This is a genomic window from Halomonas organivorans (genome assembly GCF_014192055.1).
In the GTDB taxonomy this organism is placed as follows: Bacteria; Pseudomonadota; Gammaproteobacteria; order Pseudomonadales; family Halomonadaceae; genus Halomonas; species Halomonas organivorans.
In genome coordinates this window covers 1-55,766 of the sequence record NZ_JACHXM010000020.1, presented here as the reverse complement: position 1 = coordinate 55,766, position 55,766 = coordinate 1, and the positions used below count along the sequence as shown (strand labels likewise).

The window sequence follows — 55,766 nt, the reverse complement described above, 5'->3', positions numbered from 1 at the left end:
GAACACCTGTGAGGTCTCCAGCCGGATCGTCACCGGCTGGCCTTCCTCGGGCAGGAACACGCCGGGGACCCGGGCATGCAGGTGGGATTCGCGGCCGCCGCCGGAATGGGCACAGATATGCAGCAGGCTGGTGCGGCCCAGCAGCTTGGCCATGATCACGTGGCTGTGGTGGTCCGCCGGCGGCTCCTCCAGGGCCACCACCCGCAGCGCCTCGGGCCGGATCATCACCCGCGCCCGGCTGCCCTCGGACAGCCCCGGGGCCAGTACCTCGCCCACCGGCGTATCGACGCGCCCCTGGCGCACCACGCCCTCGAGCTCGTTGACCTCGCCGAAGAAGTTCACCACGAAGGGATCCGCCGGCGCGCAGTAGAGCTCGCGCGGGGTGCCCATCTGCACGATGTGGCCGTCGCGCATCAGCGCAATGCGATCGGCCATGAACATCGCCTCCTCCGGGTCGTGGGTCACCAGCAGGGCGCCGGCGCCGACCTTCTTGAGCACGTGCAGGGTATCGTCGCGGATGCGATCGCGTAGCCGGGCGTCGAGGCTCGAGAACGGCTCGTCGAGCAGCATCAGCTGCGGCGACGGTGCCAGGGCGCGGGCCAGCGCCACGCGCTGCTGCTGGCCGCCGGAGAGCATGTGCGGATAGCTCTCGGCATAGTGCCCCATGCCCAGTTGCTCGAGCAGTTCCAGGGCGCGCCGGCGTCGCTCCCGGGCAGGCAGCGCCTCTAGGCCGAAGGCCACGTTCTGCACCACGGAGAGGTGCGGGAACAGCGCCGAATCCTGGAAGGCCAGGCCGACGTTGCGCTTCTCCGGCGGCACGTGAGACTTGCCGGGTCGACCGACGGGCAGGCCGTTGAGGTCCACCCGCCCCTGCTGGAGCACCTCGAGGCCGGCGACGATGCGCAGCAGCGTGGTCTTGCCGCAGCCCGAAGGGCCGAGCAGGCAAACCACCTCGCCCGGGCGCACCTCGAGGCCGACATCCTCCACCGCCAGGTGGTGGCCGTAGCGGTGGCGGATATTGTGCATGGCGAGCACCGGAGCCTGCTCCGGAACGGCGTCTGGCAAGGAAGATAGCGGCGCGTGGCTGGTCATAGGCAAGGATCGGTTCAGCCGAGAGAAAGCGGAGCGTCCATGGTAACGCGAAACCTTCGTCTTTTCGTCGCCATTTCGCCGCGGGCCTCCCCGAGGCCGACGCTCCGCGGTTGACGTCCTGGCGCCCAGGCGCTTCAATGACGGCCGAATAATGCAACGTATTATCATTCGAGATCATAGCCGATCACACGCCCACGAGGTAACCGATGACCCCGCACAGCCGTCTCGTCATGCCCCTCGCCGCCCTGCTGGCCGGTGCCGCCTTCGCCACCCAGGCCGCAGCAGAGGAAGTGAACATCTACTCGGCGCGCCACTATGACACCGATCAGGCGCTCTACGATGCCTTCACCGAGGAAACCGGCATCGAGGTCAACGTCCTCGAGGGCGGGTCCGACCAGCTGATCCAGCGCATCGAACGCGAGGGCCAGGCGAGCCCCGCCGACGTGATGATGACCGTGGACGCCGGCCGGCTATGGCGCGCCGAGCAGGAAGACATCTTCGCAAGCGTCGATTCCGAGCTGCTCGACGAGCGGCTGCCCGAGAACATGCACCATCCCGAAGGCAAGTGGTTCGGTTTCAGCCAGCGCGTGCGGGCAATCTTCTACAATCCCGAAGAGGTCGGCGCCGACGAGCTGAAGACCTACGAGGACCTGGCCGACCCGCGCTTCAAGGGCGAGATCTGCATCCGCTCCTCCAACAACATCTATAACCAGTCGCTGCTGGCCTCGATGATCGCCCACCATGGCAAGGACGGCGCCGAGCAGTGGGCCCAGGGCGTGGTCGACAACATGGCCCGCGACCCGGAAGGCGGCGACATCGACCAGATCCTCGGCGTGGCCAGCGGCGAGTGCGATATCGCGGTCGGCAACCACTACTACTACGTGCGCATGCTGAAGTCCGACGACGAGGCCACGCGCGAGGCCGCCGAGAAGGTGCAGATCCTGTTCCCCAACCAGGACGGCCGCGGCGCCCACATCAATATCGGCGGTGCCGGCATGGTCAAGGGAGCCCCGCATCCGGAGAACGCGGTGCGTTTCCTGGAGTTCCTGGCCTCCGACGAGGCTCAGGCGATCTTCGCCACCGGCAACCACGAGTTCCCGGTGGTCGACGGCGTGGCCATCGACGACGTGCTGGCCTCCTGGGGCGACTTCAAGCGCGACGACCTGAACGTCAGCGTGCTGGGCGAGAACAACCCCGAGGCGGTGAGGATCTTCGATCGCGTCGGCTGGCGATAAGCCCTTACTCCACACCAAGACCAAGACGAGAGGCCCGCGGCACTGCCGCGGGCCTCATTCGTTCGTTGTCGGGTCGACGAGACGCCGTATGGGCGAGCGCATTGGGTCGCCAGGCAAGGCGCCGCGACGAGGCATAGCAGCGCTATGGCGAGGAGTGGCAACGCGGCATGGCGGCTCCAAAGAGCCGCCAGAATTCTACAGTCAACCTCCGATACAGGACACTAGTGAGGGATCATCAGCGCCACCCCCGACACCAGCGCAAACAGCAACACCCCCTGGCGCAGTCGCCGGGCATCGAGGCGCTGGTGCATGACCCGGCTGGCCACGCTGCCGACCAGCAGCGGCGGCAGCAGGTAGAGCGCCCAGCGCAGCTGCTCCACGCCGACCTTGCCCGCCGAGGCCAGGATCACCAGCGACACCAGTTCGCCGATCAGGAAGCAGCAGGCGATGGTCGAGCGCAGCTCCGGGCCGGGACGATGCTGGTAGAGCAGCGCCAGCGGCGGGCCGCCGACGCCGGTGGCGGTCTCGGTCACCCCGGTGATCAGCCCCACCGAGACGCAGGCGCCCGGCCGGGGCCGGAACACCGGCGCGAACAGCGCGGCCAGCACCGCCAGCACCGTCGAGGCGCCGATCAGCTGGTTGAGCCCGTTGGTGCTCATCACCACCAGGATCCACAGCCCCAGGAAGGTCCCCGGCAGGCGACCCACGCCGATCCAGGCGCTACCCCGCCAGTCGATGGCCTCCCGCTCGCGCAGCGCTACGTAGAGATTGAGCGGCAGCATCAGCACCAGCAGCGCCACCGGCAGCAGGTCCGGCCGCAGCAGCCCCATCACCGGGGCGACGATCAGCGCGAAGCCGATGCCGATCGCCCCCTGCATGAAGGCGGCGACGGCCGTGGCCACGGCAAGGACGACATAGACGACGGGATCACTCATGGGACCCTCCCGCCTCCATCCCAGACTGCGTCGCCATGACCCGCTGGCGATGGGCCGCCGAGGTCGGATGCACCCGCTGGATCGGCGCGTTGGCCACCGCGGCGCCGGCCGCCTCGCGCACCTCGGCGAGCAGCGCGCGGGCGTCCCAGTCCACCGGCCAGCCCTGCCACAGCCGCAGCCGCCCGTTGGTGAACACCGCCTCGATCTGGTCGCGGTTGGCGTAGCGCACCAGCTCCCAGGGCCGATCCCAGGACGGCGTCATCTCGGGAACGTCGAGGTCCACCAGCAGGAAGTCGGCGGCCAGCCCCGGGGCGATCGCCCCGGTGACGTCGCCGAGCCCTGCCGCCTCGGCGCCGGCGCGGGTGGCGTGGTCGAGCCACAGCCAGCCGCCGCCGCAGGAGGAGTCGCCGCTGGCCAGCCCGAAGGCCAGGCGCTGGCTGGTCTCGGCGGCGTCGAGCAGGCGGAAGGCATCGCTGCGCGTGCCGTCGCTGCCGAGCCCGAAGCGGATGCCCTGGGCGGCCATGTGCAGCGCCGGTGCCACGGCGTTACCCTTCCAACTGCTGGCCACCGGGTTGAAGGCCACCGCGGTGTCGGTATCGCGCAGCAGGTTGAGCTCTCCGGGGGTCACCAGGGTGGCGTGGGCGACCAGCGTCTGCGGTCCCAGGGCGCCGGCGGCGTGGAGGTGCTCCAGCGGGCGCTGGCGACGCGCCACCAGCGAGCGCTCCACGGCCTGCAGGTGCTCGTTGACGTGGGTCTGGAAGATGGCCCCGCCTTCGGCGCACAGCGCCGCGGCGTCGTGCAGCATGGCGTCGCTGGCCACCTCGGGAATCGACACCGCCAGCGAGGGATGCACCAGGCCATGGCCCGACCAGCGCGCCAGGTGGCGCTCGGCATCGCGGCGGATCTCGGCAGCGTCCCGCTGACTTCCCAGATCGTTGCAGATGTAGCCCAGCACGCAGCGCAGCCCGCTCTGCTCGGCGGCATCGGCGATGCCGTCGAGCTCCGAGGCGGCGCGAGTGCCGGCATCCACCGCGGTGGTAAAGCCGCCGCGCAGCGCCTCCAGGGCAGCGAGCCGGGCGGAGAGTCGCACCAGTCGCTCGTCCAGGCTGCCTTCCAGCGGCACCCAGATGCGCTTGAAGATCTCGGAGGGCTCGCCGAACACCAGCGACTTGCCGAGCGACTGGGTCAAGTGATGGTGAGTGTCGACGAAGCCCGGCATCAGCAGCTTGCCGGGCAGCTCGATGGGCGCGAGCTCGGGGTGGCGGGCCAGCAGGTCGCGGCGCTCGCCGATCTCGGCGAAGCGGCCGTCGGCGACCAGTACCGCCTGGTCGCGCAGGCAGCCCTCCGCCAGCAGCACCTCCTCGGGCAGCAGCAGCAGCGTCTCGTCGGCGAAGTCGGCCGGGGCCAGCGGGGCGGTGGAATACGAGGTCGACGACATGGATTACTTTCCTTTGATCTCTTGACGGGGCAGCGCCGCGCCCACGGGGGCATCGTGTCGGCGGCCGAGGTGATGAAACAGCAGGTTGACCAGCACGGCGGTGAGGGTGCCCATGGCCAGGCCGTTGCCGAGCAGGATCTGCAGGTGCTGGGGGAAGGCGCTGTAGAAGCCGGGCACCAGGATCGGCAGCAGTCCCATGGCCAGCGCCGAGGCCAGGGTGAACATGTTGCCGTGCTCGTCGAAGTCGACCCGGCGCAGGATGTTGATCCCCATCACGCCGATGATGGCGAAGACGATCACCGCGGTACCCGCCACCACGGCGGTAGGCAGCAGCGACGCCAGCCGCCCGAGCGGCGCGAACAGGCCGAGCAACACCAGGATCAGCCCGGCGGCGACGGTGACGTAGCGCGAGCGCACCCCGGTGGCGCGCACGATGCCGATGTTCTCGCCGCTGGTGATGATCAGCGAGGTGCCGAAGCAGCCGCCGACGAGCGAGCCGAGGGCGTCGGCGCGGATGTTGCGCGGCACCAGGGCGCGGGCATCGCCGCGCTTCTCGACGATCTCGGCGGTGGCCAGGGTCTGGCCGGTGGCCTCGGTCATCGACACCACGCTGAAGATGATCAGCGGCAGCGAGGCGAACAGGTCGAACTTGGGCCAGCCGAACGGGAACAGCGCCGGGAAGGCCACCACCGGGCCGGAGAGCACGCCGTCGAACGACATCATCCCGCATACGGCGGCCAGGGTGGCGCCGAACAGCAGCCCCAGCATCACCGCGATGCGCTGCAGCACGCCACGAAACAGCCGCGCGCTGAGCACCACGGCGGTCATGGTCGCCAGCGCCAGGGCGATGCTCGGCAGGTTGGCGAAGTCCGGCGTGCCGCGCTGGCCGGCGATCAGCCCACCGAAGATCCGCACCAGGTTGACCGCCACCAGCAGCAGCATGGTGCCGATGACGATCGGCGGGAAGAACCGTAGCACCCTGGTGAAGAACGGCAGCGCCAGGAAGTAGAACACGCCGGTGAGGATCACCGCGCCGGTGGCCGTCTGCAGGTCGGTGGTCTGGGCGATGGTCAGGAAGATCACCAGCGGCGCCCCGCCCGGCACCTGCACGAAGGGCAGGCGCGCGCCGATGCCGAAGGGGCCGAAGGACTGCAGCAGCGTGCCCAGGCCGCAGACCAGGAAGGTGGCGCTCATCAGCGCGACCATGACCTCGTCGTCGAAGCCCATCGCCTGGCCGACCAGGAAGACGGCGGTGATCGGTGCGGCGGCCATCACCAGCACGTGCTGGACGCCGAACAGCAGCATCTGGGGCAGCGGCAGTCGCCGGTCGACCGGCTCGGACTCGCGCGAGCCGAGCGGCTCGGGAGAAATGCTCATGGGGGACATCCTCGATTGTTGTTGTGGACGTGTCCCCAAGCTAGCGCCGGCCAACTGTACTGGTCCATAATAATGTTTCGCTCATATCGTTGCCAAAAAGGCAACGGTCGACGCCAAGGGAGAGACCATGCAGCTGCTGCTGACCGGGTTACGCTACTTCGAGGAGGTCGCCCGCCAGGGTTCTCTGCGCAAGGCGGCGGAGCGCCTGCACGTCGCCGCCTCGGCGGTGAACCGGCAGATTCTCAAGCTGGAGGACGAACTGGGGGTACCACTGTTCGAACGGCTGCCGCGTGGCCTGCGGCTGTCGCCGGCGGGAGAGCTGATGCTGGCCCAGATTCGCCAGTGGCAGCGCGACGAGCGCCAACTGCTGGAAACCCTCGGCGACATTCGCGGCACCGGCTGTGCCGAGATCCGCATCGCCACCGTCGAGTCGCTCACCGACCAGGTGCTGCCGGAGCTGCTGGGCCAATTCAGCGAGCGCTTCCCGAGGGTTCGCTTCGCGCTGCACACGGGACTCACCGAGGAAATCCTCGAGCGTGTGGCCACCGGCGAGGCCGACATCGGCATCTGCATGAACCCGCCGCCAACGCGGCGCATCCGCTTCATCGAGTCGGTCGCGCTGCAGTTCGGCGTCGCCATGGCGCCCTCCCACCCCCTGGCCGACGCCCGCGAGGTGCGGCTGTCTGACTGTCGGGACTACCCGGCCATTCTGCCGGACGCCGGGATGTTTCGCGGCTCGACCCTGGAACGGGCCCTGGCGACGTCCGACGTGGAGCTGACACCGCTGGCCGGCTGCAACCGCATCCTGGCGATCAAGTCGCTGGCCCGGGCGGGGCTCGGCGTGGCCTTTCTCAACGCCCTCGACGTGGCCCGGGAATTGGCCCACGGCGAGCTGGTATTCCGCCCGCTACGCGACCCGCGCGTCGACGCCGCGCGGCTGGTGCTGTGCAGCGCCGCCGAACGCTCGCTGCCGATGGCCGCCGCGGTATTGGTGGAGTCGCTGAGCCAGGCACTGCGCGACCTGGCCCCTCACGACTGAGGCAGCCAGGTCTGCGAACCGACGAGGCCCGCGGCGATGCCGCGGGCCTCTCTCGGAAGCGTCGGGGATGGGGCGCTCAGCCGTCGTCGGACAGGGGGGCGGCATCACCGGCATTGCGGAACACGCCCAGGGTGCCCATACGCTGCCCGCGATCGTTGAGGAAGCTTTCGAGCACCACCACCGGCTCACTGTCCTGGCGGGTGAACTCAAGCCGATCCGGCGCGGTGCGCGCCGATCGCCAGCCTTCGCCCAGGCATTGGGCCAACTCCTCGCCTCCCGCCATGAGAGCACCGCGCGGATCGGCGGACACCAGTCGCCCGAAGCACAGGTAATGATCGGGCCGCCGGGACGCGGTGATCACGCAGGCATCATGGAAGGCCTGGGTGTCGGTCTTCCAGGTTCGCGTCAATGGAGTCGTCTCCAGGCGGCCCTTGAGATCGGCGAAGCCCGTCCCGGCGTTCGCAACCGCACGGTTCAAGGCCTCGCAGTCGAAGCGCTCGGCCGTCGTCTCGGTCGACTGGTTCGCGCAGCCGCCCAGCAGGGCCATTCCCGCCCCCAACAGCCACATCCTTGCCATTGCTGCCATCCCCATCTCCTTTTTCCACCATGGCACCGCGTGAACGGCTGCCTTCCTGAACGTCCCCCACACGATAGCACCGGCTCGCGACGCCGGCCTCAATCCGGCAGCTGGATATCGAAGCGACGCTCCAGGGCGCGTCGCCCCGTCGAGGTCAGCCGGAGAGCTCTGCCATCGAGCTCGCGCCTCACCCAGGCCCGGCCGATGGCATGGTCCAGCAAGGCCGCCCCCAGGGCGCCCGCCAGGTGCGGGCGACGCATGCTCCAGTCCATGCAGGGACGGGCGAAGCGACGGCGCCGGGCGCGCACTGCCCGCACGTCCACCCCCATGTCATGGAAGACGCGCTCCCCCTCTTCGCTCAGCCGATAGTCGCTCACCGCCTCCGCGGCGGGGATCAGCCAGCCGGCCCCCAGGCAGGCATCGTGTAGCGCCACCGCCAGCTCGCCGGCCATATGGTCGTAGCAGGTGCGCGCAAAGCACAGCCGACGCGGCGTGTTGGGGGCAAAGGAAGCGCTATCGCTCTGCCCGATCACCATCAATCCCTCCAGCGCCTCGGCGACTCTCGGGTCTTCCAGCGCATAGTAGCGATGACGCCCCTGGGGGTATCGCCGCACCAGGGCCAGCTCGGCGAGGCGCGCCAGATGCGCGCTGGCCGTCGGCGGGCCGACCTCGGCGATGGCCGCAAGCTCGGTACTGGTTCGCGCATGGCCATCCATGAGCGCGCACAGCATCCGGGCCCTGGCGGGTTCGGCGATCGCCGCCGCCACCCGGGACATCGCGAGGTCCGTGACTGCCATATTTCGCTCCCGATCGAATCAACGCTCGTGCCGGGCGCCGATACTGGCTCGTGTCGACTGTCGGCCCGGGCAGCACGCCAGGGTCACCGCCTTTTCCACCCATGAAGGAGCCAGCATGATCGCCGTCATCTTCGAAGCCCAACCCCATGCGTCGCAACGCCAGCACTACATGGACATCGCCGCCGAGCTCAAGCCGCTGCTGGACGACGTGGAGGGATTCATCTCCATCGAGCGCTTCCAGAGCCTGGCCGACCCCGATCGACTGCTGTCACTGTCGTTCTGGCGCGACGAGGCAGCCGTGGCCGAGTGGCGCCGCCTGGAAGCCCACCGCGCGGCCCAGCACGCGGGACGCCGCTCGGTGTTCGCCGACTACCGGCTGCGTATCGCCCGGGTCGAGCGCGACTACGGCCTGCACGACCGCGCCCAGGCCCCCGCGGACAGCCGCGAGGCTCACGAATAGCCGCGAGGCCCACGAATGCGCCGCCGCCCTCAGTGCGCCTCGTCCCAGTTGGCGCCGCTCTCGGCCTCGACGATCAGCGCCACGTCGAGCTCGGCGGCGGCCTGCATGCGCCGCTTCACCTCGGGGATGAAGGCCTCGACGGCGTCCTCGGCGACCTCGAAGACCAGTTCGTCGTGGACCTGCATGACCATCATGGCGTCGATGTCGCCCTCGGCCAGCCAGCCGTCGACGTCGATCATCGCGCGCTTGATGACATCCGCCGCGGTGCCCTGCATGGGCGCGTTGATGGCGGTGCGCTCGGCGCCCTGGCGCCGGGCGCGGTTCTGGGAGTGGATCTCCGGCAGGTACAGGCGCCGGCCGAATACCGTCTCCACGAACCCATCCTCCGCCGCCTGTGAACGAATCCGCTCCATGTAGCGGGCCACGCCGGGGTAGCGGTCGAAGTAGCGGTCGATGTAGGTCTGGGCCTGGTTGCGCTCGATGTGCAGCTGGCGCGAGAGCCCCCAGGCGCTCATGCCGTAGATCAGCCCGAAGTTGATCGCCTTGGCGCTGCGACGCTGCTCGCCGGAGACCTTGTCGAGGCCGACGCCGAACACCTCGGCGGCGGTGGCGGCATGGATGTCGCGGCCCTCGGCGAAGGCCTCGAGCAGCCCCTTGTCACCCGAGAGGTGCGCCATGATGCGCAGCTCGATCTGCGAGTAGTCGGCGGCGACGATGCGATAGCCGGGCCGCGCCACGAAGGCCTGGCGGATCTTGCGCCCTTCCTCGGTGCGGATCGGAATGTTCTGCAGGTTGGGGTCGGAGGAGGACAGCCGCCCGGTGGCGGTGACCGCCTGGTGGTAGCTGGTGTGCAGCCGGCCGGTGGCCTTGTTGACCAGCCGCGGCAGCTTGTCGGTGTAGGTGGAGCGCAGCTTGGAAAGGCCGCGATGCTCCATGATCACCTTGGGCAGCGGGTAGTCCAGCGCCAGCTCCTCGAGCACCGCTTCGGCGGTGGAGGGCGCGCCCTTGGGCGTCTTCTTGATCACCGGGATCTTCTGTTCCTCGAACAGGATCTGGCCGAGCTGCTTGGGCGAGCCAAGGTTGAACTCTCGCCCGGCGAGCTCATAGGCCTTCTCCTCCAGCTCGCCGATGCGCTTGCCGAGCTCCTTGCTCTGGGTGTGCAGGCGCTCGGCGTCGAGCGCCACGCCTCCGCGCTCCATGCGCGACAGCACCCGGATCAGCGGCCGCTCGAGGGTATCGAGCACCTCGGCCAGGCGGCCCTCGGCCTCGACCCGCGGACGCAGCTCGCGATGCAGGCGCAGGGTGATGTCGACGTCCTCGCAGGCATAGGGCGCGGCCTGCTCCAGGGCGACCTGGTTGAAGGTCAGCTGCTTGGCGCCCTTGCCGGCGATCTCCTCGAAGCTCACCGTCTTCTCGCCCAGGTACTTGAGCGCCAGCGAGTCCATGTCGTGTCGGGTGGCGGTGGAGTCCAGCACGTAGGACTCGAGCATGGTGTCCTCGAGGGCGCCGGCCACCTCGATGCCGTGGCGCGCCAGCACCGAGATGTCGTACTTGAGGTTCTGGCCGATCTTGGCCTTGCCGGCGTCGGTCCACAGCGGCGTCAGCGCCTCGAGCACAGACTTCCGGTCGAGCTGCGCAGGGGCGTCCAGGTAATCGTGGGCCAGCGGGATATAGGCGGCCTCGCCCGGTTCGAGGGACAGCCCGACGCCGACGATCTCGGCCTCCATGTAGTCGAGGCTGGTGGTTTCCAGGTCGAAGCAGAACACCTCGGCGTCCTTCAGCCGCGCCAGCCAGGCGTCCAGTTCGGCCTGCTCGAGGATCACGCTGTCCTCGCGCTCGCCGCCGCGGCTGCCACCTTCATCACCCTCATCCGCCGATGCCTGACGGCCGCCGGACACATCGTCGACGCCCTTGTCCTTGCCCTCCAGCAGTTCGGACAGCCAGGCCTTGAACTCCAGGCGGCGATAGAGCTCGAGTAGCGCCTCGCGGTCGGGGTGGGCGATGTCCAGGTCGTCGAGGCCCACCGGCAGCTCGCAGTCGGTCTTGATGGTCGCCAGCTCGTAGGACAGGAAGGCCTGGTCGCGGTGCTCCTCGAGCTTCTTGGGCAGCGTCTTGGCACCGCGAAAACCCAGCGTCTTGACCTTCTCCAGGTCCGCATAGACGCTCTCGAGGCCGCCCTCCATGCCCTGCAGCAGTCCCAGGGCGGTCTTCTCGCCGACCCCAGCCACGCCGGGGATGTTGTCGACCTTGTCGCCCATCAGCGCCAGGAAGTCGATGATCAACTCCGGCGGCAGCCCGAACTTCTCTTTCACGCCCGCCACGTCCAGGGTCTCGTCCTTCATGGTGTTGACCAGGGTGATGTGGGCGTTGACCAGTTGGGCCATGTCCTTGTCGCCGGTGGAGATCACCGCGTCGCGGCCGGCCTCGGTGGCATGGCGCGCCAGGGTGCCGATGACGTCGTCGGCCTCCACGCCCTCGATGCACAGCAGCGGCAGCCCCAGCGCCCGCACGCAGTCGTGCAGCGGCTGGACCTGGGCGCGCAGGTCATCCGGCATCGGCGGACGCTGCGCCTTGTATTCCTCGAACAGCTCGTCGCGAAAGGTCTTGCCCGGGGCATCGAACACCACCGCCATGGGGCTGTCGGGATAGTCCTTGATCAGCCGCTTGAGCATGTTGAGCACGCCCTTGATGGCGCCGGTAGGCTGCCCCTCAGAGGTGGTCAGTGGCGGCAGCGCGTGGAAGGCGCGGTACAGGTAGGAGGAACCGTCGACGAGAACGATGGGGGTATCGGCCATGAATCGGCATCCCTTGCAGGCTGGGCGATGAAATATGTGTGACGAGGGGCGGCGGCGGGCGAACCGCCGGCTCCTGATCCTGGCTGTTCATGATACGCATTGCCGGCGCGATTTGCCGTGCAAAGCATGCATCGGCGGCCGCTCACGGCATACACTGGGGGCAACCCCATGGTCAGGAGGACACCATGAAAACCATTCTCCAGCCGCTTCCCGCCCTGCTGCTCGGCCTGACGCTGTTCACCACCGGCCTGCCGGCCCTGGCCCAGTCCAGCGCCGACGTCGAGCCGGACATCACCATCCGCCAGGAAGAGGATCGCACCATCCGCGAATACCGGGTCAACGGCGAACTCTACGCCATCGAGATCCAGCCCGCCGTGGGGCCCTCCTACTATCTGGTCGACCGCGACGGCGACGGTGACTTCGAGCGCCAGAACGGCCAGCGCATTGCCGTGCCCGAGTGGGTGCTCAAGCGTTTCTGAGGCCATGGGTGAGGCGAATTCGCCGAACGGGCTGGCCATGGAGGGCCAGCACCGGTCCTGCAAGCGAAGCGGGATGCGGGAGCACCGCAGGGCCAAGGTAGCGCCCAGGGATGGGTCCATAGCGCCCCCCGTAGACCTGTCGCCGGATCAGCCATACTACAGCCCCTCCTACCTGGCTCGTGCATCGCGCCGCCAAGCCGCTACAATAGGCGGCTTCGCATACCCGGGCGAGAGACACATGGCTGTATTCACACCGCTGACCGACTCCCAGGTCGAAGCGTTTCTGAGCCGCTTCGATGCCGGCTCCCTGATCGCCTGCAAGGGCGTGCCCGCCGGCACCGAGAACAGCACCTTCTTCGTCACCACCGACCGTCGCGAGCTGGTGTTGACCCTGTTCGAGCAGGGCGAGCACGAGGAGCTGCCGTTCTTCGTCGAGCTGCTGGACTACCTGGACGAGCACCGCCTGCCGGTGCCCGGCCCGCTGCACGACCGTGACGGCATCGCCCTGCACAGCCTGGCCGGCAAGCCGGCGCTGCTGTTCCCGCGGCTGCCGGGCAAGCACCCCAAGGCCCCCAACCTGGCCCAGTGCCGGGCATTGGGCGACGCCCTCGGGCGCATGCACAAGGTCTCGCGCCATTTCCCGGGCCACCGCCCCAACCCGCGTGACCTGCACTGGCTGCTGCCTATGCACCACAAGGTCCTCGTCTACCTGTCGCCCGAGGACCAGACGCTGATGAAGGACGAAGTGGAGATCTACCAGGGCTTCTTCGATGAGGCCCCGGCGCTGCCCCAGGGCGCGATCCACGGCGACCTGTTCCGCGACAACACCCTGTTCGACGGCGACCGGCTCGGCGGGCTGATCGACTTCTACAACGGCTGCACCGGGGATCTGCTGTTCGACCTGGCCATCGTGATCAACGACTGGGCCAGCGAGGCCGACGGCCGGCTCGACCCGGCACGCTACGAGGCGATCCTTACCGCCTACCAGGCGCGGCGCCCGCTGGAGCGCGCCGAGCGCGAGGCCTGGCCGATGATGCTGCGCCTGACCGCGCTGCGCTACTGGCTGTCGCGGCTGCTGGTGGTCTACGTCGATCCGCCGGCCCACGACCTCACGCCGCATGACCCCAACGCCTTCCGCAGCGTGCTCGAGCGGCGCATCGCCGACGGCGCCCTGCCGCTGCCCGAGGCCGGCCAATGAGCCTGGCGATGGGCAGCGCCGCCGGGCCCGCCCATCGTGCCCGGCATACCTGGAACATCGACCAGTGGGGCAGCGGCTACTTCGATGTGGCCGACGACGGCCAGGCCCTGGTACGCCCGCGCGGCGGCGAGGATGACGGCCCCGCCCTGCCACTGGCGCCCCTCATCGCGCAACTGCGCGAAGCCGGGCTGCGGCTGCCGGTACTGATCCGCTTCACCGATATCCTCCACGACCGGGTAGAGCAGCTGTGCGCCGCCTTCGACGGCGCCATGGGCGAGGAAGGCTTCGACGGCGGCTATACCGCGGTCTACCCGATCAAGGTCAACCAGCAGCGCCGGGTGGTCGAGGAGATCCTGGCCACCCAGGAGCGCGGCCGCGATCGGGTCGGCCTGGAAGCCGGCAGCAAGCCGGAGCTGCTCGCCGTGCTGGCGCTGTCCGGCGACGGCCCCTCGCTGATCGTCTGCAACGGCTACAAGGACCGCGAGTACGTTCGCCTGGCGCTGATGGGCGAGAAGCTCGGCCACCGCGTCTACCTGGTGGTGGAGAAGCTCTCCGAGCTGCCGCTGATCCTCGAGGAGGCCGACCGCCTCGGCGTCGCGCCGCGCATCGGCCTGCGCGCCCGGCTGGCCTCGGTGGGCAAGGGCAAGTGGCAGAACACCGGCGGCGAAAAGTCCAAGTTCGGCCTCACCGCCGGGCAGATCCAGGCCGTGGTCGAGCGCCTGCGCGAGGCCGACGCCCTGGCCAGCCTGCAGCTGGTGCACTTCCACCTGGGCTCGCAGATCGCCAACATCCGCGACATCCAGCGCGGGCTGCGCGAGTGCGCTCGGTTCTACCAGAGCCTGGTGGCGTTGGGCGCCCCGGTGGATACCGTGGACGTGGGCGGCGGGCTCGGCATCGATTACGAGGGCACCCGCTCGCGCAGCTTCTGCTCGATCAACTATTCGATGCGCGAGTACGCCCGCAACGTGGTGGCGGCCTTCGCCCAGGTGTGCAACGCCGAGGACCTGCCCCACCCGCACCTGATCAGTGAGTCGGGCCGGGCGCTGACCGCCCACCACGCGGTGCTGGTCACCAACGTGATCGGCGAGGAGCGCCCCGACACCCAGGCGCCGCCGGCCCGGGTCGCGGGCGACCCACAGGTCGCCGAGCTGTGGCGGGTCCACGACGCCCTGCAGGCCACCCAGGCCCCGCGCGGCCTGGTGGAGGCCTGGCACGACCTGGGCCAGGCCATCGGCGAGCTCCAGGATCGTTTCGTGATGGGCCTGGCCGGGCTCGAGGCCCGCGCCGAGGGCGAGGGCGTCTACACCGCCGCCTGCACCCGGCTGCGCGAGCGCCTCGACCCGCGCAACCGCGCCCATCGCGAGATCCACGACGAGCTCGCCGAGAAGCTGGCCGACAAGCTGTTCGTCAACTTCTCGCTGTTCCAGTCGGTGCCCGACGTGTGGGGCATCGACCAGATCTTCCCGGTGCTGCCGCTGTCGGGTCTCGATCGGCCGCCCTCGCGGCGCGCGGTGATCCAGGACATCACCTGCGACAGCGACGGGCGCATCGACGGCTACGTGGACGGCGAAGGCGTCGAGGCCACCCTGCCGCTGCCCGAGTGGGGCGACGACGAGGAGCGCCTGCTGGGCTTCTTCCTGGTCGGTGCCTACCAGGAGATCCTCGGCGACCTGCACAACCTGTTCGGCGACACCGACTCGGTGGACGCGGCACTGGGCGCGGACGGCGAATGGCGCTTCGACCACGTGCGCCGCGGCGACCGGGTGGCCGACGTGCTGGGCTACGTGGACTTCGACGCCGAGGTGCTGCGTCGCCGGCTCGCCGACCAGCTCGCCGCCAGCGGCCTCGAGGCCGACGAACAGGCGCGCTTCCTCGACGACCTCTCCGAGGGCCTCGAGGGCTACACCTACCTGGAGTGACCCCATCGGCGCCCTCGCGCCGATGGCTCATCCGTCCCTGACGGTTTTCCTGCATTAGGCCATAGTGAATAGCTGTGGCCTCCCGGGAGAGGGAGGCCACAAGAATGCCGGTTGCCGGCATTTTAATTCGCCTCCTAATGATTTATCATGTAACAAACCCGCGATTCATGGCAAGGAGCTGGGATCATGATCATTCTCTCCCTTATTTTCTGGCTGGTAGGGCTCGCCCTGCTGGGGGGTGGCCTATGGCTTATCACCCTCGACGGCAGCTGGTACTACGCCCTGTCCGGCATCGTGCTGATCGCGGTCGGGGCACTGACCCGCTCGCGTCGTCCGGCCGCCCAGTCGCTGTATGCCCTGTTCCTGGCGGCGACCGCCGCCTGGTCCCTGTGGGAGTCGGGCTATGACTGGTGGCCCCTGGCCACTCGACTGGGCCTGTTCCTGGTACTCGCCATCCCGCTGCTGTGGCCGGCCAAGCGCGGTCGCCGCACCGGCACCGCGGTGCTGCTGCCGGTATGGGCGATCATCGGCGTGGGCCTGCTGGCCAGCCTGAGCGTCGACGCCCACCGTATCGACGGCGAGCTGAACCGCGACGTGGTGGCCGAGAACGCCGATCTCGGCGACACGCCCCAGGAGAGCTGGCACGCCTACGGGCGCAGCAACCTGGGCCAGCGCTTCTCGCCGCTCGAGCAGATCACCCCCGAGAACGTCGGCGACCTGGAGCTGGCCTGGCAGTATCAGACCGGTGACGTGAAGGGCCCCGAGGACGTCGGCGAGACGACCTACGAGGCCACGCCGCTGAAGGTGGGCAACTCGCTGTTCGTGTGCACCCCGCACAACTGGCTGATCGCACTGGACGCCGACAGCGGCGAGGAACAGTGGGTCTTCGATGCCAAGGTGCCGGCCGAGAGCTCGCGCCAGCACCAGACCTGCCGCGGCGTCTCCTACCTGCCGCCGGCCTCCGGCGAGGCGGATGCCATCGACGTGCAGGCGGCCGATGGCCCGGCCGAGAACCTGGCCGCCGTGCAGTGCGACGCCCAGCTGTTCCTGCCGACCTCCGACGCACGCCTGCTGGCGCTGGATCCGGCGACCGGCGCGCGCTGCGCCAACTTCGCCGACAACGGCGAGCTGGACCTGATGCACAACATGCCGTTCAAGCAGGCCGGTTTCTACTACTCCACCTCGCCCCCCGTGGTCGCCGACGGCAAGGTCGTGGTCGCGGGCTCCGTCAACGACAACTATGCTGTCGAATCGCCCTCCGGCGTGATCCGCGCCTACGACGCCAAATCCGGCGAGCTGGTGTGGAACTGGGATTCGGGCAATCCGGACGACACCGCGCCGCTCGGCGAGGGCGAGACCTACACCACCAGCTCGCCCAACAGCTGGTCGATCGCCAGCGCCGACGAGGAGCTGGGGCTGATCTACTTCCCGATGGGCAACCGCACGCCCGACCAGTTGGGCATGTACCGCACCCCGGCGGAGGAGAAATACGCGACCTCCGTGGTAGCGCTGAGCCTTGCGACCGGCCAGGTGGCGTGGGTCCAGCAGTTCGTGCACCACGACCTGTGGGACATGGACACCCCGGCCCAGCCCAGTCTGCTCGACCTCGAGACCGACGAGGGCACTCAGCCGGCGCTGGTGGTGCCCACCAAGCAGGGCGACGTCTACGTGCTGAATCGCGAGACCGGCGAGCCGATCATGCCGATCTCCGAGCAGCCGGCGCCCCAGGGCACCATCGAGGGCGACCACGCCGCCGAGACCCAGCCGATCTCGAGCCTGAGCTTCCGGCCTCCGACCCTGCGCGAGGCGGACATGTGGGGTGCCACCCCGTTCGACCAGCTGATGTGCCGGATCCAGTTCAAGTCGCTGCGCTACGAGGGCCAGTACACTCCGCCCTCCGAGCAGGGCACCATCGTCTTCCCGGGTAACTTCGGGGTCTTCAACTGGGGCAGCATCGCCGTGGATCCGAGGCGCCAGGTGATGTTCGGCATGCCGCTGTACCTGGCCTTCACGTCCACGCTGGTGCCCAAGGAAGGCGCCGACCTGGGCGAAACCAACCAGGGCGAGCAGGGCCTCAACGAGAACGCCGGCGCGCCCTATGCGGTGGAAATGAAGCCCTTCCTGTCGCCGTTCGGCGTACCCTGCCAGCAGCCTCCCTGGGGCTACGTGGCCGGCACCGACCTGCGCACCGGCGAGGTCGCCTGGCAGCACAAGAACGGCACCGTCGAGGACATGACCTCCCTGCCGCTGCCGATCAAGATGGGCGTGCCCGGCATCGGCGGCCCGGTGATCACCGAGGGTGGCGTGGCGTTCCTGGCCGCCAGCGTGGACGACTACCTGCGCGGCTACGACGTCAGCACCGGCGAGCAGCTGTGGGAAACGCGCCTGCCGGCCGGCGGTCAGGCCACGCCGATGACCTACCTCAACAGCCAGGGCGAACAGATGGTGGTCCTGGTCGCCGGCGGGCACGGCTCGATCGGCACCACCATCGGCGACTACGTGATGGCCTACAAGCTGCCCGAGCAGTAGCGGCCAGGGGCGCTTCTTCGGAGGCGTCCTCACGCGACAAGGCCCCCGCCGGCGCTGCCGGCGGGGGCCTTTGCGTATCCGGGCAAGGCAAGCAGCGTCAGTCGATCACTCGAGTGACGATCTCCAGCCCTCCGGTCAGCGCCAGCGCGAGTTCGGCACCGCGCGGCAGTTCGCCCACCCCGGCCGGAGTGCCGGTCAGCACCACATCGCCTGGCTCCAGGGTAAAGTGGCGGCTCATCTCGGCGACCAGGTCGGGCACCGGGAACAGCATGTCGGCGCCGTGGCCGTGCTGGCGCTCCTCTCCGTCTATCGCCAGGGTGAAGGCCAGGGCACTCCAGTTGGGCACCTCGCTGAGCGGCAGGAAAGTCGACAGCGGGCAGGCGCCGTCGAAACCCTTGGCCACTTCCCAGGGATGGCCCTGCTGCTTGAGCCGGCCCTGGACGTCGCGCAGGGTCAGATCCAGCGCCAGGCCGATACCGACGATGCCGCGCTCGGCCTCGGCGGCGCCGGCATCGGTCAGCGTCTCGCCCACCAGCAGCGCCAGTTCGGTCTCGAAATGCACCTCGCCGCGGGCGAAGGGCGCGGCGATCGGCGCCTCGAGGCTCACGGCGCTGGTGGCCGGCTTGATGAACAGCAGCGGCTCGCTGGGCACCGGGTTGTCGAGCTCCCGGGCATGGTCGGCGTAGTTGCGGCCGACGCAGACGATCTTGCCCAGCGGCTGCGGGAACGCCCGGCCATCGGTGAAATGGGGAACGAAACGCATGTCGACGCGACTCCTGACTGACGGGAAAAAGGACTTCGCCGTCCAGTCTACGCCCGGGGCGGCAGCGCGTCAGGCGTCAGCCCCCGGTATCCCCTGCTCGTCGGGCTCATGGGCCAGGAACCGCGGGCGACGCTTGGCGGCGGCGAAGGGCTCGACGCAGCGGTTGTCGCGACGGTTATAGACGAAGAAGACGTTGCTGCGCGGATCCGGCGACATGTTGGCGTTGGAGCCGTGCAGGGTGTTGCAGTCGAACAGCAGCAGGCCGCCGCCGGCCCCGGTGGGCGCCTCGATGCCGTGGCGGTCGATCAGCCGACGCAGCGCCTCGCGGCTCGGCACGCCGAACTGCTGGGTCTTGAGCGACTGCTTGTGGTGATCCTCGGGAGTCTCGCCGAAGCAGGGCACGAACACCCGATGGGAGCCCGGCACCAGCATCAGCGGGCCGTTGAAGGTGTGATTGTCGGTCAGCACGATGGAGGCGCTCACCGCATGCATGGCCGGCATGCCGTCCTCGGCGTGCCAGGTCTCGAAGTCCGAGTGCCAGTTGAAGCCCTTGCCCTCGAAGCCGGGCTTGTAGTTGATGCGCGACTGATGGATGTAGGGCTCGCCGCCGAGGATCTGCCGGGCGCGCCCGGTCAGGCGCTCGTCTTCGGCCAGGCGGCAGAAGATGCGCGACAGCAAGTGCACGGCGAACAGCGAGCGAATCTCGTGGCCCCGGGGCTCGGTGATGCTGAAGTCGCGCTCGCGATAGGCGTCGTGCTCCAGCAGCCGCTTGAGCTCCCGACGCAGCTCGTCGAGCTCGTCGCCCTGCAGGAAGTCAGGCTCGAAGAGAAAGCCCTGGCGCTCGAACGCATCGAGCTGCGCCGGGGACAGCGGCCCCTCCCGGTCGCGTCCCTTGACCACCGGCTCCTGACGATTGAGCCAGGGCAGGTCGAGGGGCTCGGCGAGACGTGTGGGATAGGGATCCTCGCCGGGTCGCGGAGCGCTACGCACTCGGCTCTGGGGATCCGGGGAATCGACGATGTCGAACCGGGTCGTCTGTTCCATCGGTCGGTCGGACGATGTCTGCACTGACATCCACTACCTCCTTTGCAGTCGGAAGGGTTTCAGATTCGAACTCGTTACCGACGGCGATCGGCCGCACGGCGGGGCCACAGGGGGCCCGCGTCGGGAATGTGGCGATGCCCCTGCGGTCTTTCAAGGGCCGGATGTCCGGCGCGACGCTCGAGTGCCCGGCAAGCAGGGAGCCCGGCCGTGGGGCCGTGCTGCTGCCGTTACGTGAGGGGGCGCGGCGGGGGTGCGTCAGGCGGGATGGGGTGGCGACGCCCCGGGATCTTGCCGCGTCCCGGGGCGATCGTCGGAGAGCAGGCGAGGCGCCTACTCGGCGCTCGCCAGCAGGCTGGCGTTACCGCCCGCGGCGGTGGTGTCGATGCACAGGTGGCGCTCCACCACGTAGCGCGTCGGGGCGATGACCTGGGTCTCCAACTGGACGATGGGGCCGTCGCGCTCGGCGAGCGCGAGGCGCAGCCCCCGCGTCCAGTCGCCGCCCCCGGCGGCGGCCACGGCCACGATGCCCTTCAGGGCGGTAAGCGTCTCGGCGGCCACGGTGCCGTCCAGGGCGGCGACCGGCGCCCCCGCCGCGCTCAGCGAGCGCACGTCGCCGTCCGCGCCGGGGGCGACGATCAGCGCCGGACAGCCTGCGCCCAGCGCCTGCGCCGCCTGGGCGATGGCGATCTCGAGGGTCGGCCCCAGGCACAGCACTGGCCCCTTGGGGTACTGCGCCAGCCGGTTGCTCTCCCCCGTCGGCCCCGGCAGCGTCTGCGGGGTCATATCCAGGGACGCGGTCTCGGCGAGTGCCTTGCGGATCACGCCGCGGCGCCCGGAGAGCGCGCGTCGCAGCACCTCGACCCGGTCGGGCCGCGCCGCCCAGTTGCGCGCGTCGAGGCCGTCGAGCGCCGCCTGGAGCGCGTCGAGGGACACGGCCTCGCCCTGGGGCGCGTCAAGCTGCTCGACGGCGGCGGTGCGCCGGAAGCGCGGCACGTAGAGCGGGCCGCCGGCCTTGGGGCCGGTGCCCGACAGCCCCTCGCCGCCGAAGGGCTGCGAGCCGACGATGGCGCCGATCTGGTTGCGGTTGACGTAGATGTTGCCGACATGGACCCGCTCGACGATCTGCTGCACGCGGTCGTCGATGCGGGTGTGCAGGCCGAAGGTCAGCCCGTAGCCCTTGGCGTTGATCGCATCGACCACCTTGTCGATATCGCGCGCCTTGAAGGTGGCCACGTGCAGCACCGGGCCGAAGATCTCGCGCTCCAGGTCCTCGATGCCGCCGACCTCGACCACCGCCGGGGTGACGAAGGTGCCGCCGTCCGGGGCGGGCAGCGTCTTGAGCACCTTGCCGGCTTTTTCCTGCGCCGCCACGTAGCCGGCGATGTCGGCCTGGGCCTCGGCGTCGATCACCGGCGAGACGTCGGTGTCGGTGTTCCAGGGGTCGCCGATGGACAGCGCATCCATGGCACCGTCGAGCATCGTCAGCAGCCGCTCGCGCGCCTCCTCCTGCACGTACAGCATGCGCAGCGCCGAGCAGCGCTGGCCGGCCGACTGGAAGGACGAGATCAGGATGTCGCGCACCGCCTGCTCGGTCAGCGCGCTCGAGTCCACGATCATGGCGTTGAGCCCGCCGGTCTCGGCGATCAGCGTCGCCTCCGGGCCGGCATTCTTGGCCAGGGCCCGGTGGATGAGCTGCGCCACCTCGGTCGAGCCGGTGAAGCAGACCCCGGCGATGCGCGGGTCGCTGGTCAGCGGCCCGCCCACGGTGGGGCCGTCGCCGGGCAGCAGCTGCAGCGCCGCCTCCGGCAGCCCGGCCTCGCGCATCAGCTCGACGGCGCGGGCGGCAATCAGCGGCGTCTGCTCGGCGGGCTTGGCGAGCACCGCGTTGCCCGCCGACAGCGCCGCGGCGATCTGGCCGGTGAAGATGGCCAGCGGGAAGTTCCAGGGGCTGATGCACACGAAGACGCCGCGCGCCTCGCCCGGCTCCTCGGCCTCCAGCCGCTCGCACTCGCAGGCGTAGTAGCGCAGGAAGTCCACCGCCTCGCGCACCTCGGCGATGCCGTCGAGGATCATCTTGCCGGCCTCGCGGGTGGCGATCACCGTCAGCTCGGCCATGTGTTCCTCATAAAGGTCGGCGGTGCGACGCAGTACCTCGGCACGCTCGGCCGCCGGCCGGGCGGACCAGTCGCGGTAGCCGTCCTCGGCGGCGTCCAGCGCCGCCGCCACTTCCTCGGCGGTCGCCTCGAACACCTGGCCGACCACCCGCGAAGCGTCGGCCGGCGACAGCGCATCCCGCGCCGTGCCCTGGGGCGCGGGACCGCCGACCAGCATCGGCGCCGCGGTCCAGGTGGCGTCGGCGAACGCCTCGCGCGCCGACAGCAGCGGCAGGATCGAGGCCGGCTCGTTTATCCGGTAGCCGCGGGAGTTCTTGCGCTCGGGGGCGAACAGCTCGCCGGGACGGCGAATCGACGGATTGGCGATGGCGTCGCCCAGGCGCTCGAATCCGGCCACCGGGTCCTTCGCTACCTCGCTGGCGGGAATCGAGGTGTCCACCACCTGGTTGACGAAGGAAGAGTTGGCACCGTTCTCCAGCAGGCGGCGCACCAGGTAGGCCAGCAGGTCGCGGTGGGCGCCGACCGGAGCGTAGATGCGGCAGTGGGTGCCCTCCGACTGCTTGACGATATGATGCAGCGATTCGCCCATGCCATGCAGGCGCTGGAACTCATAGCTGTCCTTGTCGTCGCCGGCCATCGCGGCCACCGCCGCGCAGGTGTGGGCGTTATGGGTGGCGAACTGCGGGTAGATGCGGTCGCGCCGCTCGAGCAGCATGCGCGCGCAGGCCATGTAGCTGACGTCGGTGTTGACCTTGCGGGTGAACACCGGGAAGGTCTCGACGCCCATCTCCTGGGCCAGCTTGATCTCGGTGTCCCAGTAGGCGCCCTTCACCAGCCGCACCATGATCTTGCGGTCGTGGCGCTCGGCCATCTCGTAGAGCGCCTCGATCACCGGCGCGGCGCGCCGCCCGTAGGCCTGCACAACGATGCCGAAGCCGTCCCAGCCGGCCAGCTCGGGGTCCGCCAGCAGCGCCTCGATGACGTCCAGCGACAGGTCCAGCCGGTCCTGCTCCTCGGCGTCGATGTTGAAGCCGATGTTGGCCTTGGCGGCCTGGCGGACCAGTTCCCGGGCCCGTGGCACCAGGTCGCGCATCACCGTCTCGCGGTGGGTGTACTCGTAGCGCGGGTGCAGCGCCGAGAGCTTCACCGAGATGCCGGGGCTGCCGCGCACGTCGCCCTTGGCCTGTTTGGCGATGGCGGCGATCGCCTGGGCATAGGCCTGGTGGTAGCGCAGCGCGTCGTCGTCGGTGCGCGCCGCCTCGCCCAGCATGTCGTAGGAGTAGGTGTAGCCCTGCTTCTCGAGCTCGCGGGCGTTCTTCATGCCCTCCTCGATGGTCTGGCCGAGCACGAACTGGCGGCCGAGGATCTTCATCGACCGGCCCACCGCGGTGCGTACCACCGGCTCGCCCATCCGACGCACCAGCCCGCGCAGCGCGCGCACCGGGCCCTTGGGATCCTTTTCCAGCACGTTGCCGGTCAGCATCAGCGCCCAGGTCGAGGCGTTGACCATCGACGACGACGACTTGCCCAGGTGGGCGCCCCAGTCGGAAGGCTCGATCTTGTCGTGAATGAGATCGTCGATGGTCTCGGCGTCGGGCACCCGCAGCAGCGCCTCGGCCAGGCACATCAGGCCGACGCCCTCGGCGGTGGAGAGGCCGTATTCGGCCAGGAACGCCTCCATCATGCTGGGCGAGGTCTCCTTGCGCACCCGCGTCACGTAGTTGGCCCCGGCCTCGGCCACCTGGCGACGCTGTTCCTGCGTGAGCTCGATGCGCTCGACCAGCCCGCGCAGCACCTCCGCCTCGTCGACGTTGTAGTGGGCGCGGATGCGCGAGCGCGTCTCGCTCACGGCATCGTGCGAATGAAGATTGGCTTCGTTCATGGTCGATCTCCTAGCGACGCGCAGCGCATCGCCGATGTTAAGGCTCGGATGGCGTCGTCGTTGTCGAAAGTCACTCATCTAGCGTAGGCGCCCGAGCGCGGGTTGTGCCCGGCGAGGTCACCAACGATGGCGTGCGGCCGCGGCGGCGCCTTCAGGCTCTCCCGCGGCAGGCTTCGCGCGGCGCGCTCCTGCGCCCCGCGAAGCGCGTCACCCGGAAGGGCGCGAGGTCGAGGACCGGGGGCTCGCCGGCCAGGCGGGCGGCCAGCAGCTCGGCGGTGATCGCCGCCTGGGTCAGCCCAAGGTGCTGGTGGCCGAAGGCGAAGGCCACCGAAGGATGGTCCGGGTGGACGTCGATCACCGGCAGCGAATCCGGCAGCGTCGGGCGAAAGCCCATCCACTCCTCGGCGCCCTCGCCGAGCCCGGCGGGATCGTGCAGCAGCGCCTCGGCATGCCGGCGAAGCGAAGCATAGCGGCGCGCCCGGGGCGGTAGCGCCAGGCCCCCGAGCTCGGTGAAGCCGACGATGCGCAGCCCGCAGCTCATGGGGGTCAGCACGCAGCGGCGCTCCGCCGAGCCCACCGGCCGACGCAGCGCCTGGCCGTGCCCGGGCAGCGTCAGGTGGTACCCGCGCTCGGTCTCCAGCGGGATCGTCAGGCCGAGCCCGGCCGCCAGGCGATGGCTCCAGGCACCGGCGGCGACCACCGCGCGCTCGGCGTCCCGCACGCCGTCGTCGGTGTGCAGCCGCACGCCATCGCCCTGGGGCGCCAGTCGATTCACCCCGGTCCGATGCAGCTCGCCGCCGCGGGCCTCGAAGGCCTCGGCCAGCCGGCGCACCAGGGCATATGGATCGCGCACCTGATGAGCACCGGGAAAATGAAGGCCGTGGCTGAGCTTGCCAGAGAGCCCCGGCTCGAGGGCGCGAAGCTCGGCCGCCTCGAGCCATTCCACCTCATGCCCCCAGCGGCGAAGAGCGTCCATCCGAGCCCGGGCGTCGGCGCGCCCACGCGGGGAGGCCCACACCTGCAGGTAGCCCGAGGCCACCAGCTCGTGCTCGGCGCCGATGTCGGCCAGGCAGCGCCGCCAGGCGTCCACCGCGGCGCCGTTCAGGGACGCCAGGGCCCGGCGCCCGCGTTCCACCTGACCCGGCCGAGCGGCGGCCAGGAAGCGTGCCAGCCAGGGAGCCAGCCGCGGCAGGTAGCGGGCCGGCAGCGCCAGGGCGCTGTGGGGATCGAGCCACAGCCGCGGCGCCTGGCGCAGGCTCGCCGGGCTGGCCAGCGGATCGATCAGCTCGGTGGCCAGGAAGCCGGCGTTGCCGTAGGAGGCGCCCTCCCCCGGCCCCTTGGAATCGAACACGCTGACCGCATGCCCACGGCGCTGCAGGGCCAGGGCGACGGTCATGCCGACCACCCCGGCGCCGATCACCGCGATGCGGCTCATGCCCGCTCCCCCGCCGCGGCCGTGGCCTGCCCGGGCTCGGCGCGCCGGGAGAACCAGCCGAGCTGAGCGTAGAGAATGCCGAACAGCGGCGACAGCCAGCAGGCGAAAGCCAGCGGGATGTACAGCAGGGCGCTGAAGTCGCCGGCGCTCACGGTCAGCCCCAGGGCACCGATCACGAAGGCGCCGCCCGCGTTCCAGGGCACCAGCGGCGAGACCAGGGTGCCGCCCTCCTCGATGGCCCGGGACAGGTTGAGGCGCGAATAGCCCAGCTCATCGTAGGCCGGCTTGTACATGCGCCCCGGCAGGGCGATCGACAGATAGACGTCGCCGGACACCACGTTGGTGGCGATGGAGGTCAGGATGGCGCTGGTCTGCAGCCCGCGAAAGCCCTTGAGGCGCTTCATGATGGCGCCGACGATGGCCTCCAGGCAGCGGGTGCGCTCGAGCGCGCCGCCGTAGGCCAGGGCGAACATCATCAGCGTCACCACCCAGGTCATCGAGGTCACGCCGCCGCGGTTGAGCAGGCTGTCCAGGGTCTCGCTGCCGGTGGCGACGCTGAAGCCGCTGTGGGCGAAGGTCAGGGCATCGTGCACGCTCGCGCCCTGGGTGAGGATGGCCACGCCGCCCCCCAGCATCACCCCGGTGAACAGCGCCGGAATCGGCGCCACCTTGAAGAACGCCAGGCCGATGACCACCACCAGCGGCAGCAGCTGCCAGGGGCCCATCACGAAGTTGTCGGCCAGGCCCTGCTTGATGGCGTCGATGCGCGTCAGGGTGTCGGACCCGCCGCCGCCGTCGGCCCCGCCGACCACGGCATACACCGCCAGCGCGATCAGCATCGCTGGCACGGTGGTGGGCATCATGTTGCGGATATGGTCGAAGATGTTGGTCTCGGTGACCGCCGGCGACAGGTTGGTGGTGTCGGAGAGCGGCGAGATCTTGTCGCCGAAGAAGGCGCCTGAGACCACCGCGCCGGCGGTCCAGTAGAGCGGCACGCCGAAGGCGTCGCCGATGCCCATCAGCGCAAGGCCCACGGTGCCGACGGTGGTCCAGGAGGAGCCGATCGACAGCGATACCATCGAGCACATCAGCATGGCCGCGGCCAGGAACCAGCTCGGATCGATCATCTCCAGGCCCAGGTAGATCAGCATCGGCACGGTGCCGCTGGCGATCCAGGTGCCCACCAGCATGCCGACGATGATCAGGGTGGCGATGGAAGGCATCGCCACGTGCAGCACCTGGAAGGCACCGGACTCGATGTCCTTCCAGCGATAGCCTTGCAGCCAGCCGACCAGGGCGGTGATGCCGAAGCCGATGGCCAGCGGAATGTGCGGAGTGAAGTCGTCGTAGTAGAAGATCTGCACGCCCAGCAGGGCGATGGTCAGCACCACCGGGATCAGCGCCAGCGGCAAGCGCGGCACCGGGATGGCCGGGGTCGAATAGTCTTGCATCTTGAAGGCTCCCCGGGCGGGACGGGCCCGCCCTTCGTTGTCTTTGTCGTTGTCATCGTGTCGCAGGAGGCGAAGAGACGGGTCAGTCGCGGCAGCGCTCATAGGCCAGGATGGCGGCGGCCAGGTCCTCCACCGAGGCGCCCACCGACTTGAAGACGGTGATCGCACGCTCGGCATCGGCCAGCGCCGTACGGCCCGGGTGGCGCCCGCCGCACAGGTCGCGGAAGTCGGCGAGGATGTCGCCCTCGCCGATCACGCCGCTGGCGATCGGGTCGATCAGGTCGCCGGTCTCGCTCAGCGCGCCCTCGCGGGTGTCGACGAACACTGCGCCGCGGCGCATCACCTCGTCGTCCGCCTCGCGCATGAAGGGCGTGAAGCTGCCCACCAGGTCCAGGTGGGTGCCCGGCGTCAGCCACTCGCCGTGGATCAGCGGCTCGGGGCTCAGGGTGGCGCAGCTGATGATGTCGGCCCGCCCGGCGGCCTCGGCCAGGCCATCCGCCGGCACCGCCTGGGCATCCAGGCCCTCGTCGCGCAGCTCCGCGGCCAGTGCCTTTGCGCCGGCCTCGTGGATGTCCCAGATGCGTACCCGTTCGATGGAACGCACGGCGCGGTGTGCCGGAATCAGCCGGCGGCCCATGCGCCCCGCCCCTACCATCAGCAACTCGCGGCTGTCCTCGCGGGACAGGTAGCGCGCGGCCAGGGCCGATGCCGCCGCGGTGCGCCGGGCGGTCAGCTCGTTGGCCTCGAACTGGGCCAGGTGGTGTCCGGTGCGCGCGCAGCTCAGCAGGTAGTGGCCGGTGAGGCCCGGCTGTCCGCGGCCGCTGTTGCCGGGAAAGACGTTGACCTGCTTGACGCCGAGGTATCGGCCCTCGATCCAGGCCGGCATCAGCAGCAGGGTGGCGTCCGGATCGCCCGGCACGTGCAGGTGATGATGATGGCGCACCGGCGAATGCACGGTACGGGTGAAGATATCGTCCAGCGCTTCCACCAGCGCGCCCCAGGGCAGGCTGGTGGTAACTTGTTCGGCGTCGAGATACATGTCAGCCTCTTTTCAACGGTGCCCAGGGCAGTCTATGGGGCCCCCGTCTCGGGCTCTTGGCCCTGCCTACGCAAGCGTTGTTCCAGGCTCCGCACTACGCCGGTCCCGAGGGGGACGAAATGTCACAGACCCAGGCTCACTGCAATCGCATCGCCCGCAGCTCCGGCGAGCACTGCCACGATTACCCCCAACTGATGCTGGGCTGGCGCGGCGCCATGGACTACGAGTTCAGCCGCGGCAGCGAGCGCCTGGCGCTGGGCCGGGCGGCGATCCTGCCGGTCGGCGATCCTGCCGGTCGGCGAGACGCACCGCTACCTGGGGCGCGGCGACGACAGCGAAGTGCTGGTGATCGACCTCGACCGCGACGATCCCTGCCTGGCCGCCCTGGAGCAGAGCTGCGAGCTGACGCTGCGCGAATCGCTGTTCGCCGAGCCGCGGGCGCTCACCCTGCCGCCGACGCTGATGCCGATGGTCGACTACGCCACCGCCCAGCTGCGCGGCCGGCACACGCCACAGCAGGCGGCGCTGATCAACCACCAGCTGGCGCTGCTGTTCGTCAGCCAGTTCAGCCAGCTGCTCGGCGAGGAGGACCCGGGCGCCCGGCGGCGCGAACGCCTGCCCGCCGCGGCCCTGGACGCCTTCATCGACGAACGCCTGGACCTGCCGCCGGGCAACCAGGCGCTGGCCGAGGCCATGCACCTCGGCCAAAGCCAGCTGCACCTGCTCTGCCAGCGCCAGTTCGGCGTCACACCACAGCAGTACGTGCTCACGCGCCGCCTGCAGTGGGCCCGCTACTGGCTATGCCAGACCACACGACCGGTCGGCGAGATCGCCCTCGACCTGGGCTTCGCCGACGTCTCGACCTTTTCGCGGGCCTTCCGCCGCCGTACCGGCCACTCGCCCAGCGAGGAACGCCGCCAGGGCGCCGTTACCGGCGCGCCCTGACGGGCTGCCCATCGAATCGCGGGTGGATATCTCGGAGGGGAAGTGGGTGTGGACAAAGTAAGCCGCCTCGATGGAGGGCAGACTCCGGACCTCGTCCACCAAGTCGTCATATGCCTGCAACATGCCGGGGCTAAGGTAACTACGTGACGAGACGACTCGTGACGGGGTAATGGGAAGTCCAGACAAACGCGAGGTTGGCCTGCCGGTTGGCGGGCCTTTTTTTGTTCGCGGCCGATGACCCGACAGCACTACCTCTATCCGACCTTGAGCTGCCTGCTTGTGCTTCCTGGTGGGAGGCTTTCGCAATGGTGAACGCCGCGATACATTGCATGGACTCGGCCGATATGCTGGTGACTTGAGCGCAAACAGCCGGCGCCCATTGCCGCATTTCCTGGCCTTGCAGTGCCAGGAGAATGGGTAGGCTTTGAAGACTTACCTGGCTCCCCGCTTGCGTAAGTACTTGAAGGCCCGTCCGTCCCGGCGGGTCTTTTTTCGTCTGGAAGGAGACTGTTGAACCTTGCGATGGGTGAGGGTGTAGACAGAATGTAGACAGGCACAAAAAAACCGCCTCCATTGGGCGGTTTGATTGACGCTCTAACGTGTTGATGGCAAAGCACTTTAAATGGTGCCGGCACCAGGAGTCGAACCCGGGACCTACTGATTACAAGTCAGTTGCTCTACCAACTGAGCTATGCCGGCAACGGTGCTTGCTATCAAACGAGGAGGCATTGCAGCCTCCTGAGCGAGAAAAACCGTGAACCTTCGTTCACGGCTTCTCGAAAACTTATGTTGGCGTGGCTGGGGTAGCAGGATTCGAACCTGCGCATGCCGATACCAAAAACCGGTGCCTTACCGCTTGGCTATACCCCAACGTGGTGGCCAGAGACGGAATCGAACCGCCGACACGGGGATTTTCAATCCCCTGCTCTACCGACTGAGCTATCTGGCCCTCGCCAACGGTGCGTATTAAACCCTAATGGCCCGCTGGCGTCAACCCTTTTCGTTTCAGAACCTTGGGAGAGGCCAGCGGGTCTCGTGGCGACTATTGCCCGGGCGGCACATAGCCTTCTGCCTGGTCGGTCTGCTCGTTGTCGAGGAAGCGCTCGAGCTGCTGCATCAGGTACTCGCGAGCCTCGGGCTCCAGCATGTTGAGATGCTTCTCGTTGATCAGGCGAGTCTGCAGGGCCTGCCACTCCTCCCAGGCGCGCTTGGAGACGCTGGCCTGGATCTCCTGGCCTTTCTTGCCGGGCAGCGGCGGAAACGGCAAGGCCTCCAGCTCTTGCTGGTACTTGCGGCAGAAGACGGTCTGGCTCATCGGTGATGGCTCCTGGATGACGTAAGTTAAGGGGCGTTCTGGACGCTCAGGGTGAAGGGGCGCAGCGCTTCCAGCAAGCCTTTCACCGGGGCGGCCAGGCCGATGCTGTCCGGGTCGGCGGGATCGAACCAGCGCCGCGCCTCGCCCACCGCATCGAGGTGGCTCACCCGCGCCGGCTGGGGGGTGATCTCGAGGCGGAAGTGGCTGAACACGTGAGTGAAGGCCTCCCACGGTGCCTCCAGGCTCGCCCCAGGGGCGTGCTGGTCGAGCCAGGCCTTCAGGTCGCCCGATGCCTCGAACTGCGGCAGGCTCCACAGGCCACCCCACAGGCCGCTGGAGGGGCGCTGCTCGAGCAGCACCCGCCCCGCCTCGTCCTGCAGCAGCAGCATGGTGGTGGTGCGGGTGGGAATGGCCTTCTTGGGTTTGGATTCCGGAAAGCGCTTCTGCTCGCCGCGTGCCCGGGCCACGCAGACGTCGCCGAAGGGGCAGCGCTCGCAGTCGGGCTGGCCGCGCCGGCACAGGGTGGCACCGAGGTCCATCATCGCCTGGGTGAAGTCGACCACCCGGCGCTCGGGCGTGTAGTGCTCGGCCAAGACCCACAGCTCGCGCTCCACCGCGGGGCGCCCCGGCCAGCCCTCCACGGCGTGCAGACGAGTGAGCACTCGCTTGACGTTGCCGTCGAGGATCACCGCTCGCTCGCCGGTGCTCTGGGCGATGATCGCCCCGGCGGTGGAACGGCCGATGCCGGGCAGCGCGGCCATGGCGTCGAGGCTGTGCACCGGGAAGTCGCCGTCGTGCTCGTCCACCACCGCCCGGGCGGCCTTGTGCAGGTTGCGCCCGCGGGCGTAGTAGCCGAGCCCGGTCCATAGGTGCAGCACTTCGTCCTGGGACGCCGCCGCCAGGTCATGGACGCTCGGGAACCGAGCCATGAAGCGCTCGAAATAGGGGATCACGGTGGCGACCTGGGTCTGCTGCAGCATGATCTCCGACACCCACACTCGGTAGGGGGTGCGATCGTGCTGCCAGGGCAGGTCATGGCGACCGTGAACGTCGAACCAGTCGAGCAGGCGACACTGGAAGGTTTCGGGGGGCAGGATGGCGGGGATCGTCTCCGTCATGGGCATTCTCGGCACGAAAAAAAGCGCCGACGCGAGGGTCGGCGCAGGACTGGCTATTGCTTGCTCACTTGAACAGACCCTCGAGGGTGTCACGAAGTTCCCGACGGGAATCGTCGCCGAGGCGTTCATCGAGTTTTTTCACCGCATCGCCGAGGCTGTCACGCAGTTCCTCGTCGGCGCGCTGGGTGGCCTCGCGACGCAGCATGTCGCCCAGGGTGGACCGGAAGGCCTCGCGGTCAAAGCGGCACCACTCGGCGCTGTCGCCGCCAAGCTGGCCCTCGCAGCGCACCGGGATAGGCACGTCGACCAGCCGCGGATTGACCTCGCAGGCGGCATCCACGTCTTCGCCAGTGAAGCGGGCGTTGGCACGCAGGTCGAAGCGCTCGCTGGTCAGGTCGAACTGGCCATTGCCGCCCAGGGCGATGCCCGGCAGCGTCAGGGCCAGATCGTCGCTCTCGGCCACGCCGTCGCGGATCTGGAAGCCGGCCTCGGCGCGCTGGAAGCGGGTATCGGCGGCCCAGTCGCGGCTGGTGCTGTCGCCCTCGAGGCGCGCCGCGGTGGTGCACAGCTCTCGGGAGACGTTGACACCGGTGAGCCGGCCTTCGGCCATCCGCGTTGCCAGATGACCGTTCAGGGCACGCTTGAGCTCGGCGACGCTGTTGCCACGGGTCGAGAGTTCACCGTCTGCATTCAGCCGCCCCTCCACCGGAGCCGGATCGTCGCTCAGCGAGCCCAGCAGCGAGCCCAGGCGCAGGCCCTCGACGTGGGGCGTCAGCTGCCATTGCAGCGGCGTCTTGCGAGCATCCAGCTCGCCGGTAGCCGACAGCTGGCCGTCGTGGAAGCCGGACTCGAAGGCCTCGAGCCGGTGGCGACCGTTCTCCCCGGCCAGCGTCAGTTGGACGTCGCTGAAGGTCTGGCGCATCAGGATCAGCTCGCCGAGGCTCAGCTTGGCATCGAGATCGAGCTCGGCCAGCCATTCGGCGGGCAGCAGCGCGCCCTGCCCGTCCTGGGCGAAGGCCCGCCCGATGCCCGGCAGGCGAGGTCCGCCGGCGGCGGCGGCTTCCTCGGCGTCGGTGGGAGGCAGGTAGTCGTCCATGTCCAGGCGATCGCCCTGGAGGTCGGCTTCCAGGCGAGTGCCGTCGAAGCGACCGCCCAGGCGGCCATTGAAGGTACTGCCGTCCAGCGTCAGGGTCAGGCCATCCAGAGTGAAACGTTCCATGTCGCCCTGGATCGGGCTGGTCAGTCCCACTTCGCCCAACGCCGCCGTGGAGGCCATGCTCGGCATCACCCCGAGGCGCACCAGCCAGGGGCGCAGCGACAGTTCGGCCAGCCTCAGCTGTCCCTCATAGGCAGGCGCCTCGGCCAGTTCGCTGAGCGACAGGTTGCCCTTGAGCTCCAGGCCGTCAGGGCCGGTCAGCGCCAGCTCGCGCAGTTGGGCGGTCTGGGCGGCCAGGTCGGCGTCCAGGGCGAAGGCCATAGACAGCGGCAGGCGCTTGTCGCCCAGGCGCGGGTCCTGCAGGCCGACGTCCAATTGGCTGCCGGTCAACTGCAGGCGATCGCCGGCCAGGTCGAGCACCAGCTCATCGGCGTCGAGCTGAGCCTCCTGGGGCTTCTCTTCACCATCGAGCCGGGTACTGGTATCCAGCGACAGGCCCTTGAGCAGGTGGCGTCCCTCGGCAAGCCCCAGGCTGACCTGGGTCTCGAGGTTCAGCTGGCTGACCAGCCAAGGGGCCGAACCCTCGAGGTCGTCGCTCAGGGCGACCTCGAGACTGGCACTGAGCGGGAACGGCTGGTCGGGATTGACGTTGCTGCCGGTGATGTTGACGCCCTCGAGGCTCAAGGTGCGCTCGGCCTGGGCATCGCGGTAGTCGATGCTCCCCTCTCGCACCTGGACGCTGGCGATGTTGAGCGCCACGTCCAGGCCGCTGGCATCGGGGTTGGGGCCGGCGCTGGCCGGTGCCAGCACGGCCTCGGCTTCCTCGCCGCGGTTGCGCAGCCGCTCGATCAGCGTCTGCCAGTTGCCGCGGCCTGCCGCGTCACGCTCGAGGTGCAGCGTCAGGCCGTCGAGGGTCAGGCCGTCGATGGCGATTTCGCCGCGCAGCAGCGGGGCGAAGGCCAGGCTGACTTCGGCATGGTCGAAGGCGGCGAAGGGCGTGGCGTCGGCGGCCTGGCTGGGCAGTCGCGCCTCGGCCGCGGCCACGCCGACCCCCAGGCGCGGATAGAAGGACCAGGTCAGCGGGCCATCGAGTTCCAGCTCGAGGCCGCTGTGCTCGCGCACCACTTCCACCAGTCGCGGCTTGAGGTCTTCGGGGTCGAAGAAGGTGGTGATGAACACCACCGCACCGACCAGCACCAGGCCGAGCACCCCGATGGCGGCCAGCAGAGTCCGCAGGATTCGCTTCATTGCCCGGCTCCTTTGGGCGTGAGATCCAGTTCGAAAAAGTCGCCGGTCTGGGTCAACCGGTAGCCCATGCGGCTCAGCAGCACCTGGTCGGCCATGGGCAGTTGGGAGGCCAGCACCCTCAGACGCTGCCCCTCGGCATGGGCCGCCTCGCCGATGAGGGCCAGCAGCCGCGAGCCGACCCCACGGCGTCGGGTGGTCTTGCGCACGCAGAGATGCGACAGCCACCAGGCCCCGTCGTCCGGCGATACGGCCAGCGCCCCCAGCAGGCGATCATTGAAGCGCGCGCAGCAGAAAAAGCGCTCGGCCGCCAGATGCTCGCCGACGAAGGCCTCGGGCGTGCTCGGCAGGCGCTCGGCGGGGGCATCGGCATAGATGCGAATCAGGTCGTGACGGACTTGGGCATCCGCGTCCCAGGTCGCTTGATCGACGCGCTGTAGCGTGACCGGCATGCAGGTATCTCCTGAGGCTTGGCAGGACGCGCCTGCCGCATAGTGGGGGCATTGTAGCGAATGGGGGTAGCGTTTCACTATAATGGCAGCCTTGCAACGGCGGGGCCGCCCCGTCTTTACCGCCCCGACGGCGGCCCTCATTTCGACACGCGCCCAGGCGCTGGAGACCCGACATGTCCGAGCGTATCGCCACGGTCACCCGCGACACCAAGGAAACCCAGATCACCGTTACCGTGAACCTCGATGGAGAGGGCAAGCTGGTCTGCGAGACCGGCGTTCCCTTCCTCGACCACATGCTCGACCAGGTCGCCCGTCACGGGCTGATCGACCTCGAGATCAAGGCGGTGGGCGACCTGCACATCGACGATCACCACACCGTCGAGGATCTCGGCATCACCCTGGGCCAGGCCTTCGACCAGGCGATCGGCGACAAGCGCGGCATCTACCGATACGGACACGCCTACGTGCCGCTGGACGAGGCGCTGTCACGGGTCGTGGTAGACTTCTCCGGGCGCCCGGGGCTGTTCATGGACGTCGAGTTCACCCGCGCCAGCATCGGCCGCCTGGACACCCAGCTGTTCTGGGAGTTCTTCCAGGGCTTCGTGAACCACGCCAAGGTCACCCTGCACATCGACAACCTGAAGGGCTTCAACGCCCACCATCAGGCGGAAACCATCTTCAAGGCCTTCGGCCGCGCGCTGCGCATGGCCGCCGCCGAAGACCCGCGCATGGCCGGTCAGATGCCGTCCACCAAGGGCAGCCTGTGATCCCGCCGACCGACACGAGGAGCGTCCCATGACCATTGCCGTCATCGACTACGGAATGGGCAACCTGCATTCCGTCGCCAAGGCACTGGAGCACGTCACCCATGAGCACGTGGTGGTGACCCGCGACGCGCGTCGCATCCAGGGCGCCACGCGCCTGGTACTGCCCGGCCAGGGCGCTATCCGCGACTGCATGGGCGAACTCGAGCGCACCGAACTGCGCGGCCTGGTCCAGGAGTTGCTGGACCAGCAGGCCAAGCCGCTGCTGGGCATCTGTGTCGGCCAGCAGATGCTCCACGAGCGCAGCGAAGAGAACGGCGGCATCGACTGCCTGGGCTTCATGTCCGGCCAGGTCCGCCGCTTTCCCGCCGACATGCGCGACGACATGGACCACCGTCTGAAAGTGCCGCACATGGGCTGGAACCTGGTGCGCCAGCACCACGAGCATCCGCTTTGGGAAGGCATCGACGACCTGGAGCACTTCTACTTCGTGCACAGCTACTATGTAGAGGCCTCCAAGGATGCGCAGGTGTTCGGCACCACCGACTACGGTCGCGTCACCGCCCACGTGGCCACCGGCCGCGACGCCACATTCGCCGTGCAGTTCCACCCGGAGAAGAGTTCCCGGGCCGGCCTGCGGCTGCTGGAAAACTTCGTGCAGTGGACGCCCTGAGCGTTATCTACGCCAACGTATTCAAGGGCGCCCGCTGCCGCGCCTGACACAATTTCCAGGGCGCCCTTTGAGACGCCCGTAGAGGACTGGACATGCTGGTAATCCCCGCCATCGATCTCAAGGACGGCAAGTGCGTCCGCCTCAAGCAGGGCCGGATGGACGATGCCACCACCTACGGCGACGACCCCGTGGCCATGGCCGCGCGCTGGGTCGACGCCGGCGCCCGCCGCCTGCACCTGGTCGACCTCAACGGCGCCTTCGAGGGCGCACCGGTCAACGGCAAGGCGGTCACCGCCATCGCCCGCGCCTATCCGCAGCTGCCGATCCAGATCGGTGGCGGCATCCGCGAGGCCGCCACCATCGAGCACTACCTGGAGGCCGGCGTCTCACAGGTGATCATCGGTACCAAGGCGGTCAAGGAACCGGCCTTCGTCACCGAAATGTGCAAGGCCTTTCCCGGCCACGTGATCGTCGGCCTCGACGCCCGGGACGGCTTCGTCGCCACCGACGGCTGGGCCGAGGTCTCGACCCAGAAGGCCACCGAGCTGGCCAAGCGCTTCGCCGACGACGGCGTATCCTCGATCGTCTACACCGACATCGCCCGCGACGGCATGATGGGCGGCGTCAACGTCGAGGCCACCGCCGAGCTGGCCCGCGAGGGCGGCCTGCCGGTCATCGCTTCCGGCGGCGTGACCAACCTCGACGACCTGCGAGCGCTGATCGCGGCCGGCGAGCCGGGCATCCTCGGCGCCATCACCGGTCGCGCCATCTACGAAGGCAGCCTGGACGTGGCCGAAGCCCAGGCGCTGTGTGACGAACTCACCAGCCAACGCGACGGGAGCTGATCATGGGACTCGCCAAGCGCATCATCCCCTGCCTGGACGTCGATGCCGGCCGGGTGGTCAAGGGGGTCAACTTCATCGGTATTCGCGATGCCGGTGATCCGGTGGAGATCGCCCAGCGCTATAACCAGCAGGGCGCCGACGAGATCACCTTTCTCGACATCACCGCCAGCCACGAGGATCGCGGCACCACGGTGGAGATGGTCGAGCGCATCGCCGGCGAGGTGTTCATCCCGCTGACCGTGGGCGGCGGCATCCGCACCTGCGACGATATCCGCACCATGCTCAACGCCGGCGCCGACAAGGTGTCGATCAATACCGCCGCCGTGCACAACCCCGAGTTCGTGCACGAGGCCGCCGAGCGCTTCGGCAGCCAGTGCATCGTGGTGGCGATCGACGCCAAGAAGGTCTCGAAGGAAGGCGAAACGCCGCGCTGGGAGATCTTCACCCACGGCGGTCGCCGCCCAACCGGGCTCGACGCCGTGGAGTGGGCCAAGAAGATGGTCGAGCTGGGCGCCGGCGAACTGCTGCTGACCAGCATGGACCGCGACGGCACCAAGACCGGCTTCGACATCGGCGTGACCCACGCCATCTCGGAAGCGGTGAGCGTGCCGGTGATCGCCTCCGGCGGCGTCGGCAACCTCGACCACCTGGTGGAAGGCGTCAAGGACGGCGGCGCCGACGCGGTGCTGGCGGCCAGCATCTTCCACTTCGGCGAGTACACCATCCCCGAGGCCAAGCGGTATATGGCCGAGCGCGGTATAGAAATGAGGCTCTAACGGCGGTTTGTCGGCTTCGCTTTTCTTGGGAGCGCAATTCATTGCGCGAAGGGCGCCGCCAGGCGCCTGGCCCAAGGCAGACCGGGCACGGCCTGCACCGCCGCGATGCGGCGGATCGCGCAGCGGGCTGCGCTCCCACACGACGCATCAGGCCTCGGCTCGCCATGACCGCTCCCGGCGCAAGGGCCCGTCAGCCGGCGGGCTCTTGGCATTGGCGGCTAGGCCCCGCCTGCAGCGCTTTTCGTGGGAGCGCAAGTCATTTCGCGAAGGGCGTCGCCAGGCGCCTGGCCCAAGGCAGGCCGGGCACGGCCTGCACCGCCGCAATGCGGCGGATCGCACAGCGGGCTGCGCTCCCACACGACGCATCAGGCCTCGGCTCGCCATGACCGCTCCCGGCGCAAGGGCCCGTCAGCCGGCGGGCTCTTGGCATTGGCGGCTAGGCCCCGCCTGCAGCGCTTTTCGTGGGAGCGCAAGTCATTTCGCGAAAGGCGCCGCCAGGCGCCTGGCCCAAGGCAGACCGGGCACGGCCTGCACCGCCGCGATGCGGCGGATCGCGCAGCGAGCTGCGCTCCCACTAAAACCTGCCTGGTGGCTCCGACTCGCTGAGTGGGGCTCTGCGTGGGAGCGCAATTCATTGCGCGAAGGGCGCCGCCAGGCGCCTGGCCCATGCCGGAGCAACGCGCGGCTATTCCTCGCCGCCGAGCCCCAGGTTGCTGACGCCCTCGTTGCGGCCCAGGCGGCGCAGCGCCTTCAAGCCGTCGCGGTCGAGCTCACTTTCCACGGCCTCCAGCACCGCGTCCTGAAAGTCGTTCTCGTCTTCCATCAGCGGATGCTCGCGTACCAGGGCCGCGAGACGTTCGCCGTCCTCCTCGCCTTCGGTCAGCTCGATGAAGGCCCGCACGCCGCCACGGGACGTGCGGCTCACTTCCAGTACCGCCTCCGGCGATTCGCCGCGCAGGGTGTCGAGCAGCGACGAGATCGCCACCACCGCCTCCAGGGCGCGACGCGCGCCGAAGCTGTCGTCCCCGGCCGGCGGCTCCAGCTCGGCCAGCTTCTCGGCCTGGCGCTCGAAGTCGATGCGCGCGTCCTTGACCGCCAGGCGCTCCCAGACCAGGTCGAGCACGGGGCGCAGCGCCCTGGGGTCGCCCTGACCGGTGGCTTCGGCATAGAAGGCGTAGTTGGGCAGCAGCCGCTCGCACAGCGCGGCCATGAAGGCCTGCTGACGGCGTGCCGGAAGCGCCTGCAGGCGCTGAAAGAAACCGCTCATGGATTCTCCTGGTGAATCGTCTATCCCGGCCACTGTCTCACGAAACGAGGGGGGCCGGGCATCTGCCCCCTTTCGAGGGAAGCGCAGATGTATGTCGCGAGAGACGAGAGGCGTTAATCCCAAGCCGGCCGACGACGCGCGACGAACCCGCGCCTCCTGCACCCATGCGGGTCGTCGAGCGCAGCCCTGAAGCCGCGCTTGCTCAGGGCCACATGCGCTCCGGCGAGACCCTGCCCTGCACATCGAAGGCCACGCCCTCGTCGATCAGCCGGCGACGCTGCTCGTCCGCCCCGGGATGGTCGGCCAGCTTGCGCGAGGCGGTGATCACCCGAAACCATGGCAGGTCGTGCCCGCCAGGCAGTTCGCGAAGGGCCCGCGCCACCAGCCGCGGCGTGGCACCCTCGGTCATGGCGGCGATGCGCCCGTAGGTGGTCACCCGCCCCGGCGGAATCTCGGCCAGCACGGTGAGTATCTGTTCCTTGAGCACCGCCTTCATGTACCCTGCCTTTCCTCATATATGGCTGATATCGGCGAGGTCGCCCGCATGCATGTTCATCTGCTCCAGCACAGCCCACACCTGGGACCCGCCCGGATCGGCGACTGGCTCGACAGCATGGGCCACAGCCACACCGTCTTCCATCTCGACCAGGGCGAGCTGCCGCCACGGCCCGGCGAGGGCGATGCGCTGATCGTGCTCGACGCCCCCGAGGATGTACCGCCGGCCGACTGGGCGCGCGGCGAGCGCAAGCTGATCGAGCGCACCCTGGACGGCCACAAGCCGCTGCTCGGCATCGGCCATGGCGCCAAGCAGATCGCCGAGGCGCTGGGCGCCACGATATCGCGCGGCACCCTGGCCGAGACCGGCTGGCAGACCGTTACCCTGGCCGAGGCCAGCCCCTTCGACCTACCCGAACGCTTCGAGGCCTTCACCTGGCACCGAGAGATCTTCGGCCTGCCGGAAGACGCGCTGCCGCTGGGCGGCAGCGCGGCGAGTCCGCTGCAGGGCTTCGCCTGGGACGCCGGCCGGGTAGTCGGGCTGCTGTGCCACCTGGAGGCCACCGCCGAGAGCGTCACCGCCATGCTCGACCACCTGCCTCGCCCGGCAGGAGACGCGGAAAGTCCCCATGGCCAGGACCGCGAAGCGATGCTCGACGACCCCAAGCGTTTCGACCGTCTGGCGCCACTGCTCGACCGGCTGCTCACCCAGTGGCTGCGCACCGCCCCGGCCTGATCGCCACCCCGAGCCTCAGGCCGGGGCCACGGTGCGGGACACCTCCCGTCTCTCCACCTCGGCGACCCAGTCTCGTGCGAAGGCCAGGCAGCTGTCCCAGTCACCTACGTGGAGGAAGCGCTGGTCATCGTGCTTCTCCAACTGGTAGCGATACATGGGGTCGTAGTACTCGGTAAGCAGCGGCGCCAGCCAGGCCTCGTGGGCCTGGCGGTTACCGCGCTCGTGCTCGCGAAAGGCCAGCGCCTGCAAGCGCTGCAGACGCGCCAGCCGCGCGCCGCCGAGGCGCTTCTTGAGCCGTGCCAGGGCGCCGGCCAGCTGCTTGCGCATCAGCGTCCAGCCCAGCCAGTCGCCGAACTGCAGGCGGTAGATCTCCCACAGGTCGTCGATGTAGTCCTGGTGGATCTGCGCCAGCCGCCAGTCCAGCGGCATCTCGACGCGAATCCGCGGGGCGTCCTGCATGCCGCGCCAGAAGCTCAGCGGCACGTTGGCCGAGCCGATGTGACGCGACTCGTCCTCCAGCACCACCGGCCCCGGCAGCTCGAGCAGCCGCTGCCCCATGGCATGTTCAAAGTCGATCTGCGACGGCGCCGGCAGCGGATGACGGCCGAAGGCCGACCCCTTGTGACGGGCGCAGCCCTCCAGGTCCAGCCCCTGATCCAGGGCGGCGATCAACGAAGTCTTGGCACAGCCGGTCAGCCCGCCCACCACCAGCAGCGGCTGCTCGGCGGCAGCGTCGATGCGAGCGCACAACGCCTGGCGCATGGCCTTCCAGCCGCCGCGAATACGCGGCCGGGTGATGCCGGCCTCGGCCAGCCACTGCTGGGCGACCTGGGAGCGCAGCCCACCGCGGAAGCAGTAGACGACCGCCTCGGGATGCGCCTCGAGCAGCCGAGTCCAGGCCGCCACTCGCCCGGTCTTGATACCGCCGCTGACCAGCCGCTCACCCAGCGCGATGGCGGCCTGCTGGCCACGGCGCTTGTACTCGATGCCGATCTGGTGACGCTCCTCGTCGTCCATCAGCGGCAGGTTGATCGCGCCGGGCAAGGCCCCATGCGCGAACTCCACCGGCGCCCGCACGTCGATCAAGGTGCGCCCCTCGCGCAGCAGCGCGAGGTCAGGCTCGATCAGTGGCAGGCTCACCCCTTCACCTCGAGACGCACCTCGCCTCGCGCGGCAACGATCTCGCCGAAGGGCTCGAGCTCGAGGCCGTATTCGCGGCCGACGCGTTCGACGTCATCCTCCCAGGAGGGATGCACCGACAACAGCAGGCCGCCGGAGGTCTGCGGGTCGCACAGCCACTGCCAGTGGGCGTCGTCCATCGGCGGCAGCGCCGCGCCCAGGGCATCCCGATTGCGACCGCTGCCGCCGGGCACCGCCCCCTGGCGACGATAGGCCTCGGCCTCGGCGAGGCGCGGCAGGCGGCGGAAGTCGATCCGCGCCGCCACGCCGCTGGCCTCGCAGACCTCGCTGAGATGACCGGCCAGGCCGAAACCGGTGACGTCGGTCATGGCATGCACGCCGTGGATCTTCGCCAGCTCGGCGCCGATGCGATTGGACTCGAGCATGGTGCGCCGCGCCAGCCCCTGGTGGCCGGCCTGCAGCAGGCCCTTCTTCTCGGCGGTGGTCAACAGGCCGACGCCCAGCGGCTTGGTGAGGTAGAGCAGGTCACCGACCTGGGCGCCCTTGTTGAGCTTGAGGTGCTCGAGGTCGACCAGGCCGTTGACCGCCAGGCCGAAGATCGGCTCCGGGGCATCGATGGAGTGGCCGCCGGCCAGCGCCAGCCCCAGCTCGCGGCAGACGGCCTGGGCGCCGGCCACCACGTCGCCGGCAATGTCGGCGCCGAGCTTGTCGATCGGCCAGCCGAGGATGCCCAGCGCCATGATCGGCGAGCCGCCCATGGCGAAGACGTCGCTGATGGCGTTGGTGGCGGCGATACGCCCGAAGTCGAAGGGGTCATCGACGATCGGCATGAAAAAGTCGGTGGTGGCGATCATGCCGCGACCGTCCCCCAGGTCGTAGACGGCGGCGTCCTCGCGGCCCTGGTTGCCGACGATCAGTCGCGAATGGGAGGCGCCCGGCCCGGCCTTGGCCAGGATGCCGTCGAGAACATCGGGGGCGATCTTGCAGCCACAGCCGGCGCCGTGGCTGTATTGCGTCAGGCGGATGGCACTCATCACGGTCTCCTTGGCGTCTTTACCGGCATTCTACAACACAGCGCCCCCACCCCGTCGTTGGACGCCGTTTTCACGCTTCACGGCCGGAAGCCTGGACCAGGTTCGAAAAGTCGACGCACGATGGCACTTTTGGGCATGGTCTAGAGCGCCTCCAGGGCATCGGCCAGCTTATCCACGGCCACCACTTCCATGCCCTCGGGCGAATGCTTGGGGGCGTTGGCGCGGGGCACGATGGCGCGGCGAAAGCCGTGCTTGGCGGCCTCGACGATGCGCTCCTGGCCGCTCGGCACCGGGCGAATCTCGCCGGATAGCCCAACCTCGCCGAACACCACCAGCTCGCGGGCCAGCGGCCGGTTCTGCAGGCTCGATACCACCGCGATCAGCACCGCCAGGTCGGCGCTGGTCTCGAGCACCTTGACCCCGCCTACCACGTTGAGGAAGACGTCCTGGTCACCGGTGAACAGGCCGCCGTGACGATGCAGCACCGCCAGCAGCATGGCCAGTCGGTTCTGGTCGAGCCCCACCGCGACCCGGCGCGGGTTGCCCAGCGCCGAGTCGTCGAGCAGCGCCTGGACTTCCACCAGGATCGGCCGGGTGCCCTCCCAGACCACCATCACCAGGCTGCCCGGCGCCTGCTCCTCGGTGCGCGACAGGAAGATGGCGCTGGGGTTCTTCACCTCCTTGAGGCCGTGCTCGAGCATCGCGAACACGCCCAGCTCGTTGACCGCCCCGAAGCGGTTCTTCTGGCCGCGCAGGGTACGGAAGCGCGAGTCCGCGCCGCCCTCGAGCAGCAGCGAGGCATCGATCATGTGCTCGAGCACCTTGGGGCCGGCCAGGGTGCCGTCCTTGGTGACGTGGCCGACCAGCAGCAGCACGGTGCTGGACTGCTTGGCGAAGCGGGTCAGCGCCGCGGCGGACTCGCGCACCTGGGCCACCCCGCCCGGCGCCGAGGCGATGTCCTCGAGATGGGTGGTCTGGATGGAATCGATGATCAGGATGTCCGGCCGCTCGCGCTCGGCGACCCCGAGGATGGTCTCGATGCTGGTCTCGGCGAGCATCTTCAGGCCCTGGGTGGGCAGTTGCAGGCGGTGGGCGCGCATCGCCACCTGGGACAGCGACTCCTCGCCGGTCACGTACAGCACGCTGCGCTGCTGGGCCAGCTTGCAGGCGGTCTGCAGCAGCAGGGTCGACTTGCCGGCGCCAGGGTGGCCGCCGAGCAGCACCGCCGATCCGGGCACCAGTCCGCCGCCCAGCACTCGGTCAAACTCCTCGAAGGTCGACGACAGCCGCGGCACCTCGCTGAGGTCGACGTTGGCCAGGTCGACCACCTCCCGGGACACCGCGCCGGCATAGCCGCCGCGCGCCGTCGACCCACCGCCCCCGCTGCCGGCGCCGGGGCGGGCGGCCGACAGCCGCACTTCACTCAGGGTGTTCCATTCCCGGCAGCTGGCGCACTGCCCCTGCCACTTGCGGTATTCGGCACCGCACTCGGTGCAGACGAAGGCGCTTTTCGCTTTGGCCATGGGATGTCCGACGGCTGGGTGGCTGATGGCGGGCCAGGGAGCCCAACGACGAGGGGCGACCGACCGGCCGCCCCTCTCGACTACGCGATCGATCGCCTCAGAGACGCTTCAGGCGCAGCATCTCGTTGTTCTGGAAGCGGCGACGCTGGGGGTCGATCAGTTCCAGGGTCTGCGGGTCGAGACGCAGGAAATAGTAGGTCTGGCCTTCACCATTGGGCGTCAGCTCGTAGACGGTGGCTTGGGGGTCGTCGGCGGTGCCGTTGAGCACCTGCCAGTTGCCCGCGTAGTTCTCGTCCGGCGGATTCTGCGGATGGCCCCGATAGGACGCCTGAAGATCGAAGGTCCGTTCCGCCGCGGTGCTCTGGGCATCGCCCAACAGCGTCACGTCCAGGTCGATCCCTTCGCAGTTACGGCACGGCAGGGTGCCCTGATAGGTGCGCTCCGCGGTGTCCATTCCGGGCTCGGTGGCCTGCCCGCCGGGGCCGCCCGCACAGCCTGCCAGCAGGGCAAGCATTGCAGAGCCGGCCAGCAAAGTCCTGATTTGCATCTTCGTCCTCCTAACCAATGGGCATGACGCCGCCTTCGCGGCAGCCTGCCCCACAGCATAACCTCTCGTGGTAATGGCGGACAGCCCGGGAAGCCGTCGGGTTCCTTTCAGCCGGCCATCGGCCGGACATGCTCGAAGACCTGCCACAGCACCAGCGGCATCACCACCAGGCTGCCGAGGTTGCCGATCAGCACCAGCGAGGCTACCCGGTGAGGCTGCTGTCGATACTGCTCGGCGACCAGGTAGTTGAGCACCGCCGGCGGCAAGGCAGCGAACACCCACAGCGAGGCCGCCGCGACGCCGGATAGATCCAGCCAGGCGATCAGCGGCCAGGCCAGCAGCAGGCCGGAGAGCGGGCACAGCACGGCACCGAGCACCCCGCTGCGCCAGTCGTCGAAATCGATATCGAGCATCCGTACGCCGAGGGCGAACAACAGCAGCGGAATGCAGACCCCGCCGAGCATGTTCATCGCCTCCAGCAGCCAGCCGGGCAGCGACACGCCGGCCAGGTTGACGCCAAGCCCCGCCAGGCTCGCCAGCACGATGGGCATGCGCAGCAGCCGCCACAGCGGCGTGCGCGGGTCGAGCATGTAGAGCCCGACCGAGAAGTGCAGCAGCATCTCGACGATGAACAGCACCACCGCCGCCGGCAGGGCCTGCTCGCCGAAGGCCAGCACGATCAGCGGCACGCCCATGTTGCCGGCGTTGTTGAACATCATCGGCGGCAGGAAGGTCTTCGTCTCCAGGCCCAGCAGCCTGACCAGCGGCCACAGCAGCAGGCCCGAGCCAAGCACCACCACCAGGCCGGCCAGGGCCAGGCTGGCGTAGTCGGTCAGCGGCGCCTCACGGTCGGCCAGCACCGCGAACACCAGCAGCGGCACGAACAGCTCCATGTTGAGGGTGTTGAGACTGCGGATGTCGGGGCGGCGATAGCGGCCGTAGAGAGTCCCGCAGCCGGCGATCAGGAACACCGGCAGCAGGGAGGCAAGGATCTGACCGATCATCGAAGGGTTTCCATAGCAGGCGAATCGATGCGCCCCAGCCTACCACGGGGGACGGCTTGCGCGGGGCCCCCGGGCGGGCGACCATGGCCGCATTGCCCCGCGACCCGAGAAGTGAAGATGAGCAAGTTCTGGAGCCCCAAGGTCCGCGAGCTGACGCCCTATGTACCCGGCGAGCAGCCCCGCGAACGTCTGGTCAAGCTGAACACCAACGAGAATCCCTATCCGCCGGCGCCGGGCGTCGAGGCGGCGCTGCGGGAGTTTTCGGCCGACCACCTGCGCCGCTATCCCGACCCCGAGTCCCGCGCCCTGCGCGAGGCCCTGGCCCGGGAGTTGGGCGTGGAGGTAGACCAGGTGTTCGTCGGCAACGGCTCCGATGAAGTGCTGGCCCTGGCCTTCCAGGCCTTCTTCTGTCACGACCGGCCGCTGGAGATGCCGGCCATCACCTACAGCTTCTATCCGGTGTACTGCCGGCTCTACGACGTGGAGCGCCGCGCCCTGCCGCTGGACGCCGAGTGGCGGGTCGATCTCGAGGCCTTCTCGCCGGACGCCGGCGGCGCCATCTTCGCCAACCCCAATGCGCCGACCGGCCACGGCCACGGCCGCGAGGCGATCGCCGGCCTGCTGGAGCGAATCACCGAGTCGGTGGTACTGGTCGACGAGGCCTACGTGGACTTCGGCGGCGAGAGCGCCGTGCCGCTGATCGAGCGCTTCCCCAACCTGCTGGTCACCGGCACCTTCTCCAAGTCGCGCAGCCTCGCCGGCCTGCGTCTCGGCTATGCGGTGGGCTCACGAGAGCTGATCGAGGGGCTCGAGCGGGTCAAGGACTCCTTCAACTCCTACCCCATCGACAGCCTGGCCAGCGCCATCGGCATCGCCGCTCTGGAGGATCGCGAGCACTTCGACGCCTGCCGCGAGGCGGTGATCACCACCCGCGATCGCACCCGCACGCGTCTCGAGGGCCTGGGCTTCCGGGTACTGCCGTCGCAGAGCAACTTCCTGCTGGTGCACCACCCCGAGCAGGACGCCGCCCAGTTGTTCGTCGGCCTGCGCGAACGCGGTATCCTGGTGCGCCATTTCAACACCGAGGCGCTGAGCGGCTGGCTGCGCATCTCCATCGGCACCGAAGACGAGATGGACAGCCTGGTCGAGGTCCTGGAAGGCCTCTGCCGCTGAGCCGAGTTTCCCCGGCGGGGCGCATCGCCCCGCCCGCTCCCCATTGACGAGTCATTCCATGAGCGAGCAACGATTGCCGCTGGGCGGCGTGCATCACGTGGCCCTGATCACCGCCGACTATTCGCGGGCCAGGCGCTTCTATCTCGAGGTCCTCGATGCCGAGATCCTCCACGAGGTCTATCGCGAGCGGCGCGACAGCCACAAGCTCGACCTGCGCTTGCCCGGCGGCATCCATCTCGAGCTGTTCTCCTTTCCCGCCCCGCCGCCGCGCCCCAGCTATCCCGAGGCCTGCGGCCTGCGCCATCTAGCGCTCGCCACGCCGGACCTCGATGCCTGCGTGGCCCTGCTCGAGGCCCGCGGCGTCTCCCCCGAGCCGATCCGCGTCGACGAATACACAGGCGCCCGCTTCACTTTCTTCAGCGACCCGGACGGCACGCCCATCGAGCTGTACGAAGACGCGCCGTGACCCGCCCCTGGCGAATCGCCCTGCTGAGCGCCGCCGGCCTGCTGGCGGCCACCCTGTGGTGGTGCGTCTGGCAGTGGCAGTTCCAGCAGTCGCTGGAGATCGCCCGCCAGCATGCCGATAACCGGCTGTCGCTGTACTCCACCACCCTGGAGGGCGCACTGGCCCGTTTCGCCTTTCTGCCGAGGCTGCTGGCCGGCCAGGCGCCGGTCCGCTCGGCGGTGCTCGAACCGTCTGGCCACACCATCGATCGTGTCAATCGCTATCTCGAGCAAGTGGCCGAGGATGCCGGTGCCGAAGCCATCTTCCTGCTCGACCGACGCGGCGACACCGTGGCCAGCAGCAACCATGACAGCCCGGACAGCTTCATCGGCCACCACTATGGTTTCCGCCCCTACTTCCAGGATGCCCTGGACGAGGGCGAGGGCGAGTTCTTTGCCATCGGCAGCACCACCGAGCGCGCGGGCTACTTCGTCTCGGCGCCGGTCGTCTCGACCGCCGATGGCCGGGCGGTGGGGGTGGTGGCCATCAAGGTAGCGCTGGAGTCCCTGCAGGCAAGCTGGCGCCGGGCCGGGGAAACCGTGCTGCTCTCCGACGCCAATGGCGTGGTGATCCTGTCGAGCCGCCCCGGCTGGCGTTATCGAGCGCTTGCGCCGATCACCGCCGCGGCCATGGACGAGATCCGTCAGCAGCGCCAGTTCCTCGACCAGTCCCTCGAGCGACTCGGCAGGGTATTGGCCGACGACTCGCTGGCCATCGGCGACGGCTCCAGCAGCGAGCGCTACCTGGACCTCTCGCGGGAACAGCAACGGCTGGGCTGGACCATGCACTACCTGGTGCCGATGCGACCGCTGTACCTGGACGCACGCAACGCCTTCCTGGCGGCGGCAGGCGCGACCCTGGTGCTGTTGCTGCTCGCACTGTGGCTGCGCGAACGTCAGAAGCGCCAGCGCCTGAGGGATCGTGAGGCACGCATCGTCCGCGAGGCCAACGAGCGGCTCGAGGAACGGGTCGTCGAACGCACCCAGGCGCTGCAGGAGGCCCAGGAGGAGCTGGTCCAGGCCGGCAAGCTGGCGTCGCTCGGCACCATGGCGGCCGGCATCGCCCATGAGCTGAACCAGCCGCTCTCGGGCATTCGCACCTATGCCGCCAACGGCGTTCGCCTGCTGGCCAAGGGCCGCGAGGAGGCGGCGGCGAGCAATTTCACCCGCATCCAGTCGCTGTGCGATCGTCAGGATGCGCTGATCCGCCAGCTCAGACTGTTCGCCCGCCGCGGCGGCAGCCGCGAACCCATCGACCTCGAAGAGCGCCTGACCTTCGTGCTGGAGCTGCTTGACGAGCGCATTCGCCGCCAGGGCGTCGAGGTGGTGATCGAGCATGGCGAGGCGCCGCGCCTCCCGGTCCTCGGCGATGCGCTGCGCCTCGAGCAGCTGCTCACCAACCTGCTGCGCAACGCCCTGGATGCCCTGGTGCCGATCGAGCGGCCGCGACTGGCCATCTGCCTGGCGGCCGACGGGGAGAGCATGACGCTGCGGATCGCCGACAACGGTCCGGGCCTCGACGAGGCAATCCTGTCGCGCCTGTTCGACCCTTTCTTCACCACCAAGGCGGTGGGCGACGGCCTGGGGCTCGGCCTGTTCATCTGCTTCGGCATCGTCCAGGACCTTGAGGGACGCATCAGCGCCGCCAACCTGCCGCAGGGCGGCGCCTGTTTCGAGGTCACCCTGCCCCTCGCCCCGACGCTGCCCTCATCCGAAGGAGAACGTCAGGATGACGACTGAAGACACCCTTCCCGTGTGGCTGGTGGACGATGACCCCGATATCCGGGAGTCGCTGAGCCAGTGGCTGGAGGTCTCGGACCTGGCGGTGCGCACCTTCGATGCCGCGCCCCCGGCCCTGGAGGCCTTGGCAGGCGGCGCGGCATGCGGCGTGCTGGTCAGCGACGTCAAGATGCCGGGCATGGACGGCCTGGCACTGCTCGACGCCGTCCAGGCGCTCGAGATGCCGCCTCCGGTGGTGCTCATCACCGGCCATGGCGACGTGCCCATGGCGGTCGCGGCCATGCAGGCCGGCTGCTGGGACTTCGTGGAGAAACCCTTCGCGCCGGAGCGCCTCGAGGAATGCGTGCGCCGCGCTCTCGCACAACGCCAACTGTCGCTGGAGAACGCCCGCCTCAGGCGAGCCCTTCGCGAGGGCGACATGGCGGGCCGCCTGCTGGGCCAGGCGCCGGCCATGGTCGCCCTGCGCCGCCAGCTCGAGACCCTGGCCCCGGTGCAGGCCAACGTGCTGGTCTACGGCGAAACCGGCAGCGGCAAGGAGGTCGTCGCCCGCTGCCTGCATGACTTCGGCCCCGGCGCCGAGGCCCCTTTCGTGGCCCTGAACTGCGGTGCTCTGGCGCCCGAGCTGATCGAGTCGGAGCTGTTCGGCCACGAGAAGGGCGCCTTCACCGGGGCCAACGGTCGACGCATCGGCAAGCTGGAACATGCCAGCGGCGGCACCCTGTTCCTGGACGAGGTGGAGTCCCTGCCACTGGACGCTCAGGTCAAGCTGCTGCGCGCCCTGCAGGAGGGCGAGGTCACGCCGTTGGGCAGCAACGAGGTGCGACCGGTGGCGCTGCGCGTGGTGGCGGCCGCCAAGGCCGACCTGCCGAGCCTGGCGCGGGAGGGCCGGTTTCGCGAGGACCTCTACTATCGGCTGGCCATCACCGAGCTGCATCTGCCTCCCTTGCGGGAGCGCCGCGAGGACGTCGCGACGCTGTTCGGCCATTTCTGCCGGCAGGCCGCCGCGGTCCACGAACGCGACGCGCCAGAGGCGTCTCCCGCGCTGCTCCAGGCCCTCGAACGGCAGGCGTGGCCGGGCAACCTGCGCCAGCTGCGCAATGCCGCCACCCGATTCGTGCTGGGTCTCGAGATTCCCGGGCTCGAAGAGGGCGGGGAGAGCGAGCCCGGCTCGCTGAATGCCCAGGTCGCCGCCTTCGAGTGCGCCCTGCTGCGGGCCGCCCTGGGCCGGCACGGCGGCAATATCCAGGCGGTGATGGAAGAGCTGGAGCTGCCCCGGCGAACCCTCAACCAGAAGATGCTCCGACACGGGCTGCGCCGCGAGACCTTCCTCGATCCCGAAGCCCCCGAGTCATCCGACCCGGGAGATGCCTGACGGATCGGCCATTTCTTGCCGACAGCGCCGTTCACCATCGGCAAGAAATGGCCGACAGCCTGCCGATTTCCTCCGGGTAACGCCCTCTTTAGTGCCTCAACATATTGAAGAAAAAGCAAAAGCCTCTTGTTGGCAAGCTTGTCGCTATATCAACGAGCCAGTCATCAAAATAACTCGCTTGCGACGGAGGCTCGTATGCAAAAACGCCAGTTCCTGAAACTCGCCCTGACCCTCTCCACCGCCACCGCGCTCGGCCTGGGCGCCTCCGTGGCCTCCGCCGAGTCCGGAGAAGGCGGCGGCCAGTACATCATGGGCACGGCTACCACCGGTGGCACCTTCTATCCGGTCGGCGTCGCCCTCTCGACCCTGGTGCGGGTCAAGCTCGAGCCCACCCATGGCCTGTCCGTCTCGGCCATCAGCTCGGCCGGCTCGGCGGAGAACCTGCGACTGATGGATAGCGACGAGGCACAGTTCGGCATCATCCAGGCGCTCTACGGCGCCTGGGCCTGGAACGGCAGCGGTCCGGTGCCGAAGGCCTACAAGGACATCCGCTCGGTGTCCATGCTATGGCAGAACGTCGAACACTTCGTGGTCCGCAATGAGCTGGTGGAAACCGGCACCATCGACGATCTGACCGGCCTGTATGACCATGGCTTCTCCATCGGCGCACGCAACTCCGGCACCGAAGGCTCCGGTCGGCAAATTCTTGCTGGTCTCGACATCGACCCGGAGCAAATGGACCTGGCCTACCTGGGCTACAGCGCCAGCGCCGAGGCCATGCAGAACGGCAACATCGACGGCATGAACATCCCGGCCGGCGCCCCGGCCTCGGCGGTCACCAGCGCCTTCGCCAACATGGGCGACGACATCAGCGTGCTGGATGTCACCGAGGACCAGCTGGCACGCATCAACCAGGAGTTCCCGGTCTGGAGCCCCTACCAGATCGACGCCGACACCTATCCGGGCCAGGACGAGGCCATCCATACCATCGCCCAGCCCAATATCCTGGTGGTCAATGCCGACGTCCCCGACGAGGACGTCTACCAGATCACCAAGGCGATGTACGAGAACCTGCCGTTCCTCAACAATATCCATCCTGCCACTCGCGCCATGGCGCTGGAGAAGGCCCTCGATGGCCTGCCGATGCCGCTGCACCCCGGCGCGGCCCGCTTCTTCGAGGAGCAGGGACTGGAGATTCCGGACGCCCTGATCGCCGACTGACGCCCCGTCCCGCGACCCGCCGTCGATCCCCGGGGACGGGGTTCGACGGCCACTCGAGGCATTTCCGACGGCGGCGAGCTCTCGCCTGGCCGCCGCCGTCCGCTCCAGGAGAGCTTTCATGAACACCACACCCGCAAGCGAGGTGCGAGACGAGTCGGCCCGCGAGGCCCCGGCGCGTCTCGATCACCCCTGGCTTGGGCGACTGCTGTTCGGCCTGACCATCGTCATCGCCCTGGCCCATCTTTACTTCAACACCTTCAGCACCCTGTCCGAGGTCTGGACCAGCGCGCTGCACTTCGGCCTGTTCGGCCTGCTGTGCGCGCTCGCCGTGCCGATGCTCCACGCCGCCAAGCCGTCGCGACGTCGGCTGGTGCTGGTGGTCGATATCCTGCTGGGCCTGGCGGCGGTGGGCTGCGCGCTCTACCTGATCGCCTTCGAGGATGCGCTCTACGACCGCGGCGTGCGCTTCTCGACCGCCGACTGGGTGGTGTCCATCGTCGCCCTGGGACTAGTGCTGGAATTCGCCCGCCGCACCACCGGCTGGTTCATCCCGGCGCTGTGCCTGGTCGCCCTGACTTACGTGGCCTGGTGGGGCCAGTACGTCGGAGGGGTGTTCAACTTCCCGGGGCTGAGCTGGGAAACCGTGCTGTTCAGGAGCTACATGGGCGGCGAGGGCATGCTGGGCTCCATCGCCCGCATCTCCTGGTCGTACGTGTTCATGTTCATCCTGTTCGGCGCCTTCCTGGTGCGCTCGGGTGCCGGCGACTTCATCATCGAGCTGGCCCGCTGCGCCGCCGGGCGCTTCGTGGGAGGCCCAGGATTCGTGGCCGTCTTCGCCTCCGGCCTGATGGGCTCGGTCTCCGGCTCCAGCGTCGCCAACACCGTCTCCACCGGCGTCATCACCATCCCGATGATGCGCAAGGCCGGCTTCCCGGCGCGCTTCGCCGCCGGCGTCGAGGCCGCCGCCTCCACCGGTGGCCAATTGATGCCCCCGGTAATGGGCGCGGGCGCCTTCATCATGGCGTCCTACACCCAGGTCTCCTATCTCTCCATCATCGGCATCGCGGCCCTGCCGGCGCTGCTGTACTTCATCTCCGTCGCCATGTTCGTGCGCATCGAAGCCAAGCGCAGCCATGCCCACCAGCTTGCCGACGAGGACGCTCCGAGCTTTGTGACCGTGCTCAAGGGCGGCTGGCACTACCTGCTGCCGCTGGTGGTGCTGGTGGCCGCCCTGATCTACGGCTTCACGCCCACCTATGCCGCGGGTATCGCCATCCTCTCGGTAGTGGCCGCCTCCTGGCTGTCGAAGACGCCGATGACCGTCGGCGCCATCCTCGAGGCTCTGTCGCTCGGCGCCCGCAACATGATCACCACTGCCATCCTGCTGATGACGGTCGGGCTGATCGTCAATGTGGTCTCCACCACCGGCATCGGCAACGTCTTCTCGCTGATGATCACCGACTGGGCGGGCGGCAGCCTGCTGATCACCCTGGTGCTGATCGCCGTGGCCTCCCTGGTGCTGGGCATGGGCCTGCCGGTCACCGCGGCCTACATCGTGCTGGGTACCCTGTCGGCGCCGGCGCTCTACGGCCTGATGGCCCAGGACCAGCTGATCGACCTGCTGATGAGCGGCCAGCTCCCCGAGCAGGCCAAGGCCATCTTCATGCTGGCCGCGCCCGACCAGTTGGCCGCCCTGAACGCGCCGATGGATGCCGCCTCGGCCAGGGAGCTGCTGTCGGTGGTGCCGGACAACTTCCGCAGCCAGCTCTACGAGCAGGCGCTGTCTCCGCACACCCTGACCATGCTGCTGGTCGCAGCCCACATGGTGATCTTCTGGCTGTCCCAGGACTCCAACGTCACCCCGCCGGTGTGCCTGACCGCCTTCGCCGCCGCGGCCATCGCCGAGACGCCGCAGATGCGCACCGGCTTCACCGCCTGGAAGATCGCCAAGGGCCTGTACATCATCCCCCTGCTGTTCGTGTGGTCGCCGCTGATCACCGGCTCGGCGCTCGACATGGTGACGGTGTTCGTGTTCGCCGCGTTCGGGATCTACGCCATCATCGCCGGGCTCGAGGGCTACCTGGAGCACGAGCTGCCCTGGTGGCTGCGGCTCTGCATGTTCCCGATCGGCGCGCTGATGCTGTGGCCCCACGGCTACCTGGCCCTCGACCTGCTCGGCCTGGTCATCTTCGTCGCGGTGCTGCTGTGGAGCTATCGCCTGGGCAGGCACTCTGCCCCCTTCATCGCGGGCGCCCAGCCCGGGTAAACGCCGCCCTGCCGGTCGACGCCTGACCGATGAAATGCCAGGTCTCCGGCTCTCGCCGGAGGCCTGCCTGACGGCGGCTCGCCCATTCCCGTTTCCCCGCGCGCCCTCTCATCCCGGCACCCGACCGGTAGAGGCCTTGCGAGTCCGCCGTCGACACCGGCTAGTCCAGAAGCTGGGGCCCCGCTCCCCGTTCCGAGAGCTCATCCCAGGGGTTGCGCAGCGGACAGTCCTCCATGGACAGGCATCCACAGCCGATGCATCCCCCGAGCTGGTCCCTGAGCTCGGTGAGCTTGGTGATGCGGGTATCGAGCTCCGCCTTCCACTGGCTCGAGAGCCTCTTCCAATCCTCGGCGGTGGGTGTTCGCTGGTCCGGTAGCTCCGCCAGCGCCTCGCGGATGGTGACCAGGGGAATCCCGGCGCGCTGGGCGACCTTGATCACCGCGATCCGTCGCAGCACATCCCGGTAGTAGCGGCGATGGTTGGCCTGATTGCGCCAACTTCGAATCAGCCCCTTGCCCTCGTAGAAGTGCAGGGTGGAGATGGCGACGCCGCTGCGGCTGGCCACCTCACCCACGCTGAACTCCTGGCGAATCCTGTGCTTGCCCCGTGAAACCATGCCTGCCCCTCGCCCGAATGGGTGTTGCGATGAATGTGCCACGACGGCCCTTGACCTCAACAATACTTGAGGTCTTAAAACGATTCCCGCACACCCACACAAGAGGAGTCAAACACCATGCAGGAGACGCTCAGGATCGCCGTCATCTACGGAAGCGTTCGTGACGGCCGCATGGCCGATACGGTGGTGAACTGGGTCAAGCATCGGTTGGGAGAGTGGCCGGGATTCACGGTCGACGTCATCGACCCCGCCGGACGCGACGCCGATGACCAGGGCGCGCACGATCACAGGCTGGACGCCGCCGACGGCTTCATCGTAGTCACGCCAGAGTACAACCACTCCTTTCCGGGAGCCTTGAAGAGCCTGATCGACAGTCACTTCTGGGAATGGCAGGCCAAGCCGGTGGCCTTCGTTTCCTATGGCGCCGCCTCTGGCGGTATTCGCGCCGTGGAACAGCTGCGCGGCGTCTTCGCGGAGCTGCACGCCGTGGGGCTCCGCGATGCCGTGATGCTGCCCAACGTATGGAACCAGTTCGATCAAGACGGCGCTCTGCTCGAGGCGGACATGTCGGCTCGTGCCATGCGGACGCTCCTTGCCCGTCTTCAGTGGTGGGCGAACGCCCTGGCGGATGCCCGTCGGACCCATGCCTACCAGGAGGTGGTGACATGACGAGGATCGGGAACGGCGAAGCCCGGGTGTTGATCCTCGGACGCGCCCAGGAAGTCATGGACACGGTCTGCGCCGAGCTCGTCAATGCCGGACACCGAGTCACCGGTACGGTGGAGCCGGAGTATGCCGACGTCCACTATCATGCCGGCGAATTCGATCTGATCGCCTTTGGAGGGGGGATTCCCTTAGAGCTCAGGAACCGCTTGAAGGACACCTTCTCGGCACAGAATCCTCGGGTCCAGCTGCTGGATACGTTCGCGCCCAGGGCAGCGTGGCAGATTCATTCCGCCATCGAGGGCGTATCATTCGCATCGTCGGTGGAACTGGAGGCGTACTGCCACCGCATCGGCTATCAGGGGCCGCGCACGCCAACGCTGGAAACGTTGCGCACGCTGGTGGAGCGGCACTCGGCCGCTATCGTGTTCGAGGCACTCGATGCATGGCTTGGGCACGGCGTGGACATCGCGCCGAACGCGGTCGACGCGAAGCTGATCACCGCCGGACGAGGCGGCTACTGTTTCGAGCAGAACAGCCTGATGAAACGCGTGCTGATGGCGATGGGCTTCGAGGTCGAGGGCCTCATCGGCCGTGTCCGCTGGGGGCAGCCTGCGGGGGCCGCCCCGATGCCGAGATCCCACATGGCCCTGAGAGTCACCCTCGATGGGGTGCCATGGCTGGTCGACGTGGGATTCGGCGGATCAGGGCCGTCGGCCCCGCTGCGCATGGATACCGCGGCTCCCCAGGCCACTCGGCATGAGACGTTCCGGATCTTTCCCTTCGGGGACAGCCTGGTGCTCCAGGCCCAGTCCGATGACCAGTGGTGGTCGATGTACGAGCTCTCCAGCGAGCCGCAACTGGACACCGACTTCGCGCCGTTCAACTGGTATACGTCCACCCATCCGGACTCACCGTTCACGCGCTCGCTGATCGTGGCACGAACGACGCCGGAGGGACGATTCACCTTGTTGAATGGCCGTTTCACTACTCGGCGACCGGACGGGGACGTTGACCGGCAGATGCTGGATGCCGATGGCATCGAAACGGCGCTACGGGAGACCTTCTCCCTGCCGTTCCAGCCGGAATGGCGATCTGCCATTCAACGACTCATCGAAACCGACACGACATAGGCAAGCATCCCCGGGCCATCTTCGGCCCGTGTGAAAAACCCCCGAGCCATGTGGCCCGGGGGTTTTCTCGGTGCTCGGTATCGATGCCTGACGATGATCCGGCGGCCGGCGATCCGGCGGCCGGCGACCCGGAGGGCGGTTCCCGCGATGCTCCAGGGGGACTCCCCTGGCAGCCATATCCCCTGTCGCCCAGGCATGGACACCCATCGTCCCGACATGAAAAAACCCCGAACCTGTCGGTCCGGGGTTTTCTCGGTATAGATGCCTGACGATGACCTACTCTCGCATGGGAACTCCCACACTACCATCGGCGCTGAGCGGTTTCACTGCTGAGTTCGGCATGGGATCAGGTGGTTCCCGCACGCTATGGTCGTCAGGCGAAAAAGGGCAATGCAAATCATGCTGACGAGATGCGTCTCGCGTATCCGGCGTCGTCTGTTGTCAT

The 55,766-nt window shown here is 68.8% G+C and carries 47 protein-coding genes, 3 tRNA genes and 1 rRNA gene (2 of these 51 only partly in view); 22 read left to right on the top strand and 29 right to left on the bottom strand.

Translation table 11 applies throughout. The features are described from left to right. A protein-coding gene (locus FHR96_RS16180) for an ABC transporter permease (protein ID WP_246392993.1) crosses the window boundary here: on the top strand, nucleotides 1–12 show its final stretch. 1,614 nt of this gene lie to the left of the window's left edge; 12 of the gene's 1,626 nt are visible here — the last part of the coding sequence; its start codon lies beyond the left edge, outside the window; its stop codon occupies nucleotides 10–12. Here FHR96_RS16180 and FHR96_RS16175 read toward each other — a convergent pair. Beyond that, a protein-coding gene (locus FHR96_RS16175) for an ABC transporter ATP-binding protein (protein ID WP_379685232.1) crosses the window boundary here: on the bottom strand, nucleotides 1–1,026 show its 5' portion. It extends 27 nt beyond the left edge of the window; only the first 1,026 of its 1,053 coding nucleotides appear in the window; the start codon lies at nucleotides 1,024–1,026; the stop codon falls past the left edge of the window. The two genes, FHR96_RS16180 and FHR96_RS16175, sit on opposite strands and share 39 nt — an antisense overlap. Before the next feature lie 272 nt (nucleotides 1,027–1,298). Between FHR96_RS16175 and FHR96_RS16170 the strand changes: the two genes are divergently transcribed. Further along, nucleotides 1,299–2,327 carry a Fe(3+) ABC transporter substrate-binding protein gene (locus FHR96_RS16170; RefSeq protein WP_183388761.1) on the top strand — a complete coding sequence of 343 codons (1,029 nt, stop codon included), beginning with the start codon at nucleotides 1,299–1,301 and terminating at the stop codon, nucleotides 2,325–2,327. A gap of 221 nt (nucleotides 2,328–2,548) precedes the next feature. Here FHR96_RS16170 and FHR96_RS16165 read toward each other — a convergent pair whose 3' ends face one another. Genes FHR96_RS16165 through FHR96_RS16155 form a run of 3 tightly spaced genes read right to left on the bottom strand, consistent with a single transcriptional unit; the run spans nucleotide 2,549 to nucleotide 6,077 of the window. Next, the gene (locus FHR96_RS16165; RefSeq protein WP_183388760.1) at nucleotides 2,549–3,262 is read right to left on the bottom strand and encodes a sulfite exporter TauE/SafE family protein; all 714 of its coding nucleotides are present in this window, start codon (nucleotides 3,260–3,262) and stop codon (nucleotides 2,549–2,551) included. Next, nucleotides 3,255–4,700 (bottom strand): amidohydrolase family protein, encoded by a 1,446-nt coding sequence (locus FHR96_RS16160; protein WP_183388759.1) that lies wholly within the window; start codon nucleotides 4,698–4,700, stop codon nucleotides 3,255–3,257. Before FHR96_RS16160 ends, FHR96_RS16165 begins: the two co-directional genes overlap by 8 nt. Nucleotides 4,701–4,703: 3 nt before the next feature. Continuing rightward, a complete protein-coding gene (locus tag FHR96_RS16155) occupies nucleotides 4,704–6,077 on the bottom strand; it encodes a uracil-xanthine permease family protein (RefSeq protein WP_183388758.1) in 1,374 nt (457 codons plus the stop codon). A 127-nt stretch (nucleotides 6,078–6,204) separates the two neighbouring features. On the opposite strand from FHR96_RS16155, the gene FHR96_RS16150 reads away from it, so the two are divergent. Further along, complete coding sequence (locus tag FHR96_RS16150) at nucleotides 6,205–7,116, top strand: LysR family transcriptional regulator (protein ID WP_183388757.1); 912 nt, start codon at nucleotides 6,205–6,207, stop codon at nucleotides 7,114–7,116. Between the two features lie 76 nt (nucleotides 7,117–7,192). Here FHR96_RS16150 and FHR96_RS16145 read toward each other — a convergent pair whose 3' ends face one another. Together FHR96_RS16145 and FHR96_RS16140 are read right to left on the bottom strand one after the other, a co-directional pair. Next, entirely contained in the window at nucleotides 7,193–7,702 is a 510-nt protein-coding gene (locus tag FHR96_RS16145) for a hypothetical protein (RefSeq protein WP_183388756.1), read from the bottom strand. Between the two features lie 89 nt (nucleotides 7,703–7,791). Beyond that, nucleotides 7,792–8,490, bottom strand: coding sequence for an ArsR/SmtB family transcription factor (locus FHR96_RS16140; RefSeq protein WP_183388755.1), 699 nt, complete (start codon nucleotides 8,488–8,490; stop codon nucleotides 7,792–7,794). 115 nt (nucleotides 8,491–8,605) lie between these two features. Here FHR96_RS16140 and FHR96_RS16135 point away from each other — a divergent pair, with 115 nt between their 5' ends. Continuing rightward, complete coding sequence (locus FHR96_RS16135) at nucleotides 8,606–8,950, top strand: antibiotic biosynthesis monooxygenase family protein (RefSeq protein ID WP_183388754.1); 345 nt, start codon at nucleotides 8,606–8,608, stop codon at nucleotides 8,948–8,950. A gap of 29 nt (nucleotides 8,951–8,979) precedes the next feature. On the opposite strand, the gene polA is transcribed toward FHR96_RS16135, so the two are convergent. Next, nucleotides 8,980–11,745, bottom strand: a complete 2,766-nt coding sequence (polA, locus tag FHR96_RS16130; protein WP_183388753.1) for a DNA polymerase I — start codon at nucleotides 11,743–11,745, stop codon at nucleotides 8,980–8,982. A gap of 185 nt (nucleotides 11,746–11,930) precedes the next feature. Here polA and FHR96_RS16125 point away from each other — a divergent pair, with 185 nt between their 5' ends. The 4 genes from FHR96_RS16125 to FHR96_RS16110 all read left to right on the top strand — a co-directional run bounded on the left by FHR96_RS16125 (nucleotide 11,931) and on the right by FHR96_RS16110 (nucleotide 17,870). Continuing rightward, a complete protein-coding gene (locus FHR96_RS16125; protein WP_183388752.1) occupies nucleotides 11,931–12,224 on the top strand; it encodes a DUF2782 domain-containing protein in 294 nt (97 codons plus the stop codon). Between the two features lie 238 nt (nucleotides 12,225–12,462). Continuing rightward, the gene (locus tag FHR96_RS16120; protein WP_183388751.1) at nucleotides 12,463–13,422 is read left to right on the top strand and encodes a homoserine kinase; all 960 of its coding nucleotides are present in this window, start codon (nucleotides 12,463–12,465) and stop codon (nucleotides 13,420–13,422) included. Further along, entirely contained in the window at nucleotides 13,419–15,341 is a 1,923-nt protein-coding gene (gene speA, locus FHR96_RS16115) for a biosynthetic arginine decarboxylase (RefSeq protein WP_183388750.1), read from the top strand. Before FHR96_RS16120 ends, speA begins: the two co-directional genes overlap by 4 nt. Before the next feature lie 186 nt (nucleotides 15,342–15,527). After that, the gene (locus FHR96_RS16110; protein ID WP_183388749.1) at nucleotides 15,528–17,870 is read left to right on the top strand and encodes a glucose/quinate/shikimate family membrane-bound PQQ-dependent dehydrogenase; all 2,343 of its coding nucleotides are present in this window, start codon (nucleotides 15,528–15,530) and stop codon (nucleotides 17,868–17,870) included. Nucleotides 17,871–17,967: 97 nt separating this feature from the next. Here FHR96_RS16110 and FHR96_RS16105 read toward each other — a convergent pair whose 3' ends face one another. The 6 genes from FHR96_RS16105 to lhpI form a co-directional block, all read right to left on the bottom strand. Further along, nucleotides 17,968–18,633 (bottom strand): fumarylacetoacetate hydrolase family protein, encoded by a 666-nt coding sequence (locus FHR96_RS16105; protein ID WP_183388748.1) that lies wholly within the window; start codon nucleotides 18,631–18,633, stop codon nucleotides 17,968–17,970. A gap of 69 nt (nucleotides 18,634–18,702) precedes the next feature. Next, nucleotides 18,703–19,707 (bottom strand): ectoine hydroxylase, encoded by a 1,005-nt coding sequence (gene thpD, locus FHR96_RS16100; RefSeq protein WP_183388747.1) that lies wholly within the window; start codon nucleotides 19,705–19,707, stop codon nucleotides 18,703–18,705. Nucleotides 19,708–20,007: 300 nt separating this feature from the next. Next, nucleotides 20,008–23,673 (bottom strand): bifunctional proline dehydrogenase/L-glutamate gamma-semialdehyde dehydrogenase PutA, encoded by a 3,666-nt coding sequence (putA, locus tag FHR96_RS16095; RefSeq protein WP_183388746.1) that lies wholly within the window; start codon nucleotides 23,671–23,673, stop codon nucleotides 20,008–20,010. 151 nt (nucleotides 23,674–23,824) lie between these two features. Continuing rightward, nucleotides 23,825–25,108, bottom strand: coding sequence for an NAD(P)/FAD-dependent oxidoreductase (locus FHR96_RS16090; RefSeq protein ID WP_183388745.1), 1,284 nt, complete (start codon nucleotides 25,106–25,108; stop codon nucleotides 23,825–23,827). Continuing rightward, a complete protein-coding gene (nhaC, locus tag FHR96_RS16085; protein WP_183388744.1) occupies nucleotides 25,105–26,559 on the bottom strand; it encodes a Na+/H+ antiporter NhaC in 1,455 nt (484 codons plus the stop codon). The genes FHR96_RS16090 and nhaC overlap by 4 nt, the downstream gene beginning before the upstream one ends. A gap of 82 nt (nucleotides 26,560–26,641) precedes the next feature. Next, entirely contained in the window at nucleotides 26,642–27,598 is a 957-nt protein-coding gene (gene lhpI / locus FHR96_RS16080) for a bifunctional Delta(1)-pyrroline-2-carboxylate/Delta(1)-piperideine-2-carboxylate reductase (RefSeq protein WP_183388743.1), read from the bottom strand. A 339-nt stretch (nucleotides 27,599–27,937) separates the two neighbouring features. Between lhpI and FHR96_RS16075 the strand changes: the two genes are divergently transcribed. Further along, nucleotides 27,938–28,543, top strand: a complete 606-nt coding sequence (locus FHR96_RS16075) for a helix-turn-helix domain-containing protein (RefSeq protein WP_183388742.1) — start codon at nucleotides 27,938–27,940, stop codon at nucleotides 28,541–28,543. 623 nt (nucleotides 28,544–29,166) lie between these two features. On the opposite strand, the gene FHR96_RS16070 is transcribed toward FHR96_RS16075, so the two are convergent. From FHR96_RS16070 to FHR96_RS16040, 7 genes are all read right to left on the bottom strand, one after another. Then, nucleotides 29,167–29,242: transfer RNA gene (locus FHR96_RS16070), tRNA-Thr, on the bottom strand. A gap of 96 nt (nucleotides 29,243–29,338) precedes the next feature. Beyond that, a tRNA-Gln gene (locus FHR96_RS16065) sits at nucleotides 29,339–29,413 on the bottom strand. A 3-nt stretch (nucleotides 29,414–29,416) separates the two neighbouring features. After that, nucleotides 29,417–29,492: transfer RNA gene (locus FHR96_RS16060), tRNA-Phe, on the bottom strand. A gap of 93 nt (nucleotides 29,493–29,585) precedes the next feature. After that, on the bottom strand, nucleotides 29,586–29,858 hold the full coding sequence (locus tag FHR96_RS16055) for an oxidative damage protection protein (RefSeq protein WP_183388741.1): 273 nt from the start codon (nucleotides 29,856–29,858) through the stop codon (nucleotides 29,586–29,588). A 26-nt stretch (nucleotides 29,859–29,884) separates the two neighbouring features. Next, a complete protein-coding gene (mutY, locus tag FHR96_RS16050; protein WP_183388740.1) occupies nucleotides 29,885–30,976 on the bottom strand; it encodes an A/G-specific adenine glycosylase in 1,092 nt (363 codons plus the stop codon). A gap of 64 nt (nucleotides 30,977–31,040) precedes the next feature. Further along, nucleotides 31,041–33,380: an AsmA family protein gene (locus FHR96_RS16045; protein ID WP_183388739.1), complete on the bottom strand. Its 2,340-nt coding sequence runs from the start codon at nucleotides 33,378–33,380 to the stop codon at nucleotides 31,041–31,043. Then, nucleotides 33,377–33,829, bottom strand: coding sequence for an acetyl-CoA sensor PanZ family protein (locus tag FHR96_RS16040; protein ID WP_183388738.1), 453 nt, complete (start codon nucleotides 33,827–33,829; stop codon nucleotides 33,377–33,379). Before FHR96_RS16040 ends, FHR96_RS16045 begins: the two co-directional genes overlap by 4 nt. Nucleotides 33,830–34,002: 173 nt before the next feature. Here FHR96_RS16040 and hisB point away from each other — a divergent pair, with 173 nt between their 5' ends. The 4 genes from hisB (at nucleotide 34,003) to hisF (ending at nucleotide 36,887) form a co-directional block, all read left to right on the top strand. Beyond that, nucleotides 34,003–34,596: an imidazoleglycerol-phosphate dehydratase HisB gene (gene hisB, locus FHR96_RS16035; protein ID WP_183388737.1), complete on the top strand. Its 594-nt coding sequence runs from the start codon at nucleotides 34,003–34,005 to the stop codon at nucleotides 34,594–34,596. 28 nt (nucleotides 34,597–34,624) lie between these two features. Next, nucleotides 34,625–35,266, top strand: a complete 642-nt coding sequence (gene hisH / locus FHR96_RS16030) for an imidazole glycerol phosphate synthase subunit HisH (RefSeq protein WP_183388736.1) — start codon at nucleotides 34,625–34,627, stop codon at nucleotides 35,264–35,266. A 92-nt stretch (nucleotides 35,267–35,358) separates the two neighbouring features. Continuing rightward, on the top strand, nucleotides 35,359–36,111 hold the full coding sequence (hisA, locus tag FHR96_RS16025; RefSeq protein WP_183388735.1) for a 1-(5-phosphoribosyl)-5-[(5-phosphoribosylamino)methylideneamino]imidazole-4-carboxamide isomerase: 753 nt from the start codon (nucleotides 35,359–35,361) through the stop codon (nucleotides 36,109–36,111). Nucleotides 36,112–36,113: 2 nt separating this feature from the next. Continuing rightward, a complete protein-coding gene (hisF, locus tag FHR96_RS16020) occupies nucleotides 36,114–36,887 on the top strand; it encodes an imidazole glycerol phosphate synthase subunit HisF (protein ID WP_183388734.1) in 774 nt (257 codons plus the stop codon). A gap of 685 nt (nucleotides 36,888–37,572) precedes the next feature. Here hisF and FHR96_RS16015 read toward each other — a convergent pair. Then, nucleotides 37,573–38,154, bottom strand: a complete 582-nt coding sequence (locus tag FHR96_RS16015) for a YjaG family protein (protein WP_183388733.1) — start codon at nucleotides 38,152–38,154, stop codon at nucleotides 37,573–37,575. Nucleotides 38,155–38,356: 202 nt separating this feature from the next. After that, entirely contained in the window at nucleotides 38,357–38,650 is a 294-nt protein-coding gene (locus FHR96_RS16010) for an MGMT family protein (protein WP_183388732.1), read from the bottom strand. Between the two features lie 48 nt (nucleotides 38,651–38,698). On the opposite strand from FHR96_RS16010, the gene FHR96_RS16005 reads away from it, so the two are divergent. Further along, nucleotides 38,699–39,385 carry a type 1 glutamine amidotransferase gene (locus FHR96_RS16005; RefSeq protein WP_183388731.1) on the top strand — a complete coding sequence of 229 codons (687 nt, stop codon included), beginning with the start codon at nucleotides 38,699–38,701 and terminating at the stop codon, nucleotides 39,383–39,385. A gap of 15 nt (nucleotides 39,386–39,400) precedes the next feature. Here FHR96_RS16005 and mnmH read toward each other — a convergent pair whose 3' ends face one another. The 5 genes from mnmH to FHR96_RS15980 form a co-directional block, all read right to left on the bottom strand. Next, entirely contained in the window at nucleotides 39,401–40,525 is a 1,125-nt protein-coding gene (gene mnmH / locus FHR96_RS16000; protein ID WP_183388730.1) for a tRNA 2-selenouridine(34) synthase MnmH, read from the bottom strand. Then, entirely contained in the window at nucleotides 40,522–41,562 is a 1,041-nt protein-coding gene (gene selD, locus FHR96_RS15995) for a selenide, water dikinase SelD (RefSeq protein WP_379685234.1), read from the bottom strand. Before selD ends, mnmH begins: the two co-directional genes overlap by 4 nt. 137 nt (nucleotides 41,563–41,699) lie before the next feature. After that, nucleotides 41,700–43,082, bottom strand: a complete 1,383-nt coding sequence (gene radA, locus FHR96_RS15990) for a DNA repair protein RadA (protein WP_183388728.1) — start codon at nucleotides 43,080–43,082, stop codon at nucleotides 41,700–41,702. A gap of 97 nt (nucleotides 43,083–43,179) precedes the next feature. Then, nucleotides 43,180–43,629 carry a copper resistance protein NlpE N-terminal domain-containing protein gene (locus FHR96_RS15985; protein ID WP_183388727.1) on the bottom strand — a complete coding sequence of 150 codons (450 nt, stop codon included), beginning with the start codon at nucleotides 43,627–43,629 and terminating at the stop codon, nucleotides 43,180–43,182. Nucleotides 43,630–43,736: 107 nt separating this feature from the next. Further along, nucleotides 43,737–44,633, bottom strand: a complete 897-nt coding sequence (locus FHR96_RS15980) for an AEC family transporter (protein ID WP_183388726.1) — start codon at nucleotides 44,631–44,633, stop codon at nucleotides 43,737–43,739. A 117-nt stretch (nucleotides 44,634–44,750) separates the two neighbouring features. Here FHR96_RS15980 and hisC point away from each other — a divergent pair, with 117 nt between their 5' ends. The 6 genes from hisC (at nucleotide 44,751) to FHR96_RS15950 (ending at nucleotide 52,909) form a co-directional block, all read left to right on the top strand. After that, the gene (gene hisC / locus FHR96_RS15975) at nucleotides 44,751–45,806 is read left to right on the top strand and encodes a histidinol-phosphate transaminase (protein ID WP_183388725.1); all 1,056 of its coding nucleotides are present in this window, start codon (nucleotides 44,751–44,753) and stop codon (nucleotides 45,804–45,806) included. A gap of 58 nt (nucleotides 45,807–45,864) precedes the next feature. Beyond that, nucleotides 45,865–46,272: an SMU1112c/YaeR family gloxylase I-like metalloprotein gene (gloA2, locus tag FHR96_RS15970; RefSeq protein WP_183388724.1), complete on the top strand. Its 408-nt coding sequence runs from the start codon at nucleotides 45,865–45,867 to the stop codon at nucleotides 46,270–46,272. Then, entirely contained in the window at nucleotides 46,269–48,050 is a 1,782-nt protein-coding gene (locus FHR96_RS15965; protein WP_343066370.1) for a sensor histidine kinase, read from the top strand. The genes gloA2 and FHR96_RS15965 overlap by 4 nt, the downstream gene beginning before the upstream one ends. Next, entirely contained in the window at nucleotides 48,040–49,422 is a 1,383-nt protein-coding gene (locus FHR96_RS15960; RefSeq protein WP_183388723.1) for a sigma-54-dependent transcriptional regulator, read from the top strand. Before FHR96_RS15965 ends, FHR96_RS15960 begins: the two co-directional genes overlap by 11 nt. A gap of 195 nt (nucleotides 49,423–49,617) precedes the next feature. Next, nucleotides 49,618–50,643 (top strand): TAXI family TRAP transporter solute-binding subunit, encoded by a 1,026-nt coding sequence (locus tag FHR96_RS15955; protein ID WP_183388722.1) that lies wholly within the window; start codon nucleotides 49,618–49,620, stop codon nucleotides 50,641–50,643. A 118-nt stretch (nucleotides 50,644–50,761) separates the two neighbouring features. Next, complete coding sequence (locus FHR96_RS15950) at nucleotides 50,762–52,909, top strand: TRAP transporter permease (RefSeq protein ID WP_183388721.1); 2,148 nt, start codon at nucleotides 50,762–50,764, stop codon at nucleotides 52,907–52,909. Between the two features lie 160 nt (nucleotides 52,910–53,069). On the opposite strand, the gene soxR is transcribed toward FHR96_RS15950, so the two are convergent. Further along, nucleotides 53,070–53,525 carry a redox-sensitive transcriptional activator SoxR gene (soxR, locus tag FHR96_RS15945; RefSeq protein WP_183388720.1) on the bottom strand — a complete coding sequence of 152 codons (456 nt, stop codon included), beginning with the start codon at nucleotides 53,523–53,525 and terminating at the stop codon, nucleotides 53,070–53,072. Nucleotides 53,526–53,642: 117 nt separating this feature from the next. Here soxR and FHR96_RS15940 point away from each other — a divergent pair, with 117 nt between their 5' ends. Together FHR96_RS15940 and FHR96_RS15935 are read left to right on the top strand one after the other, a co-directional pair. Further along, nucleotides 53,643–54,194, top strand: coding sequence for an NADPH-dependent FMN reductase (locus FHR96_RS15940; RefSeq protein ID WP_183388719.1), 552 nt, complete (start codon nucleotides 53,643–53,645; stop codon nucleotides 54,192–54,194). Then, nucleotides 54,191–55,321 (top strand): arylamine N-acetyltransferase family protein, encoded by a 1,131-nt coding sequence (locus tag FHR96_RS15935; protein WP_221195852.1) that lies wholly within the window; start codon nucleotides 54,191–54,193, stop codon nucleotides 55,319–55,321. The genes FHR96_RS15940 and FHR96_RS15935 overlap by 4 nt, the downstream gene beginning before the upstream one ends. Before the next feature lie 263 nt (nucleotides 55,322–55,584). Here the strand turns inward: FHR96_RS15935 and rrf are convergent. Next, nucleotides 55,585–55,699 (bottom strand): 5S ribosomal RNA (rrf, locus tag FHR96_RS15930). Nucleotides 55,700–55,766: the final 67 nt, after the last annotated feature.

What these genes read in the sequence shown, in the direction of transcription:
- FHR96_RS16170 (WP_183388761.1), top strand. Translation starts at nt 1,299, where the DNA reads ATGACCCCGCACAGCCGTCTCGTCATGCCCCTCGCCGCCCTGCTGGCC.
- FHR96_RS16165 (WP_183388760.1), bottom strand. Translation starts at nt 3,262, where the DNA reads ATGAGTGATCCCGTCGTCTATGTCGTCCTTGCCGTGGCCACGGCCGTC.
- FHR96_RS16160 (WP_183388759.1), bottom strand. Translation starts at nt 4,700, where the DNA reads ATGTCGTCGACCTCGTATTCCACCGCCCCGCTGGCCCCGGCCGACTTC.
- FHR96_RS16155 (WP_183388758.1), bottom strand. Translation starts at nt 6,077, where the DNA reads ATGAGCATTTCTCCCGAGCCGCTCGGCTCGCGCGAGTCCGAGCCGGTC.
- FHR96_RS16150 (WP_183388757.1), top strand. Translation starts at nt 6,205, where the DNA reads ATGCAGCTGCTGCTGACCGGGTTACGCTACTTCGAGGAGGTCGCCCGC.
- FHR96_RS16145 (WP_183388756.1), bottom strand. Translation starts at nt 7,702, where the DNA reads ATGGCAGCAATGGCAAGGATGTGGCTGTTGGGGGCGGGAATGGCCCTG.
- FHR96_RS16140 (WP_183388755.1), bottom strand. Translation starts at nt 8,490, where the DNA reads ATGGCAGTCACGGACCTCGCGATGTCCCGGGTGGCGGCGGCGATCGCC.
- FHR96_RS16135 (WP_183388754.1), top strand. Translation starts at nt 8,606, where the DNA reads ATGATCGCCGTCATCTTCGAAGCCCAACCCCATGCGTCGCAACGCCAG.
- polA (WP_183388753.1), bottom strand. Translation starts at nt 11,745, where the DNA reads ATGGCCGATACCCCCATCGTTCTCGTCGACGGTTCCTCCTACCTGTAC.
- FHR96_RS16125 (WP_183388752.1), top strand. Translation starts at nt 11,931, where the DNA reads ATGAAAACCATTCTCCAGCCGCTTCCCGCCCTGCTGCTCGGCCTGACG.
- FHR96_RS16120 (WP_183388751.1), top strand. Translation starts at nt 12,463, where the DNA reads ATGGCTGTATTCACACCGCTGACCGACTCCCAGGTCGAAGCGTTTCTG.
- speA (WP_183388750.1), top strand. Translation starts at nt 13,419, where the DNA reads ATGAGCCTGGCGATGGGCAGCGCCGCCGGGCCCGCCCATCGTGCCCGG.
- FHR96_RS16110 (WP_183388749.1), top strand. Translation starts at nt 15,528, where the DNA reads ATGATCATTCTCTCCCTTATTTTCTGGCTGGTAGGGCTCGCCCTGCTG.
- FHR96_RS16105 (WP_183388748.1), bottom strand. Translation starts at nt 18,633, where the DNA reads ATGCGTTTCGTTCCCCATTTCACCGATGGCCGGGCGTTCCCGCAGCCG.
- thpD (WP_183388747.1), bottom strand. Translation starts at nt 19,707, where the DNA reads ATGTCAGTGCAGACATCGTCCGACCGACCGATGGAACAGACGACCCGG.
- putA (WP_183388746.1), bottom strand. Translation starts at nt 23,673, where the DNA reads ATGAACGAAGCCAATCTTCATTCGCACGATGCCGTGAGCGAGACGCGC.
- FHR96_RS16090 (WP_183388745.1), bottom strand. Translation starts at nt 25,108, where the DNA reads ATGAGCCGCATCGCGGTGATCGGCGCCGGGGTGGTCGGCATGACCGTC.
- nhaC (WP_183388744.1), bottom strand. Translation starts at nt 26,559, where the DNA reads ATGCAAGACTATTCGACCCCGGCCATCCCGGTGCCGCGCTTGCCGCTG.
- lhpI (WP_183388743.1), bottom strand. Translation starts at nt 27,598, where the DNA reads ATGTATCTCGACGCCGAACAAGTTACCACCAGCCTGCCCTGGGGCGCG.
- FHR96_RS16055 (WP_183388741.1), bottom strand. Translation starts at nt 29,858, where the DNA reads ATGAGCCAGACCGTCTTCTGCCGCAAGTACCAGCAAGAGCTGGAGGCC.
- mutY (WP_183388740.1), bottom strand. Translation starts at nt 30,976, where the DNA reads ATGACGGAGACGATCCCCGCCATCCTGCCCCCCGAAACCTTCCAGTGT.
- FHR96_RS16045 (WP_183388739.1), bottom strand. Translation starts at nt 33,380, where the DNA reads ATGAAGCGAATCCTGCGGACTCTGCTGGCCGCCATCGGGGTGCTCGGC.
- FHR96_RS16040 (WP_183388738.1), bottom strand. Translation starts at nt 33,829, where the DNA reads ATGCCGGTCACGCTACAGCGCGTCGATCAAGCGACCTGGGACGCGGAT.
- hisB (WP_183388737.1), top strand. Translation starts at nt 34,003, where the DNA reads ATGTCCGAGCGTATCGCCACGGTCACCCGCGACACCAAGGAAACCCAG.
- hisH (WP_183388736.1), top strand. Translation starts at nt 34,625, where the DNA reads ATGACCATTGCCGTCATCGACTACGGAATGGGCAACCTGCATTCCGTC.
- hisA (WP_183388735.1), top strand. Translation starts at nt 35,359, where the DNA reads ATGCTGGTAATCCCCGCCATCGATCTCAAGGACGGCAAGTGCGTCCGC.
- hisF (WP_183388734.1), top strand. Translation starts at nt 36,114, where the DNA reads ATGGGACTCGCCAAGCGCATCATCCCCTGCCTGGACGTCGATGCCGGC.
- FHR96_RS16015 (WP_183388733.1), bottom strand. Translation starts at nt 38,154, where the DNA reads ATGAGCGGTTTCTTTCAGCGCCTGCAGGCGCTTCCGGCACGCCGTCAG.
- FHR96_RS16010 (WP_183388732.1), bottom strand. Translation starts at nt 38,650, where the DNA reads ATGAAGGCGGTGCTCAAGGAACAGATACTCACCGTGCTGGCCGAGATT.
- FHR96_RS16005 (WP_183388731.1), top strand. Translation starts at nt 38,699, where the DNA reads ATGCATGTTCATCTGCTCCAGCACAGCCCACACCTGGGACCCGCCCGG.
- radA (WP_183388728.1), bottom strand. Translation starts at nt 43,082, where the DNA reads ATGGCCAAAGCGAAAAGCGCCTTCGTCTGCACCGAGTGCGGTGCCGAA.
- FHR96_RS15985 (WP_183388727.1), bottom strand. Translation starts at nt 43,629, where the DNA reads ATGCAAATCAGGACTTTGCTGGCCGGCTCTGCAATGCTTGCCCTGCTG.
- FHR96_RS15980 (WP_183388726.1), bottom strand. Translation starts at nt 44,633, where the DNA reads ATGATCGGTCAGATCCTTGCCTCCCTGCTGCCGGTGTTCCTGATCGCC.
- hisC (WP_183388725.1), top strand. Translation starts at nt 44,751, where the DNA reads ATGAGCAAGTTCTGGAGCCCCAAGGTCCGCGAGCTGACGCCCTATGTA.
- gloA2 (WP_183388724.1), top strand. Translation starts at nt 45,865, where the DNA reads ATGAGCGAGCAACGATTGCCGCTGGGCGGCGTGCATCACGTGGCCCTG.
- FHR96_RS15960 (WP_183388723.1), top strand. Translation starts at nt 48,040, where the DNA reads ATGACGACTGAAGACACCCTTCCCGTGTGGCTGGTGGACGATGACCCC.
- FHR96_RS15955 (WP_183388722.1), top strand. Translation starts at nt 49,618, where the DNA reads ATGCAAAAACGCCAGTTCCTGAAACTCGCCCTGACCCTCTCCACCGCC.
- FHR96_RS15950 (WP_183388721.1), top strand. Translation starts at nt 50,762, where the DNA reads ATGAACACCACACCCGCAAGCGAGGTGCGAGACGAGTCGGCCCGCGAG.
- soxR (WP_183388720.1), bottom strand. Translation starts at nt 53,525, where the DNA reads ATGGTTTCACGGGGCAAGCACAGGATTCGCCAGGAGTTCAGCGTGGGT.
- FHR96_RS15940 (WP_183388719.1), top strand. Translation starts at nt 53,643, where the DNA reads ATGCAGGAGACGCTCAGGATCGCCGTCATCTACGGAAGCGTTCGTGAC.
- FHR96_RS15935 (WP_221195852.1), top strand. Translation starts at nt 54,191, where the DNA reads ATGACGAGGATCGGGAACGGCGAAGCCCGGGTGTTGATCCTCGGACGC.